The organism is Clostridia bacterium (assembly GCA_017410375.1).
GTDB lineage: Bacteria > Bacillota > Clostridia > RGIG6154 > RGIG6154 > RGIG6154.
In genome coordinates, this window is record JAFQQW010000038.1 from 1 (window position 1) to 50,255 (window position 50,255).

The following is a 50,255-nucleotide window of genomic DNA, read 5'->3' on the forward strand; positions in this document are numbered from 1 at the left end:
AGAGTTCCTGCTGATACATGTTCTTCATAATATCTTTTTACGATCGATAGCTTTTGTTCTTTTGTCCAAATTCGTTTTGTTTGTCCTTTTTTCAACATAAACACCTCCACAATTATTTTAACACAAAAACAAAAAAAAGTAGATACATGGTGGTTTTCCATGTGTCTACTTTTATTTTACTACTTCAACAAAAGTGAAGAGTTTTTTATGGAGCTGGTAACGGGACTTGAACCTGCGACCTACGCATTACGAATGCGTTGCTCTACCAACTGAGCTACACCAGCATGTGTGAGAACAGAGGACTGTCCTCGGTTTAAAATGTCATTTTTCGGTAAACGAAAAGGTTAATCTTACGATTAACCCTTTTTAGTTGTAATTCTTAAACTGCGCGGTTTACCTTACCGGAACGCAAGCATCTGGTGCAAGCATGGATAGTTTTCGGAGTACCGTTAACCAGTGCCTTAACCTTTCTTACATTCGGCTTCCATGTTCTGTTGGTTCTTCTGTGGGAGTGGGACACAGCAATACCGAACACAACGCCTTTGCCGCAAATATCGCATTTAGCCATGTATGTTACACCTCCTTGTAATTCATAACACAATCAAGTACAATCCATTATAACAGACATTTTCCAAAAAAGCAAGTTTTTTTTGAAAAAATTTTAAAAAATATTTTTTTGTGAAAAAAAGACGAAAAAATTGCAAAAAAAACTTTACAAAAATGCACCACATGATATATAATAATATAGATAGATTTTTTATGGACAGGAGGCGTGTTATGGATACACAGGATACTGTATTTGAAACAGGTCTTGACGAGATTGTGCAAAACTTCAAACTGGAAGTAATTTCCTGCAAGGATTCCATTCCGGACGTTAAAATACATATGATGGATGTAAACCGTCCCGGTCTTCCCATGACGGGCTTTTACGATTATTTTGACCCGAACCGCATTCAGATTCTGGGCAAAATCGAACACACATTCTTAGAAAAACAGACATCCGAGAAACGAACCGAAATTGCAGAGGGGTTATTTTCACACAAAATCCCGGCACTGATTTACAGTCGTGGCTTAGAGGTTTTTCCGGAGTTTATCACGGCGTCGGAGAAATTTAATGTGCCGATTTTGCGTACCGGAGAGACCACATCCCGTTTTATGAGTGCGCTGATCAGCTACCTGAACGTACAGTTAGGACCGAGAATTACCCGCCACGGTGTTTTGGTTGAGGTGTACGGTGAAGGTATTTTAATTCTGGGCGAGAGCGGTGTCGGTAAAAGTGAAACGGCAATCGAGCTTGTAAAACGCGGGCACCGTCTGGTTGCAGACGATGCGGTGGAAATCAAAAAGGTGTCTGCCATTTCGTTGGTCGGCACAGCACCCGAGATTATCCGTCATTTTATCGAGCTTCGCGGTATCGGTATTGTGGATGTGAAGAAAATCTTTGGTATGGGTGCGGTTAAGGATTCCGAAAAAATCAATCTGATTATCAATTTAGAGCAATGGGATCAGAATAAAAAGTATGACCGCCTTGGTTTGAAAACTGAGCATACTGAAATCTTAGGCATTGAAGTGCCGTCTATCACCATTCCGGTAAAGCCGGGCAGAAACCTTGCCATGATTGTAGAGGTTGCGGCAATGAACAACCGTCAGAAGCGCATGGGCTACAACGCGGCAGAGGCATTAAATGAACGAATTACCAAAAGCATGGAGCAAGCCATGCAACAAAGAAAAAATGAAGAATAAGGAGAAAATGAAAATGATTTATGTAGGTATTGATTTAGGCGGTACAAACATCGCCGCAGGTGTAGTAGATGAAAACGGCAAGCTGGTTGCAAAGAAAAGTGTTCCCACCGGTGCGACCCGTCCTGCAGAAGAAATTTTAAAAGACATGGCACAGGTTGCCATTGCAGTCGTAGAAGAAAACGGCTATTCCATGGATGACGTGGTATCTGTCGGTATTGGTAGCCCTGGCTCCGTAAACAAAGAAAAGGGTGAACTGGTTTATGCAAACAATCTGCCCTTCTCCCATACCCCCATGCGTGCAGAAATGCAAAAATACATCAACAAACCCATCTACATTGATAACGATGCCAACTGCGCTGCCTGGGCAGAAGCCATGGCAGGGGCGACCAAAGGGGCAAATGATTCCATTGCCATCACCTTGGGTACAGGCGTTGGCGGCGGTATTGTTGTAAACGGCAAGCTTTACAGCGGTTTCAACTTCACCGGCGGTGAATTGGGTCACACCGTAATTGCTGTAGACGGTGAGCCTTGCTCCTGTGGCAGAAAAGGTTGCTGGGAAGCATATGCATCCGCAACCGCACTGATTCGTCAGACTAAGGAAGCGGCTGAAGCGAATAAAGATTCCAAAATGTGGGATTACTACAAAAAGGATGGCAAATTCAGCGGAAGAACAGCTTTCAATGCGGCACGCGACGGTGACAAAGCGGCACAGACCGTTGTGGATAACTATGTTAAATATGTAGGCTGCGGTGTTGCAGACATGATTAACATCTTCCAGCCTGAGGTTCTGGTTATCGGTGGTGGTGTTGCCAATGAAGGCGAAGCATTGCTTCAGCCGGTACGCGAATATGTAGCAACCCAGATTTATTCCAGAGAAGGCATTCAGCAGACACGCATTGAAAAAGCTTTCTTAGGAAACGATGCAGGCATCATTGGTGCGGCACTTCTGAAAGAGTAATTTCATAAAATCTGTACGCCGAAAGAAATTTCGGCGTATTCCTTATATAATAGAAAGGAAGTTAAAATGATAGAAAAGCTTGTGGCAATCTGCTCAAACGAAAATGTGTTAACAAATGAGCCTATGAAGCATCACACCACCTTTAAGGTGGGCGGTCCTGCAGATTTTCTGGTGTTTCCCGAAACGGCAGAGCAGTTAAAAGCTGTGCTGGCGTTGGTCAGACAGGAAAATGCTCCGCTTACCGTCATCGGTAACGGCTCGAATCTCCTGGTTTCGGATAAAGGAATCCGCGGTGTGGTGGTTTGTACCGTTAAAATGAAGAATGTTTCGGCAAACGGAAACGAAATTACCGCAGCCTGCGGTGTGTCCATGGCTGCTCTTGCGGCTTGTGCAAAGCAGGCTTCCTTAACCGGTCTGGAATTTGCCTCGGGCATTCCCGGAACCGTAGGTGGCGGTATCGTGATGAACGCAGGCGCGTATGACGGTTCTTTGTCCGATTGTGCGGTTGAAACCCTTTGTGTGGATTTAAACGGTAACGAAAAACGGTTCTGCGGTGAAGCACAGGCGTTTTCCTACCGCAAAAGTGCATTTTCGGGTGGCGACTACATTGTGGTTGAGACCAAATTTATGTTACACCCCGGCAACGCAACCGAAATCGAAGAAAAAATGAAAGATTTAAATGCACGCCGTAAGGAAAAACAGCCCCTTGAAAAGCCCAGTGCAGGCAGTACCTTCAAACGCCCCGAAGGATATTTTGCGGGTAAGCTGATTGAAGATGCGGGCCTTAAAGGCTATCGGGTTGGCGGTGCGTGCGTTTCGGAAAAGCACGCAGGCTTTGTGGTTAATGACCAAAACGGTACTGCAGAGGATGTACTGGCAGTTATCCGTCATTGCCGGGAAACCGTACTGGAAAAATTCGGCGTAGAAATGGAAACCGAAGTGCGTATGCTCGGAGAATTTTGAGGAAAGCTATGAAGTGTAAAAATCTGTTTGAACAGATTGACTTTCTGGAAAGTCAGTATATAAAAGTCTGGGAAGACATATGCAATATTGAAAGTCCCACCCGGGATAAGCAAGGCGTGGATAACGCATGTGCGTATCTTATACAAATGGCAAAGGAACGAGGCTGGACAATAGAAGTGCAGGAAAATGATGTTGCAGGTAACGTGGTCTGCATCACCATGAACGGGGAGTCTGATTGTGAACCGGTTGTGGTTTCCGGACATATGGATACGGTTCATCCGGTCGGCTCGTTCGGAACGCCGGCTGTTCGTATGGACGATACATACATATACGGTCCCGGTGTTTGCGACTGTAAAGGCGGTGTTGTGGCATCCTTTTTAGCGATGGATGCACTTAGACGTATTGGTTTTACTAAACGTCCTGTGATGCTGATTTTGCAGACGGACGAGGAAGTCGGCAGTTCTTTAAGCAACAAAGAAACCGTTCGTTTTATGTGTGATAAAGCAAAAAACGCAATTGCATTTTTGAATATGGAGGGACATACACCGGGTGAAGCTTGTGTTGTCCGAAAAGGCATTGTGCGATTTACCTTTATGGTTAAAGGCATTGCCGCACATTCGTCCGATTGTGCAAAAAATGGCGCAAATGCCATTGCGGAGGCGGCATATAAGCTGTTGAAAATGGAAGAGCTTAAGCGCGATGACGGAATTACCTGCAATGTCGGATTGATACAGGGCGGCAATACGGCAAACAGTGTGCCGGACAGCTGTAGCTTTACGGCAGATGTGCGGTTTGCAACGCAGGAACAGCTTCAGTGGGTTCGGAAATATGCCAAAGAAATCGCACAAAAGGTTCTTGTGTCAGGCACTGAATGTACGTTAACCGAAACAAGCTTTAGATGTGCCATGGAAAAGTCACAGAAAAATTTAAACCTTTTAGATATATTAAACCGCATTTGCAGACAAAACGGAATGCAGGAGCTCACTCCGAGCTTCCGGAAAGGCGGTTCGGATGCAGCATATGTCACAGAGGCAGGTATTCCGTGCCTGGATTCGCTGGGGGTTTCGGGTGACTATATACATTCACCGCGTGAGCGTGCGCGTAAAGAAAGCCTGAAAGAGGCGGCTAAGCGAGCTGCAGCAGTTGCTTTTTGCATATAATATTTTGTTTAAAACCGCGTGATAACGCGGTTTTTTCTTGTTGTCGAACCGAGAAAATAAAAAACAGTTGATTATTTCGGAATTTTATTGTATAATATATAATAGATTTATCGAATAGTTTGAATAAACGGAGGTGGGCATATGCCATCTAAAATTGATAATGTATATGGCGGTATTGTGATTTCGGATGATGTTATCGCAAAAATTGCCGCAACCGAGGCAACCCGTTGTGTGGGTGTTGTCGGCATGGCGTTTCGTTCTAAAGCCGACCAGCTGGCATCGGTGCTGAAAAAGGATTCCTCGTCTAAAGGTGTCCGTGTGGTGAGTGTACAGGGCGGTATTAATCTGCAGCTGCACATCATTGCAGAGTACGGCGTAAATTTGTCTGCAATCAGCAACAATATCATTGAAAATGTAAAATACGGCGTTGAATCTATGGTTGGATGCACGGTGAAAAAAGTTGAAATTACCGTTGAAGGCATCCGTATGGAAGATGCATAAGGAGGGCACAGACGTTGTTGAATAAAATTGACGGTCAGCTCTTAAAGAAGCTTATTATTTCTGCTGCCAATAATCTGACCAACCACCAAAAAATGGTGGATGATTTAAACGTATTCCCGGTGCCCGATGGCGATACCGGTACAAATATGTCCATGACCATTCAGGCGGTCAAAAAAGAACTGGAGCATTCGGAGGACACAACCTGTGCATCCGTAACCGATATTGCATCCCATGCTGCTTTGCGCGGTGCAAGAGGTAACTCGGGCGTTATTCTGTCCCAGTTCCTGCGCGGTCTTGCAAAAGGCTTAAACGGCGTGGCGGAAGCAGGCGTTCCTGAACTGATTGAGGGTATGAAGTGCGCGGTGGAAATTGCATACCGTGCGGTTATGAAACCCACAGAAGGCACAATTTTAACGGTTGCCCGCGAAATGTATGAAGCGGCGCAAACCTGGGATTTGACAAACGAAGATTTAGAAGCCTTTTTCGAATTTGTAGTGGAAAAGGGTCAGATATCATTAGATAACACCCCGAATATTCTGCCACAGCTTAAACAGGCAGGCGTTGTGGATTCGGGTGGTATGGGACTTTTGGTTTTAATCAAAGGTGCGTTGCTTGCTATAAAAGGCACACCTGTAGAGCTTACCGAAGCGGAAGAAGAGAAAACTTCTCCTGATACCCTTACCCATTCCATTCCTATGGAAGATATTAAGTTTGGGTATTGTACCGAGTTCCTGATTCGTAAAAAAAGCGAAAAAGTAAACTGGAAAGCATTAAGAAAACAGCTTGGCACCATTGGTGACAGCGTTGTGGTAGTAGATGATACCGAAATCATCAAGGTACATGTACATTCCAATCATCCGGGTATTGCTTTGGAAGAAGCATTAAAGCTTGGCGAGCTCATGAATTTAAAGATTGAAAACATGCGCGAACAAAACCGTCAGCTGGCAGAAGAGGAACGCAGAAAAGAAGAAGCGGAAGCAGCAGCGCCTCCGGTGGATTTCGGCTTTATCTCGGTTGCGGCAGGGGATGGGATTACACAGATTTTTGAAGAGCTGGGCTGTCAGCAGATTATTACAGGCGGTCAGACCATGAATCCGAGTACCGATGATTTTCTGAATCGCATCAAAAAATTAAATGCCAACACCATTTATCTTTTGCCCAACAACAAAAATATTCTTTTGGCGGCAGAGCAGGCAAAAGAGCTTTCGGATAAAAACATTGTGGTGCTTCCTACAAAAACACTCATGCAGGGCATTTCGGCAATGCTTGCCTTTGACCCGGATGCAAGTGCAGAGGAAAATACCGAAGCCATGCTTGAAATGATTGGTGCCGTAAAATCCGGTTCTGTAACCTATGCGGCAAGAAATTCCGAAGCAGACGGCTTTAAAATCAAGAAAAATGATATCATGGGTCTTGTGGAAGGGAAAATCAAGGTTATCACCCAAAGTGTGGATTTTGCAGTTCTGCAGATTTTAGATACAATGGTAGAAGAAGGCGCAACCGTTTCGCTGTATTACGGCGAAGATGTAACCGAAGCGGAAGCTGATGCATTGGCAGCGAAGGTTGAAAAAGCATATCCTTCCTGCGATGTGAATGTATACAGTGGCGGTCAGCCTCTGTACTACTACTATATTTCGGTTGAATAATGTAAAAGGTGCGTGATTCACACGCACCTTTTTATGTGAGGAAAAGAAATGCAAAACATATTTGCTTTAAAAATTACAGATTTAAAGGGTGTCGGAGAAAAGAGGGCGGCTGTTTTTGAAAAGCAGGGTATTTCTTCGGTGTACGACCTTTTGACCTATTACCCCTCAGACTACGATGACCGTCGGCATTTTACCACCATTGCGAACTTAAAAGAAGGGGAAACGGCGTGCATTATCGGCTGGCTGAAGGGTAGTGTGCGCACCTATCGCAAGCGACGCGGTTTTTCCATAAGCAGCGGCACCTTAGCGGATGAAACAGGCACACTGCCGTGCGTGTGGTACAATCAGCCTTATTTAGACAAAAGCTTTAAGGCGGGCGAAATGTACATATTTTACGGCAAAGCACAAAAAAATAAAAAAGGCTTGCAGTTTGTAAATCCGGCTACCGAAAAGGCGGAAGACGAAAGTGCCACGGGCAAAATTGTACCGCTCTATACGTTAGGCAAGGGTATCGGTGCAAAAACGTTGCAAAAAATGCTGGCACAGGCACTTGCACAGTATGCAGCACTTGTGCCCGAAAGTCTGCCCGGAAGTGTTATGCAGAAATACGGACTTTTAAATCGCAAAGACACTTTGCAAAACATTCATTTCCCCGAAGATTTTGAGCTTTTGAAACGCGCCCGGGAACGGGTGGTGTTTGAGGAATTCTTCCTGTTTCAGATGTGCGTGGCAAAAATGAAATATCTGGGCAAGAAGAACGGTATTGTCTTTCAGACTGTTACGGACAGCTTTGAAAAAAGACTGCCCTTTACCCTGACCGATGCGCAAAAAAAAGTCGTGGCAGATTTAAAGCGTGATTTTCAATCAGGTTTTGCCATGAATCGGCTGGTACAAGGCGATGTTGGTTCGGGCAAAACCATGGTGGCAGCATACGGTATGGATATCGCCATGCAAAACGGCTATCAGTCGGCGCTCATGGCACCCACCGAAATTTTAGCCACCCAGCATTATAAAACTTTCGCAAAACTGTTTACCGATTACAATGTGGAGCTTTTAACCTCCTCCACGCCTGCAAGAGAAAAGAAACGTATCAAAGCAGGGCTTGCTGACGGAAGTGTGGATATGATTATCGGCACCCACGCGCTGATTCAGCAGGATGTAGAGTTTAAAAAACTTGGCTTTGTGGTGACTGATGAACAGCATCGGTTTGGTGTATTGCAACGCACAAAGCTTGGTTTAAAGGGTGAATATCCGCATGTGCTTGTGATGACCGCGACACCCATTCCGCGCACCTTAGGGCTGATTTTGTACGGCGATCTGGACATTTCCACCATCGATGCTTTGCCACCCGGCAGAAAGCCCATCAAAACCTTTTGCGTGAACGAAAGTTATCAGGAACGGGTGTACAAATTTTTGGAAAAGCAGATTCAAAAGGGCGAGCAGGCGTATGTGGTCTGCCCTCTGGTGGAAGAATCCGAAGGGTTACAGGTAAAAGATGCCACCTCTTTTGCGGAAAGCTTAAAGGCAAAATTCCCCGATATATCGGTAGGACTTCTGCACGGCAAAATGAAGGATGCCGAAAAGGAAAAGGTAATGGAAGCCTTTGCAAAGGGTGAAATCTCGGTGCTTGTGGCAACTACCGTTATCGAGGTCGGGGTGGACGTACCAAATGCCACCTTAATGATTGTGGAAAATGCCGAGCGATTTGGACTTTCACAGCTCCATCAGCTTCGGGGCAGAGTAGGGCGCGGTCAAAACGAATCCTTTTGCATTCTGTTTGGTGCAACACGAAATCCCGAAACCATTGAGCGCCTTAAAGTTATCGAATCCTCCGCGGACGGCTTTTATATCAGCGAAAAGGATTTGGAATTCAGGGGTCCCGGTGACTTTTTCGGTACACGCCAGTCGGGCGTGCCCATGTTAAAAACCGCAAATCCCATGACCGATACCCGTCTTTTGTATATGGCAAAAGAAGCGGTAGAGGATCTTCTTTGCGGTGAACTCAAGGCGGAAAAACATGAAAAGCAACTGTTGAATTTTATCCTGAAAGAACAGTATTTTCGGTCCGGAACCCATGAAATTTTGAATTAAAGGGCAAAAAATTCAAAAAAAATGCGATTTTTTCAAAAAAAATAGCATTTACCCCTTGACAAATTTTTTGTTTAATGTAAAATATAAATAGGTATTTGTATAGTTTTGTGTATTGGAGGATTTATGCGCGTTATTTCCGGCAAGGTGAGAGGACATAAACTTTTAGCACCCACAGGGCTGGATGTTCGTCCGACACTTGACCGTGTGAAAGAGGCTTGTTTTTCTTCCCTTATGCCGTACCTGCAGGATGCGGTGGTGCTGGATTTGTTCAGCGGCTCCGGCAGTCTTGGTATCGAGGCGTTAAGCCGCGGTGCTGCCTATTGCGATTTTGTGGATCGGGCAAATGCGTCCCTTACCGCAACCCGCAAGAATTTGGAGGCAACAAGACTAAAGGATTTAAGCGGAACGCATTTAGCGGACTGGAAAGCATTCTTAAAAGGTACAAACAAAAAATACACGCTTGTTTTTTTGGATCCGCCTTATTCCAAAGACATTGAGAATGAGGTGATGGCTGTTCTCCCGTCGGTGATGGCAGATGATGGCATCGTGATGTTAGAGACAGAATATACCCCTTCGGATTTTTCGGGGTTTACACTTTTAAAGCAGTCTAAATACGGTCGCGTGTTTCTGACGTTTTATAAGAAAGAATCCTGAGAAAAGGGCAACTTACCTGAAACGAAAAAGAGTTTAAATAAAAGGAGGAATTCCCGGTGGAATTGGAAAAGTTGATTGATATTTTGGAAGAAGCGTTAGAAGATGCAACCAAAATTCCGTTCATGTCTAAGGTTATCGTAGACAAGGAAGATTTATTTGAAATGATTAAGGACATCCGCTTAAAAATTCCGGAAGAAGTAAAAGAAGCACAGAGAATCACAGCGGACCGTCATAGAATTATCAATGATGCGAAGCAGGAAGCTGACAGCATTTTAAAGAGTGCTGCTGACAAGGTTACCGTTATGGTAAGTGAGCATGAAATTGTGCATTCGGCTGAAGAAAAGGCTCGCCAGATTATGGAAGAAGCACAGACCGAATCCAGAAACATGAGAATGGCAACCAAGGAATATGTTTCCGGCACATTAAACAGCGTTGAAAACACTTTGAATGAAGTGTTGATTCGTGTACGCGAAGACAGAAACGGTTTCTAATTGAATTTAAATTTATAAAGCGAACGGTATAAGTTCGCTTTTTTTCTTTAGGAGGAAATTGAAACTATGCATTCGTTTTTATTAATCGGTCAGTCCAACATGGCAGGTCGCGGTTTTTTAACCGAGGCAGTTGAGGTGGATACCACACACATCAGAATTCAGCGAAACGGACTCTGGAACAGAATGTTTCGTCCTATCAACCCCGACCGTAGCTTTTCGGGTACAAATCTTGCAGAACATTTTGTAGAATGCTATGCCAAAGCCTATAACACAGATGTGGGTCTCATTTGCTGTGCAGACGGTGGCACCAGCTTAGACCAGTGGATGCCCGGCTCTGTGCTGTATGACAATGCGGTAAACTGCGCGCGCCTTGCCCAGAGAAGCTCTGAAATTGTGGGCATTTTGTGGCATCAGGGCGAGGGCGATATCCGAAACAAAGGGTATCTGACCTATAAAGCGCGGTTTGAGCTGATGATAAAGAATCTTAAAGCCGACCTTGGTATACCGCATGTTCCGGTGCTGGTGGGTGGTTTGGGAGACTTTTTGGTGCATTATGTAAAACCCGACGGCTCGAATATGGGAGAATACGTAAAAGTAAACGAAGCGCTCCAAAGCATCGCACAGGACGATAAGCTTTGCGGATTTGTTTCGGCAGTGGGCTTAACTTCCAATCCCGATAACCTGCACTTTAGCGCAAAAGCCTTGTACGAATTCGGTCAGCGCTATTTTGACGAATACCAAAAAATTACCGGCGGTAAATTGATTTCGGACATTCGGAACGAAAATAACGAAAGGTCCGCTCTCGAACAGCTTTAAACAAAAAGCACAAGCAATTTTGTCCATTGCTTGTGCTTTTGTTTTGCTGTCATTCTAAGGGAGTGTGCGACCGAAGAATCCCATATACAAACACGCAATTTATTTTCCTCTTGCCAAATTGAAAAATGTGTGATAGAATGATAATGCTAAACATAACTTAATATATAGTGGCAGGAGTATTTTTATTTTAGGGATAATACTCTTTATTTGCTATAATGTTTTTTGGATTTGATAAAAACGCAACTCCCTTAAACGTTGTAGCAGATTTATCCTGCCTTCTTTAAGTTATGTTTAGCGACTGATCGGAGTTTGCGTTTTTTTGCGCCTGCTCCGGTAGGCGCATTTTTTAATTTTGGAGGAATTTAGGATGATGAAAAAAATTCTGTTTGGGATTGTGGTTATTTCGACGTTACTTTTGGGGGGTGTAACAACTGTTAGTGCCCAATCTTGGTTATGGCCAATTCCCACAAGCGCGACATTTAGCAAAACGCTGTCGCGAGGGTGGTGGTATAATTCATCAAGTGATTATCACGCCGGAGTTGATATTGCTGTTAGGACCGGTACTGCGGTTATGGCTTCAAAGGATGGTACGGTATGGAAAGCATATCGAGGTTGTGGTAATTATAGTTGCAATGCTGGATCTTGCTCGTCAAATACCTGTAGCGGGAATGCTCTTTCAACAAAAAGTAGCAGTGGGTATTGTGGTGAGTCATATGGTAATTCAGTATTTATAAAACATAGTGATGGAACTATCAGTATATATGGTCATTTGAGTGAAGTTCTTGTAAATGCAGGAGATTCAGTAACGCGAGGACAGATGATAGGTAAAAGCGGAAGCTCAGGATATTCAACAGGTCCTCACTTACATTTTACAATTACTACCAAAACTTCCGGGTACTCAAAAAACAGTATTAATAACAATCCGCTTAATAGTGGCATGTCAATTGGAAATAGTAAAACAGATATGGCGGGTGCGACCATTACATATGCGATGAAAGAAACAGCAGATTCCACCGCAACAGAAACGCCGGCATACCCAGACAAACCGATAAAATATGTTGTTTGCAGCACAAGTGACGCATCTGATATAACTGCAACTTCTGCTAAATTTAATGGTACATTTACCAATCCTGCAGGAGCGAGGATTGTAAAACGAGGTTATCAATGGGGAACTACACCGGAAATGTGTAATCTTACGATGTTTGATTGCGATATAACATGGGCAGATGGATTGAGTCACAATATGAAGGGGTTGTCACCAAATACAACATATTATTTTAAGTTAATTATACAAGATGAAAATGGCAAGTATATTTACGGAAACACCAAATCTGTTACAACGTTATCTAGTGGCATAGAAAAAGTTAGATGCAATACTGGCGATGCATATAATATAACAGCAACTTCTGCTGCTTTTAATGGTACGTTTACCAATCCATCTGGAGCAAGGATTGTGAAACGTGGCTTTCAGTGGGGCACTACACCTGAGATGTGCAATTTCACTGTATTCGACTGCGATATAACGTGGGCAGATGGTCTAAATCATAATATGACAAATTTAGAGCCAAATACAACATACTATTACAAGTTGATCGTAAAGGGTGAAAATGGCGATTATGTTTACGGAAACCAAAAGACATTTACAACCTTACCGGCACCTGATACTGAAAAACCTATAATTACTAATTTAAAAGCTAGGTACATAAGCGAAAAATCATTTACTATACAGTGTAATTTGTATGATAATGCTGATGTAACACGAGTATGGATGGTAATATATTCGCCGAATGGCGAGCATCAATTTGGTGCGAGTGCATCAAATGGCGCATTCAGTTATACAGTAAATACTTCCGACTATGGTGGCGCGGGTTATTATTCAGTACATATATATGCTTTTGATGCAAATAGTAACAGTAGTGGTAAGTATTCGACTGGTAAATTTTTAGTTGCTGACGATACAGTCGCTCCCACACTCACCGATTTGACCGTTTCAAATGTTGGTAATAAAGTGTTTGAAGTTAATTGTAATCTTTGGGATAATGTAGATGTCACGCGGTTGTGGATAGTCATATATTGCCCTAAAGGTGAATTTCAATTTGCAATTCCAGCGAAGCAAGGAACTTTCACTTATCCAATTGATACAGAGCTCTATGGCGGTTTGGGAAAGTATTCAATACATTTATATGCGTTTGATGATGCTGAAAACAGTAGTGGAATGGTTTCTACAGGATCCATAATTCCGCAATACTATATCGGGTATGATGCAAATGGAGGCGATGGAGCACCAGGTGTACAGGTGAAAAAATACGGAGAACGATTAATATTAGATAGTACGCAACCGATTCGTGCTGGATATATTTTTAAAGGGTGGTCTAAAAATTCTGCTTCTACAGAAGTTGATTATTATCCGGGAGATGCATTTGAGGGAAATAATGATTTGATGCTTTATGCTTGTTGGGAACCAATGAGTTTTAAGATTACATTTAATGCAAATTTAGCCGGATTTTCGGAAAGTGTAAAAACGGTATGGTATAATTCTAACTATGGAGATATACCGGTTTTATCTAAGGAAGGATATGCTTTCCTTGGATGGTTTACTGACCCGTTATATGGGAGTTTAGTTACTGCTAATACAACTGTATCAATTTTAGAAAACCAAACATTATATGCACATTGGGAATTGTTAGAGCCATTTGTGGAGTCAGTTGTGATGGTTAAGGGAGATGTGCATACGATAAACTCAGAGGTGTATCATGTGGACAGCGGTGTGTTGGTGGTTGCAGGGTACAAGAGTGGACAGATGGTAGACAAGACATATGTGCCGTACAGCAAGGATATGCCGGATGCAGAGCTGACGGGCGATATTGATGAAATACGGGTTATGGTCTGGGATGCGCTTGGCAGTTTTAAGCCAGTGTGTGAAATGGAGATTATACCCGAAAGTGAATTTGCGACAGAATAATAAAGAGCACAAGCAATGAAAAAATTGCTTGTGCCTTTTTGCTTTAAAGTGGCACAAAAAAGCCTTCCCCTCTGAGGGGAAGGTGGGTTTTGCGGGCGTCATGAGCGAGGCGAGGAAGTGCTCTTGGGGCGCAAAACTCGGATGAGGTGGTATGGTATAAATTACACCTCATCAGTCACTTCGTGACAGCTTCTCCTCAAGGAGAAGCCTTTTAGCATTCAATTTTAAGTGTTTTGCCCGTTTCGGGATGGGTGAAAATCAAGGTGTGGCAATGGAGTCGGAACGTTTTGCCGGGGATTTCTTCGCCATACAGAAAATCGGCATACAAGGGATGCCCAATGTGGGCAAAATGTACGCGGATTTGGTGTGTTCTGCCCGTTACGGGTTCGGCTTCTACCACAGACAGTCCGTTTTCTGCAGAAAGGGTGCGGAAAACCGTTTCGGACGGCTTACCATCGGGAGAGATGCATCTTTTTATGATGCTGTCGGTACACCTTGCGATGGGCGCATCAACCGTTCCCGATTCGGGCGGTGTACCCACCACCGTTGCCCGATAGATTTTACGGATTTCGCCATTTTTCAATTGCTTTGACAGCTGAAAGGCGGTATTTTTATCTTTGGCAATCAGAACCAGCCCCGATGTATCCTTATCCAGCCGATTCACGGGTCTGAACACAAACGGCGCACCTTTAAAATAATACATTACAAAGTTTGCAAGGGTTCCGCTTTTAAAATTCAGGGTCGGATGCACAGGAATGCCTTTGGGTTTGTTTACCGCGAGCAAAAAGTCGTCCTCATACACAACCTCCAAATCGCCTTTTTCGGGCAAAATGTTATCCGAGGTCAGGTCGGGGAGCGTTACGGTTACCGTATCGTCCGATTGTACCACAAAATTGGAAAATACGGCATTGCTGTTTACAGCAATGCCGTTTGTTTTCTTTAAGCTTGTAATCATACGTCGGGAAAACTTGAATTTCTGCTTTAAAAGCTTTCCAACCTCAATCGGCTCTCCCTCATGCACATAGGTCTTTTCCATAGCTTAGTCTTCGTAAAAATAATCTTTAATCAGCTTTGCGCGGATGTAGCCACGGTCCTTGGTGGTGGAATCAATGTAGAAATGTCTGGAATAATAAAAGCGGATTAAATCAAATACCTTTGCGCAGGTGTTTAAGTAGAGGTGTTCTACCTTGTGCTCGCGCATGATTTTATCGGTTACATTCATCAGTACCTTGCCGATACCGTTGTTCTGGTGGTCAACCGAAACACCGAAACGGCTAAGATAAGCGGTGTGATCCTCTTCGTTGATATCCAAGCGGATACTGCCCACCGGCACCTCGTTAATGGTGGCAAGCAATACAACCTTGTTGCGGATATCGTTTAAAACGTCCTCTTCGGTTTCGTTTAAGGCTTCAATATCGGACAAGCCTGCAAGCTTAATGTATTGCTTGAAAGCTTCTTTTGTAATCTGCATAACCGCGTGCACATCGTATTCGTTTGCGATACGCACATGAAAACTGTGTTTTAACATAGTACTTTAAAATCCTTTCTTAGTTGCCCATCAGCATGGTCATGATGGCTTTTTGTGCGTGCAGACGGTTTTCTGCTTCGTCAAAAATTACAGAGTTCGGACCGTCGATAACTTCTTCTGTTACTTCGTACCCACGGTAAGCAGGCAGACAGTGCATAAATACCGCATCTTCTTTTGCGTTTTTAAACAGCTTACCGTCAATGGTATAATCTTTGAAAATTTCAATTCTCTTTGCTTTTTCAGCTTCCTGACCCATGCTTACCCAGGTATCGGTGTAAACAGCGTCCGAATCTTTAATGGCTTCTACCGGGTCGTTGGTGATGGTGATTTTTGCACCGGTTTTCTTGCCGATTTCAATGGCTTCGTCCACAATTTCCTGTGCACATTCGTAGCCCTTGGGGGTTGCAACCGACATATCCATACCTGCCATTGCACAAGCGTGAAGCAGGGAATGGGTTACGTTGTTGCCGTCACCGATGTAAGACATTTTCAAGCCCTCAAGCTTGCCTTTGTGTTCATACACGGTAAACAGGTCTGCCATTGCCTGGCAGGGATGCATGTAGTCGGTCAAACCGTTGATAATCGGAATAGAGCCGTATTCCGCCAAATCCAAAACGTCCTGATGTGCATAGGTGCGAATCATAATGCCGTCTACAAAGCGAGACAGAACATTTGCAGTATCATAAATGGTTTCGCCTCTGCCCAATTGGATGTCGGCAGAGCTTAAAAAGAGGGGATAACCGCCAAGCTCTACAGTACCCACCTCAAAGGATACACGGGTACGGGTAGAGGATTTGGTGAAAATCATACCCAATGTTTTGCCGTCCATGGGCTTGAAAGGAATGCGGTTCTTTCTCTTGTTCTTTAAATCCTCAGTTAATGAAAGTAACTGGTGAAATTCGTCTAAAGTAGCATCTGTTACGCTGATAAAATGTTTCATATTTAAAAACTCCTTTACAGTATTTCAGAAAGACAAGCAATGAGCTTATCCACATCTTCTTTGGTTACAATGAGCGGCGGCAGGAAACGTAAAATTTTGCCTGCAACCGTGCCGATTAGAAAGCCTTTTTCCTGCAAAGCCTTACAAACGTCATCTGCAATCGGCTCTGAAAGCTCTGCACCAAGCATTAAGCCTAAACCGCGTACCTCTTTAATAACGGGCTTTTGCTTTTTAAGTTCCATCAGCTGATCTCTGAAATAGGCACCCGTTTTACAAACATTTTCTAAAATGTTTTCTTCCTGCATAATGTCGAATACAGCATTTGCTGCCGCAGTTGCGATAAAGTTACCGCCAAAGGTGGAGCCATGGTCACCCGGCTCAAAATATTTGGCAATTTCTTCTTTTGCACAAACCGCACCAATGGGTACACCGCCGCCTAAAGCTTTCGCAAGGGTAAAAATGTCGGGCTTAAGGTCATAATGCTCGTGTGCCATAAGGCGACCTGTTCTGCCCATACCGGTCTGCACCTCGTCTATAATCAAGAGCAAGCCTTTTTCTTCGCAAAGCGCACGAACTTCCTGCATGTAGCCGTAGTCTACGGGATGCACACCGCTTTCGCCCTGCACAAGCTCTAACATGACTGCAGCCGTTTCATCGGTTACTGCATTTTTCAGAGCCTCAAAATCGTTAATTTCCACATGGGTGTACGCAGGCATCATGGGGCGGAAGGGTTTTTGATACTTTTCCTGACCCGTTGCCGCAAGGGTACCTAATGTTCTGCCATGGAAAGAGTTTACCAAAGAAATAATTTTATATTTTTCGGGATGGCCGTTTTTATAGTGGTACATTCTGGCAAGCTTGATGGCACCTTCGTTGGCTTCTGCACCGCTGTTTCCGAAAAAGACTCTGTCTGCACAGGTGGCAGAGCAGATTTTTTCGGCTAAAAGTGCCTGTGGCTCAATGTAATAGTAATTCGAGGTGTGCAGCAGCTTTTCTGCCTGGTCCTTGATAGCCTGCACCAGCTTCGGATGGGAATGTCCCACAGCATTTACTGCAATGCCCGACAGAAAATCATAGTATTCCTTTCCGTCATGGCTTTTAAGCAGAATGCCTTTACCACTCTCAAAGGACAAATCCTTTCTGCCGTAGGTGTGCATAATGTTCTGATTGTCTTTTTCCTTAATCTGTTCAAATGTCATAGTTTATAAAACCTCCGGGTCTTAGGACGCACATACTGCGCCGAAATTCTTCATATAATAGGGAAGTAAACTTGAATATTTAACATTCTACCACAGAATGAATAAAAATGCAATAGCAAAATGCAAAAAATATAAATTTTATGAAATTTAAAGAAAACGGAAGAAAACAAAAGAAAAACAATTAAAAATGTCCGAAAAATCCGAAAATACAGCCTTGAACAATTCTTTGAATGTGCTATAATGAAGTTGTAAAAGTCAAAGAAAGTCAAAGTCTAAAACGGAGGATGGTATGAAAATCAGTGATATTATAGAAAGCTTTTTAAAGGAAATGATAGAAGAGGAAAACGGGGAAGCCAACTTTCAGCGCAATGAGCTGGCAAGCCGTTTGAATTGTGTACCCTCGCAGATTAACTATGTGATAAATTCCCGCTTTACCAATGACCATGGCTACATTGTAGAAAGCAGAAGAGGGGGCGGCGGCAGCATCACCATCCGTCGGGTAAAAACCGATAAATCGGGGTATATTATGCACATTGTAGCAGGAATGGGCGATACGCTCAGCCAGCAAAGTGCATTTGCTTTTATCAAGAATTTTACCGATTACGGTATCGTTTCGGAGCGGGAGGCAAAGCTGATGACTGCGGCAATTTCCAACAGCGTTCTTCGCAGAATAACGCAGCCCGGCCAGGATATGCTTCGGGCGTCCATTATCAAAAATATGCTTGTAAGCTTAGTGTGATCAGCAAAGGAGGAAATAGGTATGATTTGTCAGGTATGTGGTAAAAATGTAGCAAGTATCCATTTGCAACGTGTTGTAAATGGAAAGCGCAGTGCCATTTATTTGTGCACAGCCTGTGCCAATGCACTGCAAAATAGTAAAAATGCAAATAATATGCATAAAAATACGGAAGGAGTGGGTTTTATGCCATTCTTTGAGAGTAAGTTTACCGATAAAGCGGAAAGTGTAATCAAAAAGGCAAACGAAATGGCGCTGGAATGGGGGCATGGTTTCGTGGGCACCGAGCATATTTTATACGGACTCTCGGTGATTGACAATTCCGTTGCGTTTAATGTGTTGAAAGAATACGGCATCACGCCCGAAAACATTATTGAACGGGTTCGTAAAATCCGTGGTATAGATATGCCGGTAAGTGCGGTGCGCGGCATGACCCCGAGATTAAAGCGAATTGTGGAATTAAGCTTTCTGGAAGCCCAGAAGCTTGGACACAGCTATATCGGTACAGAACATATTTTAATGGCGATACTCCGGGACGGTGAAAGTGTTGCGGCACGCATCATTTCCGAGCTTTCGGACAGTGCCGAGAAGATTTATTACGATTTAATCAAGGCGTACGGCGATGAAAACCAGGCGGAAGAAATGACAGAGGATTTGGTGAATAAGAAGAACAAAAATCCCGCAACCCCTACCTTAGATGAGTTCGGCAGAGATTTGACCAAAATGGCATCCGAAGGAAAGTTTGACCCGGTTATCGGCAGAAGCAAAGAAATTGATCGCGTGATTCAGGTGCTCTCCCGACGTACCAAAAACAACCCTTGCTTAATCGGTGAGCCGGGTGTCGGTAAAACGGCTATTGCAGAGGGATTGGCGCAAAAGATTTACGAGGGTCAGGTGCCCGAGATTTTAAAAGAAAAGCGCGTAATCACCTTGGATTTGTCTTCTATGGTGGCAGGTGCCAAATACCGCGGTGAGTTTGAAGAGCGCATGAAAAAGGCGGTCGACGAGCTGAAAGCCGACGGTAACATCATCTTGTTTATTGATGAAATCCATACCATTGTAGGTGCAGGTGCCGCTGAAGGCGCAATTGATGCTTCCAACATCTTAAAGCCGTCCTTAGCACGCGGAGAGGTACAGCTGATTGGTGCAACCACCATCAACGAATACAGAAAATACATTGAAAAAGATGCGGCGCTTGAACGTAGATTCCAGCCCATTACAGTGGGTGAGCCGACCGTGGATGAAACCATTATGATTTTAATGGGACTGAGAGATAAATACGAGGCACATCACAAGGTAGAAATCACAGACGGTGCATTAATCGCCGCGGCAAAGCTTTCGGCACGATACATTACAGACCGTTTCCTGCCCGACAAAGCCATTGACCTGGTAGACGAAGCGGCAGCAGGCGTGAAATTAAAATCCTTTACGGCACCCTCTGCTTTAAGTGATAAGCGAAATGAGTTTGAAAAGGTAAAAGCGGAAAAGGAAAGTGCCATTGCGGCGCAGGATTTTGAAAAAGCGGCGTCTTTGCGTGACAGAGAATCCACCCTCGCAAAAGAAATCGAAGAGGAAAAAGAAAGCTGGAAAAAAGAGGCACAAATCCGTAAAACCGCAGTTACCGAGGCAGAAATTGCAGGCATTATTGCCCAGTGGACGGGAATTCCCGTAAACCGCCTGCAGGAGGAAGAAAGCCAAAGACTTTTACATCTGGCAGATACACTCCATAACCGTGTTATCGGTCAGAACGAGGCTGTCGAATCCCTTGCCAAAGCAGTAAAGCGCGGCAGAGTGGGCTTAAAAGACCCCAAACGTCCCATCGGCTCGTTTATTTTCTGCGGACCGACGGGCGTAGGTAAAACTGAGCTTTGTAAAGCCCTTGCCGAAGCGGTATTCGGGGACGAAAATGCCATGGTGCGTTTAGATATGTCCGAGTACATGGAGAAGCACACCGTGTCCCGTTTAGTTGGCTCACCTCCGGGATATGTGGGCTACGAAGAGGGCGGTCAGCTTTCCGAAAAGGTGAGAAGAAAACCCTATTGCGTAGTGCTGTTTGACGAAATTGAAAAGGCGCACCCCGATGTATTCAATATGCTTCTGCAGATCTTAGAGGACGGTATTTTAACCGATTCCCAGGGCAGAAAGATTGACTTTAAGAACACCATTGTGATTATGACTTCCAACGTGGGTGCAACGCACATTGTTTCGCCGAAAAAACAGTCATTAGGCTTTGGCGATGCATTAAGCGATGCGGAAAAGGATTATGCACAAATCAAGGAAAGCGTGCTGGGTGACTTGAAGCACACCTTCAAGCCCGAATTTTTAAACCGCGTAGACGACATCATTGTGTTTGACCGCTTGAAGAAAGAGGAAATCAAGCTGATTGCGGGCAATATGTTAAAGACACTTTTAGAGCGACTTTCGGCAAACGAAATTACCGCGACCGTTTCGGATGCGGCAATCGAAATGCTCTCGGATGCAGGCTTTGACCCTATCTACGGCGCAAGACCGCTCCGACGTGCCATTGTGTCAAAGGTGGAAGATACCTTGGCAGAAGCCATGCTGGACGGCACGGTTAAAGCAGGTGACACCATTCTTCTTGACGCAGACAGCGACAAAATTGTTATTAAAAAAGAACAGTAAAAAATATCGTACGCAATTGCGTACGATATTTTTTATTGCTTATCAAACTGTTCAATCTGTTTAAACATTTCTTCGTCTGACGGATAGGTTTTGTCGCCGATGACCACAAAACGGTCGGGAATCCAGGTGACCGTTTTACCTAACCCCTCCGAAATGGCACGCACAGGCACAAGTGTTCTGCCGTTTTCCACAAAGGGAGGCGTGTCTAAGCTTTTCTGCACACCGTTTACTGCCATGATATTGCTTCCCACATTCATGATGATACGATTGCCGTTAAGCTCGATGACAATGCCCCGGGTTTCTTCCACATAGGTAACCGTTGCGCCTAATGCTTCTGCAATAAACCGAATGGGAACCATGGTTCTGTCATTTACCGTCTTGGGGCGAACATCAGGGTTGTTTGCATCTACCGAAAGCTTTTCACCGAATGTCCACACATAACGGTCGCCAAGCTCTAAAATCAACACATCCTCCACGGGCATCATTTCGGTAGAGGTGATTGCCGCGGAAGAAGCGCGAAGGAGTCCGCCGTAATCTTTATCAATCTGTACCGTTACCTTGTCGCCTTTTTTAAGGCTTTCTGTGCCTAAAACTTCCCAGCCGGTTTCGCCTGTTGTAAGGTCTATGCCGGTCTCTTTTTTGTTTGCACCGTTTACCGTATAGAAAACATGGCAGTTTTTGCCGGTGTTTTCATGTATCAGCTTGTAAAAGCAAATATTAAACAAGCCGTCTTTGGGTACTTCAATTTCAAATTTTGCCGAGGCAGGACCGTCCTCTTCATACGAATAAGAGGTGTTGGTGTTCAAATACCCCACAAGTGTGCTGTTGTTCCAGGTGCCTGTGGAAGAAAAGCCTTTATCGTGAATGGTTTTTACATACATCTCACCCAATGATACGTTTTCATACTTTGTGGTGTAGGGGCGATGCTTGTCCACTACATCACCGTCAATTGCATAAAAGCTCGGGTTGTCCAGCATAATCCATTGACCTGCCTTAGCATCCGAAATGATTTCAACCGTCAACTGATTGTCTTTTACTTCTATGCCGTCTAAGGTGATTTTGGTCATCCTGTCTGTCTGCGGAATGCCGATTTCTGCAATTTTTTCACCGTCATATCCGCTGAGACGAATCTTTGCTTCCTTCTGTCCGCCCGAGGACATGACATGCGCTTCAAAATTGTGTTGACCGTTTGGAATGTGGTACAGCTTCTGGAAAGTGGTGACTTTGTAATCTTTGTCTCCCCGGTGTGCAAGTACATGGTTACCGCCAACTGCAAATTCGTCGTTGCGTTCAACAATACTTACATCAATGTCGCCCGTTTCGCCCCAGGCAACGGGATTCTGCAACGGCAGGGGAGCGGTGGCGTAGTCGGGATTGTCATTGTATTCAAATTCGCTTGCGCCCAAAAGGTTAATGTCCTTTAAAGGCTTTGCGTAAAATTTTGCATAATCAAAAGAGTTTTCTGCAGGAAGCTTTGATTTGTCAGCTAAAGTGTCACCCGATTCCCAGGCGAGGGTGGTAATCCACATAAACTGTTGCGAATAGTGCAGAAAAGCCTCTTTTCCGTTTTTGCTGAATACAAGCTCACCGTCAACATAGTAATTGATGCGGTCAGGAAGCCATTCCAAGCCGTAAACATGCTCTTCGTTGATGTTAAATCCGTCTAAAATATCATTGTAAAAGCCAACCTTTGTACCGATGGTGCAGTAATAGTTGCAGGCAACATTCGGTCGGTCGGAGTTGAATTCAAAATCCAGCTCCTGGGTGTGCAGATTTTCAATATTTTTGGTGTAGTCGCTGGCACTTGCGCCGTGTAACCAGAAAGCGGAGTGTATACCGCCTGTTACATTGGTGAGCTTGCCCTTGAATTCATAATAGCCGTAGCCAAACAGCTTGTTGGAAATAATACCGCCACCCGTGATGGTGTCCACGCCGTTAATATCCTTGTATTCTACATTGTGATACATTCTGCCGTCATGGGTGAACACGTTCATCGCCATGTTTTTACCGCCGTTCCGCTCGTCTAAGCGATAGTGCCAGATGTCGGGGTTGATGGGTGTGTCAAAGCTTTCTTCAAATAAAAGTGTGTAGTTTGCATCGGGTGCGCCTGATACAGAGGTCAGAAAGGATTCTCTTTCCGCATCGGGCTGATACGCGCTGAGCGGTGTGCCCGGGTCGGTGGGTACGTCCTTGATTTTTGCGTTTTCAGGGATTTCGGTCACCGCTTTGTCGGTGGGTACAAGCTTGATGGCACTTGTTCGGATAATGCCGACACGGTTTAGTATTTCGGCAGATTCGTTGCCATCACCCGAAAAATCAAACACGCCCAAATAGCTCCAGGCGGGAGTTTCAAGATCGCCAAATGCCTGACGAACCATAAAATCGTCCATCTTGCCGTTGTGATGCAAGGTCATATCCACGTTGCTGAAATTGCGGAAGTGAGGCATCGCCCAGTAATACATTTCATAGTTACCGGGTTCGATATTTTCAATTTTAAAGGTCAGGGTTGCACCTGCTTTATCGGAATACAAATGTGTACCGCCATCATAACCCGGAACGGCTGAGGAGGTGGTCCATCTGCCGGTGGTTTCGGTGTAAGGGATTACAATTTCGTTTGCAAAAGACTCGAGGGTCAGCCCTTCGGGTAATTCTACCTTAGGTCCTGCGTTGACATCTTCCTCGGTGACCGCTTTGTCGGTGGGAACGAGCTTTACCGCATTTGCACGAAGAACTCCGCCGGGATTGGTAATGAAAAGCTTCTCGTCTGCAGAACCGCTTAAGTCAAACACCCCCAAAGATACCCAACCGGGTGCGACCGTTTCGTCCGCGTTAATCTGTGCACTTAAGCTTCTCTCGGTTGTCTTACCGTTGTGGCTGATTTCCAGAGTGAATTTTTTGCCGTACTTGGAGTGGGGCATCAGCCAGTAATACAGTTCATAGTTTCCTTTTTTCACTTTATCGAATTCAAAGGTAACCGTATCTCCTGCCGCGTTGGAAAAAATGTGTGTTCCGCCGTCGTGGCTTGCCACCGCAGAGGATTCGGTCCACAAACCCGTGGTATCGGTTACGGGAATAATTATTTCATTGCCGAAACTTTCGGTTGTGTAGGTATAACCTGCAGGCTCGGATGCCGCAAAAACAGTTATACCGCTTAAAAGAATACAAATCAGAAGTATGCAGATTGTTTTTTTCATAAGAACACCTCTCTTTGTTTCTATTGTACCATACTACGGTGCAGTAGGTATAGGAAAAACATTTTTAAAAATGGTAATTTCATGCATTAAGAGTTGACGAACATACAATTTTAAAGTATAATCAAAGCAAGGGGTGATTTTTTGGAAAGCATGGAATTTATAAAAAAGTATTATGAGTACTTAGAGCAGGACTTAGGCTTGTCGGTTACGTTGCACTGCCCGCCTCAAAGTTCAGAACGAGCTTTTTTGCAGGAAGCTCTGCCCATCCCGGAGGTGCATTTTAATTCCTACTGCACCTATATCAAGCAAACGCTTGAACTGCATCATAAATGCCTTTTCTGCCAGACGAAAGCGATGAACAAATGTCTTGAAAAAGGTGCGTTTGCGGGAAGCTGTCACGCAGGAGTGTTTGAATATGTGTACCCTTTAAAATTCGGCAACAAGGTTGTGGGAAGCCTGAATGTGGGCGGATATTTGTCTGCGGATTTCTCCAAGCGGGCAAAAGAAATTTGTGCCGAAACATCCGTGGATTTTGCAAAGCTGTCCGAATTGAGCCGTGCACTTAAATCGGAAATCCCTGAAAAAGATAAGGTGGATATGCTGATTGTGCCTCTGCTTTGCATGATTAAAAATGTATCCGCCTTGCAAATCGGCAGAAACGCAAAAAATCCGATGCAGGCGATTGTGGCATATTGCGATCGGGCTTATACGAAAAAAATTACGGTCAAAAGCTTAAGCGAACAGTTTTTCTGCAGTGAATCCTATATTGCGCGAAATTTTAAAAAAGAAACGGGCAAAAGTCTGCCCGAGTATATCAACAGCTTGCGTATCAGAAATGCCATGCAGCTTCTTCGCTCTACCAACTCGGATATTGCCCAAATCGGGGCAACGGTGGGGTATGATGACCCATCTTATTTCACCAAGTGTTTTATAAAAATTACGGGGGTGTCGCCCAGAGAGTGGCGGAGAACCAACTGAAAAAGTGAGGCTTTTGCCTCACTTTTTCAGTTGGATATAATTTCTACTGTTTTGGTGGTATCCTCCCAGTTTACGGTACAGTTAAAACTTTCGGCAACGGCACGCACGGGAATGAGTGTGCGGTCGTTTATCAATTGTGCAGGTACGTCTAAAGTTTTTTCTGTTCCATTTACGGTGTAGACTGCGTTATCAATCTGCATTTTTATAACGGTTTCACCTTTGGTGGCGGTTACCGTTTTGGTGGCATCATCCCACAAAATTTCTGCACCCAGTTCCGTAAAAATAGCCCGAAGCGGAACGAGTGTTCTGTCATTTTGTAAAACGGGAGGCTGGTCAAAGGTAAGCCTTTTGCCGTTTACCGTAACATCAATTATGGGTTCGGGCTTGCCTAAAAAGTGTACGTTGCTTGCATCAATCATGGTAGTTTCCAGTTGAATTTTTACCCAATCCTCCGGTGTACCGTAATAATATATCTGAAGGGGCTTGTAAAGATAAGAAAAGGTTTCTGTTTCAATTTTGGTTATGGTAGAGGGCAGAGTCAGCTCGGAGAGGGTGTTAACAGTCTCAAAGCATTTGGTGGGTAAAACCGTGGTACCTTCGCCTAATGTTATCTTTTTCAGCTTTCTGCAGCTGTTAAAAGTCGTTCCGTTAAAGATAACAGGTCCTGCAAAGGTCAGTTCCTGTAATTCCATGTTGGCAAAAAAGGTCAGACCGCAAAAGGTAACGGGCGTTTTGGTTACCGAGGTGACAGTTTGCAAGCTCTGGCACATGGCAAAGGCGTTTCGGTCAATCACAAGATTGTTGCCGTTTATCACAAGTGTTCTGCCAAGAGCGCCGTAAAACGCATCCTGACCGATATATTCTAAATTCGGCGGCAGAACAAGGTCTCCGACGTAGCAACCGTAAAAGGCTGAATCTTCAATACGGCGTAAGCTGTCGGGCAAATGTATATATTCTATTTCGCTGGCACCTCTGAAGGCATCTTCGGCGATGGAAGTGAAGCCTTCTTCAATGTAACAGCCTGTTATACCGCAAAGATAATAATCGTCAAAATCCAGCTCGCCCCAACCGGATACATACATAAATCCGTCATCGTAAATGATGGCTCTTATGTTTTCTGCAAGTTGTTCATCCCATTCTACCACATCCGAATGCACCGGCATATCCGATGCGTAGCAGGGCAGCGCAACGCAGATTAAAAGTAAAATGAATAGAATGCCCCAAATTTTTTTCATAAATGTCTCCTCCAATCTTGTGGAAATATTATAGCATGGGGAAGGTTACCCGGTCAATATAAAAAGCGTTTTTATTTTTGTTTACGGTATTCTCTCGGTGTGAATCCCGTGTGTTTTTTGAATACGGCGTTAAAAAATTTTGTGTCTGCGTAACCGCACTCGGATGCGATTTCTGTTACCTTTTTATTGGTTTCGGTAAGCAGTCTTAATGCCTGCTCTATACGGATTTTTTGCACATACGCCGAAAAAGAAATGCCCGTTTCTTTTTTAAATCTCTTGCTTAAATAAGCGGTGCTGTAACAAAGCTTCTTGCTAAGTGCCGAAAGATGGGTTTTGTCTCTTAAATTTTTTTCGGTGTATTTCATGATTTCAAGGCAAAGACTGTCCTCTGTGTCCGGCAGAATAGCGTTGTCTTTGCGCATGGTTAAAATAATAATTTCAATTAGCTTTACACGCAGGATTTCGAGATAACCCGGTGCTTTTTGATTTTGTTCTTTCAGCATCGCTTGAAGCAGGGATAACACTTCACCTGATTCATCCTTAAAAAAGCGATTGGCAGGATTTAAATTGGTGGCGGTGAAATTGTATTTTAACATATAGCTGTTTACTACATCTGAAAAATCACGTTTATTTTTCAACGCCAGATCAATAAATTCTCCGAAGAACAAGCAGTTTAAAATTTCAAAATTCTTTGTTTCGTCTACAATATAATGGTGGCAGGCATCATAATCCATAATCAGATATTCACCCTCGGCAATAGTGCGTTCTTCACCGTTTAAAATGTGTTGCGCTTTTCCCGAAAGCACGTAAGCCAACTCAAAAAAATCGTGCTTATGTAATTTCACCGAACTGTTTTGAGAAATGCGTAAGTTTATACCCTGCTCAAATAAATTTTTGTATGTTTCCATAGTTAAAATACCCCCGTATTTTGTAAAAAAAGTAGGTTGTTTTTATTATACAACCGATTTATAATAAAAGCAAGAGGGAGGAATGAAAAATGCTTTATAAAAAGAACAAAAGCGAACAACTGAACATGGAATTGTTCCAAAATCCCACGGCTGAGTACCGTGCAACCCCTTTCTGGGCATGGAACGGGAATTTGGAAAAGGAAAAACTGCTTAGCCAGATTGAAGCCTTTAAATCCATGGGGTTCGGCGGATTTCATATGCATTCCCGTTCAGGACTTTCCACCGAATATTTAAGTGAAGAATTTATGGACATGGTAAAGCTTTGCCGTGACAAAGCTGAAAAAGAAGAGATGCTTGCCTGGTTATATGACGAGGACAGGTATCCATCGGGCTTCGCAGGCGGTCTTGTGACCAAAGACCCGATACACCGTCAGAAGCTTTTGCGCATCACCCATACCAAAAAGGATTTTGTTTCCAAGGAAGAGGGAACAAAAACGGGAAAAGCCTACCTTGTTGCGACTTTTGATATTCAGCTGGATGAAAACGGCTATATGACAGGCTATAAAAGAATAGAGCAAAACCAAAATGCAGAGGGCATAAAGCGATATTTCTATGTGGAAACCGCAGGTGAAAACGGCTGGTGGAACAATACCGCGTATGCGGATTTACTTTCTCCCGAAACAGTAAAGAAATTTATAGATGTAACCTATGAGAAGTACAAAGAGGCGGTAGGGGAAAGCTTTGGCAAATCGGTTCCTGCCATTTTTACCGATGAACCCGAGATGGCACAAAAAAGAGTGCTTTCTGCTCCCGATACCGAAGATTTAAGCAGAATTTTTATTCCCTGGACAACCAATTTAGATGATACATATTTTGAAGAATACGGCGAGCATTTAGAGGATAAAATTCCCGAGCTGTTCTGGGATTTTGCTGACGAAAAAGTATCCGTTACCCGTTACCGTTATCATGAGCATACCGCAAAGTGCTTTTATGAAGCCTTTGCAAAGCAATGCGGTGACTGGTGCGAAAAAAACAATATTGCACTTACCGGACATTTCATGCACGAAGAAACGTTGGAACATCAGTGCCAGTATAATGGTGACGTGATGCGACATTATAAAAACTTCGGAATCCCCGGTATTGATATGCTTTGCAACAACGTGCAGTTAAACACCGCAAAGCAGTGTCAGTCAGTAAAGAATCAGACGGGAAAAGAAGCCATGCTTTCCGAACTTTACGGTGTAACCAACTGGGACTTTGATTTTAGGAGTCATAAATTCCAGGGAGACTGGCAGGCGGCTTTGGGTGTAACGGTACGCGTACCGCACCTTTCCTGGTATTGCATGAAGGGAAGTGCCAAGCGTGACTATCCTGCCTCTATTCACTATCAGGCACCCTGGCACAAGGATTACAAATATATAGAGGACCATTTCGCAAGATTAAATACGGTACTCACCCGCGGTGAGCCGGTTGTGGATGTGGCGGTGCTTCATCCCATTGAAAGCTACTGGCTGCACACAGGCCCCAATGCCACAAGCGGAGCAGTAGCAGAACAACTGGACGAAAACTTTGAAAACTTAACCCAATGGTTGCTTACGGGACTGGTTGATTTTGATTTTATCAGCGAAGCCCTTTTGCCCGAGCAGATTGGTGAAATTTCAAACGCTCTGCCAGTGGGGAAAATGCAGTATAAAACGGTAATTATCCCGGGCTGTGAAACAATCAGACAATCTACTTTCGATGTTTTGAAAGCTTTTAAGCAAAAGGGTGGCAGAGTGCTGTTTATCGGGGATTGTCCGAAGTTTGTTGATGTTGCACAAAATGATGAAATCGCAGAATTTTATGCCTCCTGCGAAAAAGTAGGCTTTGAAAAGAATAAAGTTTTAGGTGCGTTGCATGCAGAACGAACCTGCCGTGTTGTAAATGGTGAAAAGCAGAATGCAGAGCGCTTTGTGCATTGCGTGCGCCGCGACAACGGCAAAAAATGGTTGTTCTTGGCACCTTACAAATATGAATACAGTAAAAAAGAACAGGACATTCAGGTTTCGGATGCCCTTTGTGTGGAAGTAAACGGAAGCTACAATGTAAAGCTGTACGATACCCTTTTGGGAAAAGTAAAATCCGTTCCTTACGAAACAAAGTACGGGAAAACTTACATATATATAAACGCAGCACCTTTTGACAGCTTCTTATTTGAACTGACCGAAGGGGAAGGCGGCTATAAAGCGGAAGAACCCGCAAAATCGGTTCTGACTAAGGTGGACTTTAAGCCAAAAGTGCCCTTTACCCGTACCGAGGACAATGTATATTTGCTGGACATGGCAGAATATAAACTGGACGACGGCTTGTGGCAGTCTCTTGAAGAGCTAAGCCGAATCGACACGGAGTGTCGAAGCATTTTAAACTATCCCGCAGCAAACGGTAAAGATGCACAGCCCTGGGTGCTGGGCAAAGATAAACCCACGCATTTTGTAACCTTGAAATTCACTGTACCGAGCAAAGTAGAGATAGCGGTAGATTTAGCTGTCGAAGAAGCGGAATCGGTTGTGCTAAACGGTACAAGCATTGCCCTTAACCCCAAAGGCTATTATACGGATGAAAGCATTCCCCGTTACCACTTAGGCACTTTAAATGAGGGATTAAACGAACTGATTATAAAAATGCCCATCAGTAAGCGCATAAGTCTTGAAAATTGCTTCCTGCTCGGGGAATTTGATGTTTCGGTTTCGGGCTGTATTGCAGAAATCCTGCCTGCTTCCGATACAATTGCCTTTGGGAATATTGTGTCGCAGGGCATGCCCTTTTATGGCGGTCATGTGCGGTATGATACAAGTATCGAAGTGCCTGAAAACGCCACTCTTCGCATCCGCACAAATGTTTATCGCGGTGCAGCGGTAAAGGTGTACTTGGACGGAGAATTTACCGATTATATTGCTTGTCCGCCATATATACTTACCATTCCAAACGTTTCAAAGGGTAAGCATACCGTAACCTTTGAGCTTTTGGGCAACCGCGTAAACACCTTCGGGCCTCTCCATCACACTCCCGAAACCTTTAGGTGCAGCCCGGCGTGTTGGTATGGTGTAAACGAAAGATGGGCATACGAATACATTTTAAAAGAAACGGGCATTTTAGTATCCCCCGTCATTGAAATTTTAAAGTGATAAACGGAAAAAGAGGTATATTTTTGGAAATGTACCTCTTTTTATACATTTATTCCTAAGAAATTGAAAAAAAGTGTTGACTTTTTCAAAAATTTATGTTAAAATCTCATTATTGCAGTACTGGGAGGTGTAATAACATGCTTAGAACATATCAACCTAAAAAGAGACACAGAGCTAAAGAACATGGCTTCAGAAAAAGAATGCGTACTGCCAACGGCCGTAAGGTATTGGCTAGAAGAAGAGCAAAAGGCAGAGCAAGATTATCAGCATAAGGACGTGGTAAAACACGTTCTTTTTGTACTTAGGAGATTTTGTGTATGGAAACCATCAAAGAAAATTTCATATTCAAAAAAGCCTATAACAAAGGAACAAAGCAGGCAGGAAAATATGTTGTGCTTTACAGCCTGAAGCGAAAAAGCGGAATAAGATACGGCGTAACCGTTTCAAAAAAAATCGGAAAAGCGGTTGTGCGAAACAGACTACGGAGACAGTTTCGTGAATGTCTCCGCATTTTGGAACCTTATATAGGCGATGGCCAAGACATCGTTCTGGTGGCACGCAGTGCGGCGGTTTATGCACCGTACTCGGCACTGCTGGATTCCATCCGCGGTCAGATGATAAAAGGAGGTATGCTTAATGAAGAAGCTCTTCATTCTTCTCATTAAAGGCTATCAGAAATTCATCTCTCCGCTGAAAGGACGCCAAACTTGTATCTTTATTCCAACCTGCTCGGAATATGCCGTGCAGGCAATCACGAAGTATGGAGCTATAAAAGGCTCCTATTTGGCGTTACGCAGAATACTCAGGTGTCACCCCTTTTCAAAAGGCGGATATGACCCTCTGAAATAGTTTAAGGAGAATATTATGTTCGAATTGCTGGTCTACAAGCCACTGGCGTGGATTTTGATTCAGATTTACGCGCTGGTGCAAAACTACGGCTTGTCCATCATACTGTTTACCATTATTATTAAGCTTTTGATGTTGCCGCTTTCTATTAAACAGCATAAATCCATGGCAAAAATGCAACGTGTACGTCCTCTGATGGAATATCTCCAGAAAAAGTATAAGGACGATCAGCAACGCTTGCAGCAGGAGACCATGAAACTTTACAAGGAAGAGGGCGTAAGCCCTGCAGGCGGTTGCTTGCCTCTTTTGATTCAGCTTCCGATTTTAATTGGTTTGTATCAGGTTATCAACAGACCGTTAACCTTTATCCTGCAACTGCCAAAAGACGTAATTGCGGCGATGAAAGCAGAGTTGATTGACGCAGGTATTACCATTGGCGGCGAAATTGATATTTACAGAAATATGGGTGAGCTGAGCAACAAATTTGCAGAAGCAGTTGCAAAAATGACACGTCTTGACTTTAACCTGTTCGGTATTGATTTTTCGCAGACACCGGATTTTATGGGCGAAATCACCGTGCTTTGGCTGGTGCCGATTTTAGCGGCAGCTACCGCATACCTTTCTTCGTATGTAACAAGAAAGCTGCAGGCTATGCCCCAGACCGAACAGCAGGCGAGCTCTATGAAAACCATGAACATGATGATGCCCATGATGTCGGCAGTATTCTGTTTCATGCTGCCTGCAGGCGTAGGTCTTTACTGGATTATGAGTAACGTGGTTCAAATTGCACAGACAATCTTATTGAATAAGATTTTTTCTAACAAAAACGAGGAGGAAGAAATTGATGCAGAACAATACTTTAAAAAAGACAGAAATCACCGCAAAAAACATCAGTGAAGCAATGGCTAAAGCTGCTGAAATTTTCGGTGAAGCAGATATTGAATATGAAATTTTAGAAAATGCAACATCGGGCTTTTTGGGCATGGGTGCAAAACCCTGCAAGATTTTAGCCTGGGTAAACGGTGCGGAAGAACCCACCGATAAGGCAGAGGACTTTTTAAAGAAGGTCGTGTCCCTGATGGGTGTGGAAGCAACCTTTGATGTGAAAAACGAAGAGGATTCCCTTTCCATCACCATGGCAGGCGAAAAGATGGGTCTTTTAATCGGCAGACGCGGTGAAACCCTGGATGCACTTCAGTATTTAACCAGTATTGTAGTGAATAAAGACAGAGAAGATTACCTGCGTGTTTCTTTAGATACTGAAAACTACAGAGAAAAGCGCAAGGAAGTTTTGGAAAAACTCGCAAACAAGATTGCAGACAAGGTTGTCCGCAACGGCAGAAATATGACTTTAGAACCCATGAATCCCTTTGAAAGAAGAATCATTCATGCGGCACTCCAGGGTCATGACATGGTAACCACCTCTTCTGTTGGCGAAGAGCCGGAAAGAAGAGTTGTGGTAAGTCTTAAAAAGTAAGGGGAAGCAATCATGCGTACGATAGCTGCTATTTCAACCCCGTCGGGTACGGGCGGTATTGCAGTCATTCGAATCAGCGGTGATGAGGCGTTTTGTGTAACTGACAAGGTTTTTAAAGGTCAGGGGACAAAGCGCCTTTTTGAAGTCCCGGCAAATACTGTTGTGTTCGGCAGAATTGTGGATTCGGAGGGTAAGGAAATTGACCAGGTGTTAGCTTCGGTTTTCCGCGCACCCCATTCCTTTACGGGGGAAGATGTGGTGGAAATCAGCTGTCACGGCGGTATTTTAAACACAAAGCAGATATTAAAAACGGTTTTGGAAGCAGGTGCTGTGCTGGCCGATAAGGGCGAGTTCAGCAAACGCGCGTTCTTAAATGGAAAAATAGACCTTGCTCAGGCAGAGGGCATTATTGATTTAATCAACGCTGTATCCGAAAAGGGGGCAGACAAGGCAGTATTCCAGATGGAGGGCAGACTTTCAAAAGAAATCGGCGATTTAAGAGAAGTGCTTTTAAATCTTGCGGCACATTTGGAGGCGGCGGCAGATTTCCCTGAAGAGGACATTGACGAGCTTGCCCCCGAGGCGGTGCTTTCTACTTTAAAAGAAAGCCTTGCGCGTATGGATAAAATGCTTAAAACCGCGTCTTACGGCAAGGTTTTAAGAGAAGGCTTGCCCGTTGCGGTTATCGGAAAGCCCAATGTGGGAAAATCCTCTATTTTAAATTATCTGGCGGGTGAGGACCGTGCCATTGTAACCGATATCGCAGGCACAACCCGTGATGTCATTGAAGAGTTTGTGAATTTAGATGGCGTGCCCATTAAGCTGATGGACACCGCAGGCATCCACGAAACGGATGATGTGGTGGAAAAAATCGGCGTGGAAAAAAGTAAGAACGCGGCAGATCAGGCAACTTTTCTTTTAGCGGTGTTTGACGGTTCAAAACCGCTGGACGAAAAGGACGAAGAAATATTAAATTTAGTAAAAGACAGACCCCACGCGATCATACTGAACAAGTGTGATTTGGGTAAAGCAGTATCTCTTTCGGGGATAGAGGTTTCCGCAAAGCAGGGTGACGGCATGGACGAATTGGTAAAAGCTTTGGTGCAGTTTGCGTCAGGCGATGTGTCCGAGCGGGACACCGTTATTACCAATGAACGGCACTATGAATGCTTACTGCATTGCAAAGAAGCAGTACAGCGTGCAGTCGATTCGGCAGAGCTTGGTATGCCCACCGATATGCTTACGGTAGACATCCAGACTGCCATTGAAAATTTAGGCGAAATCACGGGACAGACCGTGTCCCAGGAAATTGTGGACAGAGTATTTCATAACTTCTGTTTAGGAAAATAAAAAGGAGAAACGTATGGCATCCTACATTGCAGGCGAATATGATGTAGCGGTAATCGGCGGTGGTCATGCGGGCGTGGAAGCGGCGTTAGCAGCGGCACGGCTCGGCATGAAAACGCTTATGTTTACCATTAATATGGACGCGGTGGGCAACATGCCCTGTAACCCCAGCATCGGCGGTACCGCAAAGGGTCACCTGGTGCGTGAAATTGATGCGTTGGGAGGTGAAATGGGTAAGGCGGCAGACAAGACCTTTATCCAGTCCAAAATTTTAAACCGGGGCAAGGGGCCTGCGGTTTATTCGTTGCGTGTACAGAGCGACCGCAGACGGTATCAGATGTATATGAAGCATGCGGTGGAATCAGTGCCGAATCTTTTCCCAAAGCAGGCGGAAATTACCCGTATCGGCATTGAAAACGGCATGGTGACCGAGGTGGAAACCCATGTGGGCGCCATTTATAAGGTGAAAGCGGCTATTATTGCCAGCGGTACATATTTAAAAGGCAGAATCATCATTGGAGATGTAAACTATGAAAGCGGTCCCGATGGCATGTTTCCGGCAATCGGCTTGTCCGCATGTTTACGGGAAGCAGGCATTGAGCTTCGTCGCTTTAAAACCGGCACACCCTCGCGTGTGCTTGCTTCCACTCTGGATTTTGACAAAATGGAAGTGCAGACCGGGGACGATGAAATTCAGCCCTTTTCCTTTGACAATACCGATATCGGCGAAAACCAGGTCAACTGCTACATGACCTATACCAACCAAAATACCCATAAGGTGATTATGGATAATATTCACCGCTCACCTTTGTACAGCGGTGTAATCGAAGGGGTAGGACCCCGCTATTGTCCGTCTATCGAGGATAAGGTGATGCGCTTTAAGGATAAAGAACGGCATCAGCTTTTCATTGAGCCGATGGGCTTAGATACCAACGAAATGTATGTGCAGGGCTTGTCCTCCAGCTTGCCTGAGGATGTGCAGATTCAAATGCTCCACACTATCCCGGGTCTTGAAAACGCGGTTATGGTGCGTACAGCCTATGCCATTGAATATGACTGTGCAGACCCGACCCAGATGTATCCCACATTAGAGTTTAAAACCGTCAGCGGACTGTATGGTGCAGGGCAGTTTAACGGTTCTTCGGGGTATGAGGAAGCGGCGGCACAGGGCTTGATTGCAGGTGTTAATGCGGCGCTGAAAATCAGCGGTAAGGAACCGCTTATCTTAGACAGAAGCACTTCTTATATCGGAACGCTGATTGACGATCTGGTAACCAAAGGCACCAATGAGCCGTACCGCATGATGACCTCCCGTTCGGAATACCGTCTGGTGCTCCGTCAGGACAATGCGGATTTGCGCCTCATGGGCTACGGACATACCGTGGGTTTGGTGTCCGATGAAAGATATCAGAGAATGCTGGATAAAAAAGCCTTGATTGAAGCGGAAATTGAGCGACTGGAGACCACCTCCACAGGCCCGTCCGAGGCATTGAACAAGATGCTGGAAGAAAAGGGGTCTACACCGTTAAAGAGCGGTGTGAAGCTCGCTGAACTCATTCGTCGTCCGCAGATTACCTATAAAGATATTGCAATCTGTGATACCCATCGCAAACCGCTTCCGAAAGATGTTTGCGAGCAGGTGGAAATTCAGATTAAATATGACGGTTATATCAAACGTCAGCTGGTGCAGATTTCTGCTTTTAAGAAAATGGAAGGCAAAAAGCTTCCGCAGGATACTTGTTATGCAGACATTCACGGTCTGCGCATTGAGGCAAGACAAAAATTAGAAAAAATCAAGCCGGAAAATTTGGGGCAGGCATCCCGTATTTCAGGCGTTTCGCCTGCAGACATTGCGGTTTTGGTGATTTACTTGGAACAGCTCAAACGGCAAAGGAATGAAAAGCATGATTGACAGATTGAAGCAAGGTTTTAATGACCTTTCCATGGAGGTTTCGGACGAACAGATTGCCAAGCTTTTGCGGTATGGCGAGCTGTTGGTGGAATGGAACGAAAAAATGAATTTAACCGCCATCACAGACCCTGTTGAAATTGCGGAAAAGCATTTTCTGGACAGTGCTATGTGCTTAAAGTGCGGCATCTCGGGCAGTGTGATTGATGTGGGTACAGGGGCAGGCTTCCCGGGCTTGGTGCTTAAAATCTTAAAGCCCGATATCAAGCTTTGTCTGCTGGATTCTCTGCAAAAACGTCTGACCTTCCTGCAGGCGGTGACCGAAGAATTAAAGCTAACGGACGTAACCTTTGTGCATGCCCGAGCAGAGGACGGGGGAAGAGATAAAAAATTAAGAGAGAAATTCGATTTTTCGGTGGCAAGAGCAGTGGCAAACCTTTCGACTTTAAGTGAATATTGTCTGCCCTTTGTCAAGCAGAACGGATATTTTGTAGCTATGAAAGGACCGAAAGCACAGCAGGAAATTGCAGACGGCAAGAATGCGCTTTCCAAGCTTGGCGGTCATGTGGAAACGGTGTTGGAGGAGAAAATTCCGGGTACCGACTTAGAACATGTGATTGTTACGGTAAAAAAAGTTCGACAGACCCCTCCGCAATATCCCCGAAAAGCAGGAAAACCGTCAAAAGAACCCTTATAAACAAACGAAACTCGTCGCATTACGCGACGAGTTTTTTTGCTTTTTTATTTCCCGATATGTTATAATTAAGCCATAGAAAATCACAAGAGAAAGGATGTTTTTTATGAGAGAAATGCTACAGGAGCGAAGCGGAAGCGTAACTAAAATTGTGCAGATTCCCATTTCACAAATCAGCACCAACCCCTATCAGCCCCGAAAGGTTTTTGAGCAGAATCAGCTGGAGGAACTGGCATCAAGTATTATGGAATATGGTGTGATTCAGCCCATTACGGTGCGCAGAAATTTTGTGGGCGGATATGAGCTGATTTCGGGGGAGAGACGTTTAAGAGCCTCAAAGCTTGCGGGTAAAACGACCATTCCCTGCATCATTGTGGATGCGGACGAAAACGATTCGGCAGTCATTGCACTTTTAGAAAACCTGCAACGGGCAGATCTTACATATATGGAAGAGGCGGAAGCCATATTTCATCTGATGCAGGAGCACAAATATACCCAGGAACAGCTTGCCAGAAAGCTTGGTAAAAGTCAGTCTGCCATTGCCAACAAAATCAGACTTTTGCGGTTGTCGGAGGGGGTAAAGAAAAAGCTTAAGGAAAACGAGCTGACCGAACGGCATGCCAGAGCTTTACTTCGGATTACCGATGCACAGCTGCAGGAAAAGGTGCTGAAAATGGTGTGCGACAAGGGGTTAAATGTAACCCAGACCGATGCATTAGTTGAACGTACTTTAGAACGTTTAGCTTCGCCCACCAACGAAAAAGAGGGTAAAATCAAAGGTATTGTGGAGCTTCGTATGTTTTTAAATACTGTCAACAAAGCCATTGATGTGGTAAAACGGGCAGGTGTACCCATTTCGGCACACAAAAAGGATAAAGGGGACTGTATTGAATATGTCATCAAAATCCCGAGAGACAGAGATCGGGTTGCCACAACCCTTTAACTTTTACCATTGACATTTTCCTTGTTTTTTTGTAAAATAGAACAAGGTGATAGAATGCGAAAGAAAATTATATTTGTGTTGGCGGCAATTGCATTGGTCGCAGGTGTTTTAATTTTGCGTGAAAATGTGGCATGGAAGGAAACACCTCTGTTTGCCATGGATACTTACTGTACACTCAAAATCAAAGGAAACGACCAAACCATAGAGAAAATGGTACAATGCATCAAAGAGGCGGATGATAAATTTGATGCGTATGATGAAAAATCTGCGGTATATGCACTCAACCGGACGGGTAAAACCGAAGATGAAGAGCTGATTGCACTTACTGCACAACTGATAGGTTATCATCAGAAAACCGACGGTGCGTTTGATTTTTCCATGAAGAAAATTTCGGATGTGTGGGGCTTTGAAACAGAAACCCCAAGTGTGCCTGAAGAAATTGACTTTTCTTTGTTCGGCGCTGATAAAGTAGCCGTGACCGATGAGAAAGTAACCTTAGACGGCGTAGAGGTGGATTTTGGTGGTGTGGCAAAGGGGTATGTCACCGATCAATTAGCCGATATTTTAGAGCAGGACGGGGTAGAGGAAGCACTTTTAGACCTTGGTGGAAACATTTATGCAAAAGGGACGCACAAAATCGGCATTAAAAATCCCAAAGAGGGCGAAAACTTAGCCTGCGTCATAGAAGTGACCGACAAAGCGGTCATTACCTCAGGCGTGTATCAGCGCTTTTTTGAAGACGATAAGGGAAAGAAATGGCATCACATTTTGGACCCTGAAACGGGGTATCCGGCAGACAGCGGACTGCTGTCTGTGACGGTGATTGGTGACAATGCCACGGAGTGCGATGTGCTGTCCACTGCTTTCCTGGTTATGGGCAGGGAAAAGGCGCTGAAGTTTTGTGAAAATTTCCCTGTAGAAGTGGTTCTGATTACTAAAGATTCGGTTTATTATACCAAAGGTTTAGAAGAAAAAATCCAAAAAGGAGACCCTTCTTACGAATTAAAAGCGACTTTTTGAAAAAAAGGTCGTTTTTTTTGTGTTTTTTGTGTTAAAAAGACTTTACAATATCAAAAAAAAGTGTTATAATATATCCAAATGTAAGAATGATTTTTCTTATGTAAAGAAAGGAGTTTATCTAACATGGCAAGAAAAATGAAAACCATGGACGGTAACAACGCTGCGGCACATGTGTCTTATGCGTTTACCGATCTGGCTGCTATCTACCCGATTACACCTTCTTCCGTTATGGCTGAAGTAACTGATAAATGGGCTGCAGATGGCAGAGTGAATGTTTTTGGCGAAAAGGTTAAGGTTGTAGAAATGCAGTCTGAAGCAGGTGCGGCAGGTACCGTACACGGCTCCTTGGCAGCAGGTGCTCTGACCACCACCTTCACCGCTTCTCAGGGCTTATTGCTCATGATCCCCAATATGTACAAAATCGCAGGTGAATTGCTCCCGGGCGTTATTAACGTATCTGCTCGTTGCGTAGCTAGCCATGCGCTTAACATTTTTGGTGACCATTCTGACGTATATGCATGCCGTCAGACCGGTTTTGCAATGCTTTGCGGCGGTAACGTACAGGAAGTTATGGACTTGGGTGCAGTTGCACATCTGTCTGCAATCAAAGGCAGAGTTCCGTTCCTCCACTTCTTTGACGGTTTCAGAACCTCTCACGAACTCCAGAAAATCGAAATCTGGGATTATGAAGATTTGAAAGAAATGATGGATTGGGATGCTGTTAACGCTTTCCGTAACAGAGCAATCAATCCTGAACATCCTGTTCTCCGCGGTACTGCGCAGAACCCGGATATCTTCTTCCAGGCTCGTGAAGCATGTAACACCTATTACGATGCTGTTCCGGCTGTTGTTGAAGAATACATGAACAAAGTAAATGCTAAGATTGGCACAAACTACAAACTGTTCAACTACTATGGTGCGCCCGATGCAGAACATGTAATCATTGCTATGGGTTCTGCTTGTGACACCATTGAAGAAACCATCGATTACTTAAACGCTAACGGCGGTAAGGTTGGTTTGGTTAAGGTTAGACTTTACAGACCGTTCTCCGCTAAGCACTTAATCGATGCTATCCCGGATTCTGTTAAGCAGATTTCTGTTCTTGACAGAACCAAAGAACCCGGTGCATTGGGTGAACCCTTGTACCTCGACGTTTGCGCAGCTCTTAAGAACACCAAGTTCGATGCTATCCCGGTATTTACCGGTCGTTACGGCTTAGGCTCTAAGGACTTTACTCCCGGCGATGCTGCTGCAGTATTTGCAAACACTGAAAAGAAAGTATTCACCGTATCCATCAAGGACGACGTTACAAACCTCTCCCTGGATCGTGTTGAATTGCCCGATACCGCACCTGCAGGTACCACCAGCTGTAAGTTCTGGGGTCTTGGTGCTGACGGTACCGTTGGTGCTAACAAAAACTCCATCAAAATCATTGGTGACCACACCGATATGTATGCACAGGCATACTTTGATTATGACTCTAAAAAGTCCGGTGGTGTTACCATGTCTCACCTCCGTTTCGGTACTTCTCCCATCAAGTCTACTTACCTCATCAATAAGGCTGACTTCGTGGCTTGCCACAACCCGTCTTATGTAACCAAGTATGACATGTTGGCAGACTTGAAGCCCGGCGGAAGCTTCCTCTTAAACTGCGGTTGGAATGCTGAAGAATTAGAAAAGCATCTGCCCGGTCAGATTAAGAGATATCTTGCAAACAACGACATCAGCTTCTACACCATCGACGGTGTACAGATTGCAAAAGAACTCGGCCTTGGTGGTAGAATTAACACCATTCTGCAGTCCGCATTCTTCAGCATCTCCAAGATTATTCCTGAAGCAGATGCAATCAAGTTCATGAAAGACGCTGCTACCGCATCCTACGGTAAGAAGGGTGAAGCTGTTGTTAAGATGAACCATGACGCAATCGAACGCGGTGCAACCGGCTATGTTAAGGTTGAAATTCCGGAAAGCTGGAAGACCGCAGAAGATACCGAACTGACTAAGAAAGCTACCGGCGACAGACCGGAACTCGTTGAATTCGTTAACGAACTCTTGATTCCGATGTCTGCACAGAAGGGTAACGAATTGCCTGTTTCTAAGTTTGTAGACATGGCTGACGGTACCTTCCCGCAGGGTTCTGCTGCTTATGAAAAGCGCGGTATCGCTATCGATGCTCCCTTGTGGAATCCCGACACATGTATCCAGTGTAACTTCTGTTCTTATGTTTGCCCGCACGCTGTTATCCGTCCGGTAGTTCTTACCGAAGAAGAAGCAGCTGCAGCACCTGCTGAAATGGTTCTTACCGATATGAAGGGTATGCCCGGTTATAAGTTCGGTATCACCATGTCTGCTCTCGACTGCACAGGTTGCGGTTCTTGCGCAAACGTTTGCCCCGGCAACAAGAAGAACGAAACTCTCGTTATGAAGCCGCTTGATACTGTTTTGGATGCACAGAAGGGCTTCGACTATGGTATGAAGATTACTCCTAAAGCTGAAGTTTTGGCTAAGTTCCCCGAAACCACCGTTAAGGGCTCTCAGTTCAAGCAGCCCTTGCTTGAATTCTCCGGCGCTTGCGCAGGTTGCGGTGAAACACCTTATGCAAAACTCGTAACTCAGCTGTTCGGCGATAAGATGTACATTGCAAACGCTACCGGTTGTTCTTCCATCTGGGGTGGTTCTGCACCGTCTACACCTTACACCGTAAACCACGAAGGCAAGGGTCCGGCTTGGTCCAACTCCTTGTTCGAAGATAACGCTGAATTCGGTTACGGTATGTTCCTTGCACAGAACACCATCCGTAATTCCTTGGTTAAGAAGATCGAAACAATTGCAGAAAAGGGCGAATGCGCTTCTGATGCAGCTAAGAAGTTCCTCGAAACCAAAGATGATACAAAGGCTAACGCAGTTGCAACAGAAGAACTCGTAAAAGCTCTGACCGATTGCGGTTGCGATTTGGGTAAAGAAATCCTTGCACAGAAAGATTACCTCGCTAAGAAGTCCGTTTGGATCTTAGGTGGTGACGGCTGGGCATACGATATCGGCTTTGGCGGTTTAGACCATGTATTGGCATCCGGCGAAAACGTAAACGTTCTGGTATTCGATACCGAAGTTTACTCCAACACCGGCGGTCAGTCCTCTAAATCTACTCCTACCGGTGCAATTGCACAGTTCGCAGCTTCCGGTAAAGAAGTTAAGAAGAAAGACCTCGCGCAGATTGCTATGAGCTATGGCTATGTATATGTTGCTCAGGTTTCCCAGGGCGCAGATATGAACCAGTGCTTGAAGGCATTCCACGAAGCAGAATCTTACAACGGTCCTTCCATCATTATTGCTTACGCTCCCTGTATCAACCATGGTATCAAGGGCGGTATGAGCAAGGCTCAGACCGAAGAAAAGAAAGCAGTAGATGCAGGTTACTGGCATCTGTTCAGATTTGACCCCAGAAAGATTGACAAGGGCGAAAATCCGTTCACACTTGACAGCAAAGAACCCTCTGCTTCTTATCAGGAATTCATCCAGGGCGAAGTTCGTTACAGCTCTTTGATGAGACAGAACCCCGAAAGAGCAGCAGAACTGTTTGCAAAAGCAGAAGCTACTGCAAAAGCAAAATACGAATACCTCAAGAAGTACGCAAAGCTTTGGGATCAGGAATAATCTGATTTAAAGTTACTTTAAAGGTTACAGAAGCACCTCCGATTTTCGGAGGTGCTTTTTTTCAACGTCCGGTTGAAATCTATCTATTGCAAAGTTATTGAAGTTTGTGCATATTTGCGCTACAATAATTTTAAAGAAAGGAGTGGTTGTATGCTGTTAAAAATTGGAGAACAGATTAAGAAATTACGCAGAGAAAAGGATTTAACCCAAGAAGAAGTGGCAAATCATTTAGGGGTGTCATTCCAATCGGTCAGCAAATGGGAGAGGGGCGAAGGCTATCCGGATATTACAATGTTGCCCGCTCTTTCCCATTATTTTCAGATTTCCGTGGATGAACTGCTTGGTGTGGATGACACACAAAAGCAGAAAAAGTACAATGAAATAAATGAAATCTGGTTGCAAAACAACAAAAAAGGGTTGAATTTTGAAAATGTGACATTGATGCGTGAATCTTTGAAGAATTTTCCAAACGATGTTCTTTTGTTGGTTCAGTTATCAACATCTTTGGAAAAGCTTAGAGGAACAAAGCAAGAAGAATCGTCATGGCTCCAAGAATCTATTGCTGTACAAGAACAAATATTGCAATATGGTGTCGATTCGGAAGTTCGAGGTGCAACACTATATAATATTTGTTTTTCTTATTGGAAGAATGGTGAGCAGGATAAGGCGATTGAGTGTGCGAAAAAATTGCCCAATTTATATAAGGCGAGGGAAAACGCACTGGTGTATTTTTTAGAGAGGGAAGAGAAAAGTGAAATTGCAAAAATGGCATTGCAACCTTTGGCATGGGCTGTATCACATCACTTAACGGCTTTGGCTGAAACAGAGAATGAAAAAAGCTATCTTGAAAAGGCAGAAACAATCAAAAAGTTACTATTGGATATTTAATTATAAAAAATACGAAAAATTTTCGTAACCGAATTCATTGACATGCAAATTTCTCTTTGGTATAATGAGGCAAAGGAGTGGATGAAAATGGCAAATTTAACAGTAGATTTTACAAAAGAAATCGGCAAAATCAAGCCGATGCACGCGGTGGGACAACCGCCGTTTGTCGGAATGGATTTTTCTTATGTTTCCTATTTAAAAGAGGCAAATATCCCGTATTCCAGACTGCATGATGTGGGCGGTGCCTATGGTGGATTTAAGTTTGTGGATATTCCAAACATTTTCAGAGATTTCGATGCAGACGAAAATGACCCGAATTCTTATGATTTTGCATTTACGGATGTTTTAATTCAAGCGCTTATGGACAACAACTGTCCGCCTGTTTTCCGTTTGGGTGTAACCATTGAAAACTATCCCCACATTAAAATTTACCGCATTCATCCGCCTGCTGATTTTGCAAAGTGGGCGAGGATCTGCGAGCATATCGTTCGTCATTACAATGAGGGCTGGGCAGACGGTTTCCATTACGGCATTGAATACTGGGAAATCTGGAACGAGCCGGAAAACAACGGTCCGACCCCTAAAAACATGATGTGGACAGGTACCATGGAGCAATATTTAGAGCTTTACGGTATTACAGCGAAGCATTTGAAAAACTGCTTCGGCGATACCATTAAGGTGGGTGGCTTTGCTTCCTGCGGTTTCTATGGCTTGTGGGGTGACCCAAAAAAATATGGCATGGATATTGAGTTTCGCGAAAAAGAGCACGGAGATTTGGCAAAAGAGTATTACATTGACTTTTTCAAGGCGTTTTTGGCATATAACAAAGAAAATAATGTGCCAATGGACTTTTTTTCCTGGCATTCCTATGCAAATGTGCAGGACACCATGGTTATGGCAAAATTCGTAGAAAAGACCATGAACGAGTATGGATATGGTGATGTGGAAACGCATCTTAACGAATGGAACAACGCGCATACCCGTTATAAACGCGGGAAAAGTGTGGCGAGTGTGCAGGCTTGTGCCATGCTTTGCGGAATGCAGAGCACCAAAACAACCATGCTTTGCTATTACGATGCCAGAATCGGACATAGTGTGTACGGTGGCTTGTTCAATCCCATTACCTACGAGCCGTTTTGTACCTATTATCCCTTCAAAGCCTTTGGTGAGCTGTACAAAATGGGCACACAGGTTGCTTGCGACTCGGATGACAGTGAAGTGTATGCCGTTGCGGCAATGGGGAACGGAAAAAAAGGCGTTCTGATTGCCAACTGCAACAAAGAACCCATCACCTTAAAGACCAATCTTGAAGTAGATTTCAAGCTGTACCGTATCGATGAAAACCATTTGATGACCGAGGACATATTTGCACCGGAAATAGAGGTTGATGCAGAGCAGGTGTTGTTTATTGTAAAATAAAAAAAGCCGTTTTCAGGCTTTTTAAAAGGAAATATGCAGGGCGGGGTCCTCAGGGATTCCGTCCTTTATAATTTCAAAATGCAGGTGCGGACCTGTGCTGTTGCCGGTTGACCCGACTAACGCAATCACGTCGCCCTTTTCCACAATCTGATTTTGTTCTGTACACAAGGTGCTGCAATGCGCATACAGTGTTTCATAGCCGTTGTCATGGGTTAAAATAACGGTATAGCCATAGCCGTCCACCCATCCGCAGGTGGAAACCGTTCCTTTTAGTGAGGCAAAAATGGGAGTCCCTGTATCTGCACCCAAATCAATGCCCTTGTGGTCGTTCCGTTCCCGTAAGCCAAAAGGCGAGGTGATTACGCCACCCTCTAACGGCTTTAAAAAAGTGCGGGCTTCCGTATCTTCGGCAATCGCTTTCTGAAGCTGTTCCACGCCAAAGGTCGGTGCCTGGTACATGTTTCGGAATACCGGCTCTGCCGATACAATGTCTTGTGTTTGCTCTGCTTTTTCAGGCTTGCTTTGTATAAGGTATATATTCATACCCAGTAAAAATAAAAAACAAAGCAACGGAATTGCGTTTCGTTTGTGCATAATCCATTCACCTTTCTCAAGTTTTGGTTCTACAGAAAGTATATGATGAATATGGAGAAAATATACCGAATTGATGAAAGGGTTGCTTTTGCTTAAAAAATATGATACAATACAATAAACGGGAGTTGATATGCATGAACACACAAATACAGCAATTCATTGCAACCGTCGCAAAATACGCGATGGTTCTGGTAATATTTTTCTTTATGTACAGTATCATACGGCTGATTTATCTGGATATTAAAAAAAGCAGGATGGGTACGGCACAGGATGACCGTCCGTACATTAAACTGCTGAACCGTCGGCACAGTCTTTCTTTTAAGGTAGAAGAACTGTATTCAATACAGGATAAAATGACGTTAGGACGTGGCTTGCACTCGGATATCACAATTCGTGACCCGTATCTTTCCACCCTGCATATTCAGTTTTTGAAGAAAGAGAAGCAATGGTATGTCCTGGACAACAAGAGCACGAACGGGACGGAAGTGAACGGAAATTATATTCGCGGAACCTCTGCACCGCTGAAAACGGGCGACCTGATTCGACTTGGACAATTGCAGTTTATCTTTATGGAGCCTGCTATTCAGGATGACGAAGAGTAAAAAGCTTTGTGACTTAATTAAGTCACAAAGCTTTTTTTACTTCTGCCCGTTTTTGACAAAATAAGCCCTATAAACAGGTGTATGCTGAATACGGGTGATGCATTTGATTGTGTATGTAGATGTAGCTTTAGTGCTGTCTTTGTTTTTAAACGGGACTCTTGTGTGGCTTCCCGGAAAGCTGATGGGCGTAAAAACAACACCTGTTCGTATGGTGCTTGGCACATTAACAGGTGTTTTGTACGGTGTAGTGTGCTTTATAACAGACTATTATCGGATATGGCTTTCTGTAGGGGTGGCATACGTACAGATGCGGATTTCCTATCCGCAAAAGCAGGGCGTGCTGATGCTTGCAAAAATAGCTTCGGCGATTTTACTTGCGGGCTGGCAGCAAACCTTTTCGGTAGCAGGCGTGACCTCGTTAATGCTGTTTGTGGCAGGTGTTTATGCCTTGCGACTGCTCTGGAAAAAAATTCATGGCTTCATTCGTACCGAAAAGCTGTATCGGAAAATTCAGATAGGGGTAAATGGAAACAGTCTGGAGTTTATGGGGTATATTGATTCGGGAAACCGCCTTTCGGTAGCGGTGCTGAGTGAACAGACTGCCATTTCGTTACTCGGCGAAAAGCTGGTAGCGGATATGCGTGAGATGGAAAATACAAAAGCACTGAACTACCGTCTTTTGCCTTGTACGACGGTAAGCGGAGAAGGGTTTATTCCGGTTTTTAAGCCGGATTTTATGAAGATAGACGGCAAAAAAAGCAATATGCAGGTGGGGATTAATTTTATGCCTATGCAGGAGCAGATGCTACTGCCTAAAAATGTTCTGGAGGTACAGTAAATGTTTATAAAGTGGATACATAAAATTAAAAATTTGTTTGAAAAAAAGGATATTTTTTATATTGGAGGCAGTCAGATTCTGCCCGCACCGTTAAGCAAGGAGGAAGAAGCCTCCTGCCTTGAAAACATAAAGGACAGCGAAAACCGCAAGCTTTTGATTGAACACAATTTAAGGCTTGTGGTCTACATTGCAAGAAAGTTTGAAAATACAGGAATCGGGATTGAGGATTTGATTTCCATCGGTACCATCGGGCTGATTAAAGCGGTCAATACCTTTAATCCCGAAAAAAACATCAAGCTTGCAACCTATGCGTCCCGCTGTATTGAAAACGAAATTTTAATGTTCCTGCGGAAAAACAGCAATACCAGGCAGGAAATTTCCATCAATGAGCCGCTGAACACCGACTACGACGGCAATGAGCTGATGCTTTCGGATATTTTAGGCTCGGATGCGGATGCAGTGGGAAAGTCTTTGGATGATGAGGTGGATAAAGAGCTTCTTGCCATTGCCATGGGCAGACTTTCGGTGCGGGAAAAGGAGATTATGTGCTTGCGCTACGGGTTGCTGGGCGGTGAAGAAAAGACACAAAAGGAGGTGGCGGATAAGCTCGGTATTTCCCAGTCTTATATTTCAAGACTTGAAAAACGTATCATTTTACGTCTGAAAAAAGAGATGGATAAAATGACAGATTAGTATAACTTTTTCGTTCCCCGGGGATACTAAGAGTATCGCTTGAAAGGGAAGGGGACGAAAAAGTTGTACATGAATAAAGTGGAAATCTGTGGTGTTAATACAGCAAAGCTTCCGGTGCTTTCTGCGGAGGAAAAGGAGAATTTACTCCGTAAAATCAAGCAGGGCGACAAGCAGGCGGAAGATGATTTTGTGAACGGAAATTTAAGGCTTGTTTTAAGTGTGATACAAAAATTCTGTAATCGGGGCGAATACGCGGACGATTTGTTTCAGGTGGGGTGTGTGGGACTGATGAAGGCGGTCAAAAACTTTGATTTGAGTGTAGGCGTAAAGTTTTCCACCTATGCGGTGCCCATGATTGTGGGTGAGGTGCGTCGGTATTTGAGGGACAACAACGCCATTCGTGTGTCCCGTTCGGTAAAGGACCTTGCGTATAAAGCTCTGCAGGCCAAAGAGGAACTATCAAGAGCAAATAACCAAGAACCAAGCTTGGAAGAAATCGCCAAAAAACTGGATGTTCCGGTTAAAGCCATTTCAAATGCGTTGGATGCCATACAAGACCCTATTTCCCTTTACGACCCCGTTTTTCACGACGGAACGGATGCGGTATCTGTTATGGATCAGGTGAAAGACGATAAAAATCACGACGAGCTGTGGACAGATGATATCGTGCTTCGGGAGGCAATTGAACGCCTGCATGAGCGGGAGAAGAAAATCATTACTCTCCGCTTTTTTCAGGGCAAAACCCAGACCGAGGTGGCAGAGTCCATCGGCATCTCTCAAGCCCAAGTCTCGCGCCTTGAAAAAAGCGCCCTGAGCCAGATGAAGAAGTATATATAAATTAAATATCTGAGATTTTTACACGGATGTAAAAATAAGTAAAATATTTTCTTGTATAATGTGATTTTTTGTATTATAATAATATTACCCCCGAAGGGGGAGGCGGTTATTTTTTCCGCCTCTTGCTCTTACTGCGTTTCGCAGTTGCCAGTTCATAAAGTTTTGCGATAACCTGAACTGTCAACCACACCGCTGTGAGAGCTTTTATTATTTTTATAATATATCTTAAGACTTTTGGTGACCGATATACCATAGCAAAGGCTGCGGGTGACAAGGACATGATGCTCAAAGAGCAGACGCGTATGACACAGCTTTCGCAAAAATATAACGAGTTTTCTAAAAAGGCGGGATTGCCTACCAAAGTGGAGCGGTTGAGTAGCGGAATTTCGTCTAAATCGTTGACAAAGCGTGGGAATAGTGGTATAATAAAAATAGGAGGTAGTGGAATAGATATGTATATTGACAAATTCACACCTTGCTTAGAGGATGCAAAAACCGGGGAAATACTGTCGACCTCTTATGCTCTTGTATCTAAACATGAATTGAGACAATTAAAAGGTTGGAAATTTAATTGGATGGATTCGGATTTGGATAGTTCAGAAATCTACAAACTGACATTAAAAGGCGATTCTGAAATTCAAGGTTTAATTTCGATTACTAATTTTGAAAGAGACAGAGCTGTCTATGTAAAACTTGTCGAAAGTGCACCGCATAATTTAGGCAAAAATAAGCAATATAATGGCGTTGGCGGACATCTGTATGCGATAGCGGCGCAAAAATCTGTCGATAAAAGATATGGCGGTTTTTTGTTTATGGATGCCAAAAATGCTGAGTTGGTTGAACACTATCATAAAACGCTTGGAGCGGTACTGATAGGTAGACCGCATCCATACAGAATGATTGTTGATGAAGATGCTGCAAAAAAATTACTGAAAATCTATACATTGGAAGGAGAATGAGTATGTCAAGAACAGATATGGAAAGCATGAAACAGCTTGATGAAGTGGCAGAAAAGGCAGGCGGATTTGTATCTATGCTGAAAAGCGATGAAATTCGCTACGACTACAGGAAAATCCTTGCGCACTGTAAAGAAAAAGGCATAGAGCCTATGGATTTAACAATAAGAGAGTTGAATCAATTTATTGTACAATAAAAAAGTAGTCTATGATGTGATAACCACCCTACTGTGACGGTAAGGTGGTTTTTTAGTGCCAAAAAGAAAAAATAAGTTGCATTTATGCTTTTTTTGTGGTAAGATAATATTAACCACGCAACTGAATATACTAACCATAAGCGTTTGCATTTTTACTTTGGTAAAAGGTGCGAAGCTTTGTTTTCGTATGCTTATGGTATATGTTGCGTGGTTGCAGGCGAAGCTCGTGCTTTTTCGGTGCGTAGCTTCAGTCTATTGAACTACGCACTTTTTATTTGCAATTTCTTTTTTGGAGGTGAATTTTTGTATACTTGGCAAGGAGTGCGAAATTTATCAAAAAAGGAGAAATGGAAATGTATAATCATGAAAATACGGATTTAGCGGTTACCTTACTTGTAACTGCAACTGTTGTTGTTTTGATTGCAGGAATTGTTGGCGGTTTGGTAATCGGAGGCGTAATACCGGACATTCCTAGTGTGTTTGCTGAAAGCGGATTTGGTTTTGTATATATGTTATGTGTATGGATTGTTAGTGCAGTTGTCGCACTAACACTATACGCGAAAGCTGTTCAACTGCAGATTGCTGACGAAATGCTAGGCGAAGTAAAAAAGTTGGAACAACCGAAACCGGTGGTTAAGACCGTTACCAGAACGGTGATTCAGAAACAGCCGGCAGAGAGTGAACCGGCAGAGAACACAAACGAATAAAAGTAAATACGATAACTAAGTACTTGTAAGAAATTACAGGTACTTTTTTATATTCCAAAACAGCCGGGACCGGGCTTAAAAGGGGTCAGTTTCGTAGTGGGCAGAGCTCCACTTAAAAAAATCT

General features: G+C 44.0%; 44 protein-coding genes and 1 tRNA gene. 35 read left to right on the forward strand and 10 right to left on the reverse strand.

Annotation, left to right across the window (positions count from 1 at the left end):
* Window positions 1–208: 208 nt before the first annotated feature.
* Both IJE10_05185 and IJE10_05190 read right to left on the reverse strand, forming a co-directional pair.
* Window positions 209–284 (reverse strand) — tRNA-Thr (locus IJE10_05185).
* A 95-nt stretch (window positions 285–379) separates the two neighbouring features.
* Window positions 380–568 carry a 50S ribosomal protein L28 gene (locus IJE10_05190; protein MBQ2967494.1) on the reverse strand — a complete coding sequence of 63 codons (189 nt, stop codon included), beginning with the start codon at window positions 566–568 and terminating at the stop codon, window positions 380–382.
* A 209-nt stretch (window positions 569–777) separates the two neighbouring features.
* On the opposite strand from IJE10_05190, the gene hprK reads away from it, so the two are divergent.
* From hprK to IJE10_05245, 11 genes are all read left to right on the forward strand, one after another.
* Complete coding sequence (hprK, locus tag IJE10_05195; protein MBQ2967495.1) at window positions 778–1,743, forward strand: HPr(Ser) kinase/phosphatase; 966 nt, start codon at window positions 778–780, stop codon at window positions 1,741–1,743.
* A gap of 13 nt (window positions 1,744–1,756) precedes the next feature.
* Entirely contained in the window at window positions 1,757–2,701 is a 945-nt protein-coding gene (locus tag IJE10_05200) for an ROK family glucokinase (GenBank protein MBQ2967496.1), read from the forward strand.
* A gap of 66 nt (window positions 2,702–2,767) precedes the next feature.
* Window positions 2,768–3,664: a UDP-N-acetylmuramate dehydrogenase gene (gene murB, locus IJE10_05205; protein MBQ2967497.1), complete on the forward strand. Its 897-nt coding sequence runs from the start codon at window positions 2,768–2,770 to the stop codon at window positions 3,662–3,664.
* 8 nt (window positions 3,665–3,672) lie between these two features.
* Window positions 3,673–4,824 carry a M20/M25/M40 family metallo-hydrolase gene (locus IJE10_05210; protein ID MBQ2967498.1) on the forward strand — a complete coding sequence of 384 codons (1,152 nt, stop codon included), beginning with the start codon at window positions 3,673–3,675 and terminating at the stop codon, window positions 4,822–4,824.
* A 141-nt stretch (window positions 4,825–4,965) separates the two neighbouring features.
* Window positions 4,966–5,325, forward strand: coding sequence for an Asp23/Gls24 family envelope stress response protein (locus IJE10_05215; GenBank protein MBQ2967499.1), 360 nt, complete (start codon window positions 4,966–4,968; stop codon window positions 5,323–5,325).
* Window positions 5,322–6,971 (forward strand): DAK2 domain-containing protein, encoded by a 1,650-nt coding sequence (locus IJE10_05220; protein ID MBQ2967500.1) that lies wholly within the window; start codon window positions 5,322–5,324, stop codon window positions 6,969–6,971. The genes IJE10_05215 and IJE10_05220 overlap by 4 nt, the downstream gene beginning before the upstream one ends.
* A 48-nt stretch (window positions 6,972–7,019) precedes the next feature.
* Complete coding sequence (gene recG / locus IJE10_05225) at window positions 7,020–9,062, forward strand: ATP-dependent DNA helicase RecG (GenBank protein MBQ2967501.1); 2,043 nt, start codon at window positions 7,020–7,022, stop codon at window positions 9,060–9,062.
* A gap of 123 nt (window positions 9,063–9,185) precedes the next feature.
* Complete coding sequence (gene rsmD / locus IJE10_05230; protein MBQ2967502.1) at window positions 9,186–9,716, forward strand: 16S rRNA (guanine(966)-N(2))-methyltransferase RsmD; 531 nt, start codon at window positions 9,186–9,188, stop codon at window positions 9,714–9,716.
* A gap of 56 nt (window positions 9,717–9,772) precedes the next feature.
* Window positions 9,773–10,207, forward strand: a complete 435-nt coding sequence (locus IJE10_05235) for an ATPase (protein MBQ2967503.1) — start codon at window positions 9,773–9,775, stop codon at window positions 10,205–10,207.
* Window positions 10,208–10,273: 66 nt separating this feature from the next.
* Window positions 10,274–11,023, forward strand: coding sequence for a sialate O-acetylesterase (locus tag IJE10_05240; GenBank protein MBQ2967504.1), 750 nt, complete (start codon window positions 10,274–10,276; stop codon window positions 11,021–11,023).
* A gap of 367 nt (window positions 11,024–11,390) precedes the next feature.
* A complete protein-coding gene (locus IJE10_05245) occupies window positions 11,391–13,985 on the forward strand; it encodes an InlB B-repeat-containing protein (GenBank protein ID MBQ2967505.1) in 2,595 nt (864 codons plus the stop codon).
* Window positions 13,986–14,196: 211 nt separating this feature from the next.
* Here the strand turns inward: IJE10_05245 and IJE10_05250 are convergent, their stop codons facing one another.
* Genes IJE10_05250 through IJE10_05265 form a run of 4 tightly spaced genes read right to left on the reverse strand, consistent with a single transcriptional unit; the run spans window position 14,197 to window position 17,652 of the window.
* On the reverse strand, window positions 14,197–15,021 hold the full coding sequence (locus IJE10_05250; protein ID MBQ2967506.1) for an RluA family pseudouridine synthase: 825 nt from the start codon (window positions 15,019–15,021) through the stop codon (window positions 14,197–14,199).
* A 3-nt stretch (window positions 15,022–15,024) separates the two neighbouring features.
* On the reverse strand, window positions 15,025–15,513 hold the full coding sequence (locus tag IJE10_05255) for a GNAT family N-acetyltransferase (GenBank protein MBQ2967507.1): 489 nt from the start codon (window positions 15,511–15,513) through the stop codon (window positions 15,025–15,027).
* A 19-nt stretch (window positions 15,514–15,532) separates the two neighbouring features.
* Window positions 15,533–16,453, reverse strand: coding sequence for an ornithine carbamoyltransferase (gene argF, locus IJE10_05260; protein MBQ2967508.1), 921 nt, complete (start codon window positions 16,451–16,453; stop codon window positions 15,533–15,535).
* A gap of 14 nt (window positions 16,454–16,467) precedes the next feature.
* The gene (locus IJE10_05265; protein MBQ2967509.1) at window positions 16,468–17,652 is read right to left on the reverse strand and encodes an acetylornithine transaminase; all 1,185 of its coding nucleotides are present in this window, start codon (window positions 17,650–17,652) and stop codon (window positions 16,468–16,470) included.
* Between the two features lie 289 nt (window positions 17,653–17,941).
* Here IJE10_05265 and IJE10_05270 point away from each other — a divergent pair, with 289 nt between their 5' ends.
* On the forward strand, window positions 17,942–18,391 hold the full coding sequence (locus IJE10_05270; GenBank protein MBQ2967510.1) for a CtsR family transcriptional regulator: 450 nt from the start codon (window positions 17,942–17,944) through the stop codon (window positions 18,389–18,391).
* 183 nt (window positions 18,392–18,574) lie between these two features.
* Window positions 18,575–21,031 carry an ATP-dependent Clp protease ATP-binding subunit gene (locus IJE10_05275; protein MBQ2967511.1) on the forward strand — a complete coding sequence of 819 codons (2,457 nt, stop codon included), beginning with the start codon at window positions 18,575–18,577 and terminating at the stop codon, window positions 21,029–21,031.
* A 32-nt stretch (window positions 21,032–21,063) separates the two neighbouring features.
* Here the strand turns inward: IJE10_05275 and IJE10_05280 are convergent, their stop codons facing one another.
* A complete protein-coding gene (locus IJE10_05280) occupies window positions 21,064–24,225 on the reverse strand; it encodes a family 16 glycosylhydrolase (protein ID MBQ2967512.1) in 3,162 nt (1,053 codons plus the stop codon).
* 141 nt (window positions 24,226–24,366) lie between these two features.
* On the opposite strand from IJE10_05280, the gene IJE10_05285 reads away from it, so the two are divergent.
* Window positions 24,367–25,203, forward strand: a complete 837-nt coding sequence (locus IJE10_05285; GenBank protein MBQ2967513.1) for a helix-turn-helix domain-containing protein — start codon at window positions 24,367–24,369, stop codon at window positions 25,201–25,203.
* Window positions 25,204–25,229: 26 nt separating this feature from the next.
* Here IJE10_05285 and IJE10_05290 read toward each other — a convergent pair whose 3' ends face one another.
* Together IJE10_05290 and IJE10_05295 are read right to left on the reverse strand one after the other, a co-directional pair.
* Window positions 25,230–26,438: a leucine-rich repeat protein gene (locus tag IJE10_05290; protein MBQ2967514.1), complete on the reverse strand. Its 1,209-nt coding sequence runs from the start codon at window positions 26,436–26,438 to the stop codon at window positions 25,230–25,232.
* Between the two features lie 71 nt (window positions 26,439–26,509).
* Entirely contained in the window at window positions 26,510–27,346 is an 837-nt protein-coding gene (locus IJE10_05295) for a helix-turn-helix domain-containing protein (GenBank protein MBQ2967515.1), read from the reverse strand.
* Window positions 27,347–27,435: 89 nt separating this feature from the next.
* Here IJE10_05295 and IJE10_05300 point away from each other — a divergent pair, with 89 nt between their 5' ends.
* The 14 genes from IJE10_05300 to IJE10_05365 all read left to right on the forward strand — a co-directional run bounded on the left by IJE10_05300 (window position 27,436) and on the right by IJE10_05365 (window position 44,707).
* On the forward strand, window positions 27,436–30,510 hold the full coding sequence (locus IJE10_05300) for a hypothetical protein (protein MBQ2967516.1): 3,075 nt from the start codon (window positions 27,436–27,438) through the stop codon (window positions 30,508–30,510).
* A gap of 137 nt (window positions 30,511–30,647) precedes the next feature.
* The gene (gene rpmH / locus IJE10_05305) at window positions 30,648–30,782 is read left to right on the forward strand and encodes a 50S ribosomal protein L34 (GenBank protein ID MBQ2967517.1); all 135 of its coding nucleotides are present in this window, start codon (window positions 30,648–30,650) and stop codon (window positions 30,780–30,782) included.
* A gap of 45 nt (window positions 30,783–30,827) precedes the next feature.
* Window positions 30,828–31,175: a ribonuclease P protein component gene (rnpA, locus tag IJE10_05310; protein ID MBQ2967518.1), complete on the forward strand. Its 348-nt coding sequence runs from the start codon at window positions 30,828–30,830 to the stop codon at window positions 31,173–31,175.
* Window positions 31,147–31,359, forward strand: coding sequence for a membrane protein insertion efficiency factor YidD (gene yidD, locus IJE10_05315; protein MBQ2967519.1), 213 nt, complete (start codon window positions 31,147–31,149; stop codon window positions 31,357–31,359). The genes rnpA and yidD overlap by 29 nt, the downstream gene beginning before the upstream one ends.
* 15 nt (window positions 31,360–31,374) lie before the next feature.
* The gene (locus tag IJE10_05320) at window positions 31,375–32,253 is read left to right on the forward strand and encodes a YidC/Oxa1 family membrane protein insertase (GenBank protein ID MBQ2967520.1); all 879 of its coding nucleotides are present in this window, start codon (window positions 31,375–31,377) and stop codon (window positions 32,251–32,253) included.
* A complete protein-coding gene (locus tag IJE10_05325) occupies window positions 32,201–32,833 on the forward strand; it encodes a protein jag (protein ID MBQ2967521.1) in 633 nt (210 codons plus the stop codon). The genes IJE10_05320 and IJE10_05325 overlap by 53 nt, the downstream gene beginning before the upstream one ends.
* Window positions 32,834–32,845: 12 nt before the next feature.
* Window positions 32,846–34,183: a tRNA uridine-5-carboxymethylaminomethyl(34) synthesis GTPase MnmE gene (mnmE, locus tag IJE10_05330; GenBank protein ID MBQ2967522.1), complete on the forward strand. Its 1,338-nt coding sequence runs from the start codon at window positions 32,846–32,848 to the stop codon at window positions 34,181–34,183.
* A gap of 13 nt (window positions 34,184–34,196) precedes the next feature.
* Complete coding sequence (gene mnmG, locus IJE10_05335) at window positions 34,197–36,092, forward strand: tRNA uridine-5-carboxymethylaminomethyl(34) synthesis enzyme MnmG (GenBank protein ID MBQ2967523.1); 1,896 nt, start codon at window positions 34,197–34,199, stop codon at window positions 36,090–36,092.
* Window positions 36,085–36,786, forward strand: a complete 702-nt coding sequence (rsmG, locus tag IJE10_05340) for a 16S rRNA (guanine(527)-N(7))-methyltransferase RsmG (GenBank protein ID MBQ2967524.1) — start codon at window positions 36,085–36,087, stop codon at window positions 36,784–36,786. Before mnmG ends, rsmG begins: the two co-directional genes overlap by 8 nt.
* Before the next feature lie 112 nt (window positions 36,787–36,898).
* Complete coding sequence (gene noc / locus IJE10_05345; protein ID MBQ2967525.1) at window positions 36,899–37,726, forward strand: nucleoid occlusion protein; 828 nt, start codon at window positions 36,899–36,901, stop codon at window positions 37,724–37,726.
* Window positions 37,727–37,780: 54 nt separating this feature from the next.
* On the forward strand, window positions 37,781–38,746 hold the full coding sequence (locus IJE10_05350; protein ID MBQ2967526.1) for an FAD:protein FMN transferase: 966 nt from the start codon (window positions 37,781–37,783) through the stop codon (window positions 38,744–38,746).
* Window positions 38,747–38,869: 123 nt separating this feature from the next.
* Window positions 38,870–42,400, forward strand: a complete 3,531-nt coding sequence (nifJ, locus tag IJE10_05355) for a pyruvate:ferredoxin (flavodoxin) oxidoreductase (GenBank protein MBQ2967527.1) — start codon at window positions 38,870–38,872, stop codon at window positions 42,398–42,400.
* A 150-nt stretch (window positions 42,401–42,550) separates the two neighbouring features.
* Window positions 42,551–43,288, forward strand: coding sequence for a helix-turn-helix domain-containing protein (locus IJE10_05360; GenBank protein MBQ2967528.1), 738 nt, complete (start codon window positions 42,551–42,553; stop codon window positions 43,286–43,288).
* Between the two features lie 87 nt (window positions 43,289–43,375).
* Window positions 43,376–44,707, forward strand: a complete 1,332-nt coding sequence (locus tag IJE10_05365) for a hypothetical protein (protein ID MBQ2967529.1) — start codon at window positions 43,376–43,378, stop codon at window positions 44,705–44,707.
* A gap of 21 nt (window positions 44,708–44,728) precedes the next feature.
* On the opposite strand, the gene IJE10_05370 is transcribed toward IJE10_05365, so the two are convergent.
* Window positions 44,729–45,301, reverse strand: a complete 573-nt coding sequence (locus tag IJE10_05370; protein MBQ2967530.1) for a M23 family metallopeptidase — start codon at window positions 45,299–45,301, stop codon at window positions 44,729–44,731.
* Window positions 45,302–45,435: 134 nt separating this feature from the next.
* Here IJE10_05370 and IJE10_05375 point away from each other — a divergent pair, with 134 nt between their 5' ends.
* From IJE10_05375 to IJE10_05405, 7 genes are all read left to right on the forward strand, one after another.
* Window positions 45,436–45,903, forward strand: coding sequence for an FHA domain-containing protein (locus IJE10_05375; GenBank protein ID MBQ2967531.1), 468 nt, complete (start codon window positions 45,436–45,438; stop codon window positions 45,901–45,903).
* Between the two features lie 94 nt (window positions 45,904–45,997).
* The gene (locus tag IJE10_05380) at window positions 45,998–46,741 is read left to right on the forward strand and encodes a sigma-E processing peptidase SpoIIGA (protein MBQ2967532.1); all 744 of its coding nucleotides are present in this window, start codon (window positions 45,998–46,000) and stop codon (window positions 46,739–46,741) included.
* Window positions 46,742–47,434, forward strand: coding sequence for an RNA polymerase sporulation sigma factor SigE (gene sigE / locus IJE10_05385; GenBank protein ID MBQ2967533.1), 693 nt, complete (start codon window positions 46,742–46,744; stop codon window positions 47,432–47,434). It begins immediately after the preceding gene.
* A gap of 69 nt (window positions 47,435–47,503) precedes the next feature.
* The gene (gene sigG / locus IJE10_05390) at window positions 47,504–48,271 is read left to right on the forward strand and encodes an RNA polymerase sporulation sigma factor SigG (GenBank protein MBQ2967534.1); all 768 of its coding nucleotides are present in this window, start codon (window positions 47,504–47,506) and stop codon (window positions 48,269–48,271) included.
* 278 nt (window positions 48,272–48,549) lie between these two features.
* A complete protein-coding gene (locus IJE10_05395; GenBank protein ID MBQ2967535.1) occupies window positions 48,550–49,230 on the forward strand; it encodes a hypothetical protein in 681 nt (226 codons plus the stop codon).
* A gap of 2 nt (window positions 49,231–49,232) precedes the next feature.
* Window positions 49,233–49,424: a hypothetical protein gene (locus IJE10_05400; protein MBQ2967536.1), complete on the forward strand. Its 192-nt coding sequence runs from the start codon at window positions 49,233–49,235 to the stop codon at window positions 49,422–49,424.
* 353 nt (window positions 49,425–49,777) lie between these two features.
* Window positions 49,778–50,131 (forward strand): hypothetical protein, encoded by a 354-nt coding sequence (locus IJE10_05405; protein MBQ2967537.1) that lies wholly within the window; start codon window positions 49,778–49,780, stop codon window positions 50,129–50,131.
* Window positions 50,132–50,255 lie beyond the last annotated feature (124 nt).

What these genes read in the sequence shown, in the direction of transcription:
- IJE10_05190 (MBQ2967494.1), bottom strand. Translation starts at nt 568, where the DNA reads ATGGCTAAATGCGATATTTGCGGCAAAGGCGTTGTGTTCGGTATTGCT.
- hprK (MBQ2967495.1), top strand. Translation starts at nt 778, where the DNA reads ATGGATACACAGGATACTGTATTTGAAACAGGTCTTGACGAGATTGTG.
- IJE10_05200 (MBQ2967496.1), top strand. Translation starts at nt 1,757, where the DNA reads ATGATTTATGTAGGTATTGATTTAGGCGGTACAAACATCGCCGCAGGT.
- murB (MBQ2967497.1), top strand. Translation starts at nt 2,768, where the DNA reads ATGATAGAAAAGCTTGTGGCAATCTGCTCAAACGAAAATGTGTTAACA.
- IJE10_05210 (MBQ2967498.1), top strand. Translation starts at nt 3,673, where the DNA reads ATGAAGTGTAAAAATCTGTTTGAACAGATTGACTTTCTGGAAAGTCAG.
- IJE10_05215 (MBQ2967499.1), top strand. Translation starts at nt 4,966, where the DNA reads ATGCCATCTAAAATTGATAATGTATATGGCGGTATTGTGATTTCGGAT.
- recG (MBQ2967501.1), top strand. Translation starts at nt 7,020, where the DNA reads ATGCAAAACATATTTGCTTTAAAAATTACAGATTTAAAGGGTGTCGGA.
- rsmD (MBQ2967502.1), top strand. Translation starts at nt 9,186, where the DNA reads ATGCGCGTTATTTCCGGCAAGGTGAGAGGACATAAACTTTTAGCACCC.
- IJE10_05240 (MBQ2967504.1), top strand. Translation starts at nt 10,274, where the DNA reads ATGCATTCGTTTTTATTAATCGGTCAGTCCAACATGGCAGGTCGCGGT.
- IJE10_05245 (MBQ2967505.1), top strand. Translation starts at nt 11,391, where the DNA reads ATGATGAAAAAAATTCTGTTTGGGATTGTGGTTATTTCGACGTTACTT.
- IJE10_05250 (MBQ2967506.1), bottom strand. Translation starts at nt 15,021, where the DNA reads ATGGAAAAGACCTATGTGCATGAGGGAGAGCCGATTGAGGTTGGAAAG.
- IJE10_05255 (MBQ2967507.1), bottom strand. Translation starts at nt 15,513, where the DNA reads ATGTTAAAACACAGTTTTCATGTGCGTATCGCAAACGAATACGATGTG.
- argF (MBQ2967508.1), bottom strand. Translation starts at nt 16,453, where the DNA reads ATGAAACATTTTATCAGCGTAACAGATGCTACTTTAGACGAATTTCAC.
- IJE10_05265 (MBQ2967509.1), bottom strand. Translation starts at nt 17,652, where the DNA reads ATGACATTTGAACAGATTAAGGAAAAAGACAATCAGAACATTATGCAC.
- IJE10_05270 (MBQ2967510.1), top strand. Translation starts at nt 17,942, where the DNA reads ATGAAAATCAGTGATATTATAGAAAGCTTTTTAAAGGAAATGATAGAA.
- IJE10_05275 (MBQ2967511.1), top strand. Translation starts at nt 18,575, where the DNA reads ATGCCATTCTTTGAGAGTAAGTTTACCGATAAAGCGGAAAGTGTAATC.
- IJE10_05280 (MBQ2967512.1), bottom strand. Translation starts at nt 24,225, where the DNA reads ATGAAAAAAACAATCTGCATACTTCTGATTTGTATTCTTTTAAGCGGT.
- IJE10_05290 (MBQ2967514.1), bottom strand. Translation starts at nt 26,438, where the DNA reads ATGAAAAAAATTTGGGGCATTCTATTCATTTTACTTTTAATCTGCGTT.
- IJE10_05295 (MBQ2967515.1), bottom strand. Translation starts at nt 27,346, where the DNA reads ATGGAAACATACAAAAATTTATTTGAGCAGGGTATAAACTTACGCATT.
- IJE10_05300 (MBQ2967516.1), top strand. Translation starts at nt 27,436, where the DNA reads ATGCTTTATAAAAAGAACAAAAGCGAACAACTGAACATGGAATTGTTC.
- rpmH (MBQ2967517.1), top strand. Translation starts at nt 30,648, where the DNA reads ATGCTTAGAACATATCAACCTAAAAAGAGACACAGAGCTAAAGAACAT.
- rnpA (MBQ2967518.1), top strand. Translation starts at nt 30,828, where the DNA reads ATGGAAACCATCAAAGAAAATTTCATATTCAAAAAAGCCTATAACAAA.
- yidD (MBQ2967519.1), top strand. Translation starts at nt 31,147, where the DNA reads ATGAAGAAGCTCTTCATTCTTCTCATTAAAGGCTATCAGAAATTCATC.
- IJE10_05320 (MBQ2967520.1), top strand. Translation starts at nt 31,375, where the DNA reads ATGTTCGAATTGCTGGTCTACAAGCCACTGGCGTGGATTTTGATTCAG.
- IJE10_05325 (MBQ2967521.1), top strand. Translation starts at nt 32,201, where the DNA reads ATGCAGAACAATACTTTAAAAAAGACAGAAATCACCGCAAAAAACATC.
- mnmE (MBQ2967522.1), top strand. Translation starts at nt 32,846, where the DNA reads ATGCGTACGATAGCTGCTATTTCAACCCCGTCGGGTACGGGCGGTATT.
- mnmG (MBQ2967523.1), top strand. Translation starts at nt 34,197, where the DNA reads ATGGCATCCTACATTGCAGGCGAATATGATGTAGCGGTAATCGGCGGT.
- rsmG (MBQ2967524.1), top strand. Translation starts at nt 36,085, where the DNA reads ATGATTGACAGATTGAAGCAAGGTTTTAATGACCTTTCCATGGAGGTT.
- noc (MBQ2967525.1), top strand. Translation starts at nt 36,899, where the DNA reads ATGCTACAGGAGCGAAGCGGAAGCGTAACTAAAATTGTGCAGATTCCC.
- IJE10_05350 (MBQ2967526.1), top strand. Translation starts at nt 37,781, where the DNA reads ATGCGAAAGAAAATTATATTTGTGTTGGCGGCAATTGCATTGGTCGCA.
- nifJ (MBQ2967527.1), top strand. Translation starts at nt 38,870, where the DNA reads ATGGCAAGAAAAATGAAAACCATGGACGGTAACAACGCTGCGGCACAT.
- IJE10_05360 (MBQ2967528.1), top strand. Translation starts at nt 42,551, where the DNA reads ATGCTGTTAAAAATTGGAGAACAGATTAAGAAATTACGCAGAGAAAAG.
- IJE10_05365 (MBQ2967529.1), top strand. Translation starts at nt 43,376, where the DNA reads ATGGCAAATTTAACAGTAGATTTTACAAAAGAAATCGGCAAAATCAAG.
- IJE10_05370 (MBQ2967530.1), bottom strand. Translation starts at nt 45,301, where the DNA reads ATGCACAAACGAAACGCAATTCCGTTGCTTTGTTTTTTATTTTTACTG.
- IJE10_05375 (MBQ2967531.1), top strand. Translation starts at nt 45,436, where the DNA reads ATGAACACACAAATACAGCAATTCATTGCAACCGTCGCAAAATACGCG.
- sigE (MBQ2967533.1), top strand. Translation starts at nt 46,742, where the DNA reads ATGTTTATAAAGTGGATACATAAAATTAAAAATTTGTTTGAAAAAAAG.
- sigG (MBQ2967534.1), top strand. Translation starts at nt 47,504, where the DNA reads ATGAATAAAGTGGAAATCTGTGGTGTTAATACAGCAAAGCTTCCGGTG.
- IJE10_05395 (MBQ2967535.1), top strand. Translation starts at nt 48,550, where the DNA reads ATGATGCTCAAAGAGCAGACGCGTATGACACAGCTTTCGCAAAAATAT.
- IJE10_05400 (MBQ2967536.1), top strand. Translation starts at nt 49,233, where the DNA reads ATGTCAAGAACAGATATGGAAAGCATGAAACAGCTTGATGAAGTGGCA.
- IJE10_05405 (MBQ2967537.1), top strand. Translation starts at nt 49,778, where the DNA reads ATGTATAATCATGAAAATACGGATTTAGCGGTTACCTTACTTGTAACT.